Here is a 42,768-nt window from a genome sequence, read left to right as displayed (position 1 = left end):
CATAGAGCCGCAGAGCACCCGAAGGAGAAGGAACCTCCTGGCCACGGGGTTGGGGGCTCAGCCGGGCTCAGGGGAACTCACGGGATGTCGCACACTACAGGCTGGACCCGTCGGACGTGAGCTGAGGCAGACGTCAACACAGCGCGCCAGGGGCCAAGAGTGCACTGGCGCGCTTGCGCTCCCCCTCAGCCCGCGCTTTCGCCCGTGGCCGCGTCCAACGACTCCGTCATCGGTTCGCAGCCGTCTCCGTCCGCGTCGGGTGTGCACCGGGTGTCGGTGACGACCACCGACCACACCGCGCGCCACGGACCCGTATGGCCTATGGTCCGCTCGGTGGTGAGCGGACCGACCTCGATCCGCAGCCCGGCCGTGTCGGCACGGTTCTTCCTCCGCTCCTCGCGGACGATCTCCTCGGCCCGCCGTGCCGAGATCAGCTTGGCGGGGAGGGGCACACGCGTGGGGCCGAGGTCGACCTGCATCCCGTACACGCGTCCGGCGGGGTTGATCCGTACGTCGAGGCTGCGGGGCATCTCCGCGCCCCGCTCCTTGAATCGCCAGGAGGTCACCCAGCCGGAGCCGGCGCTGTCGTGGACCGCTCGGGTGGCGTGCCAGGACGCCGACTCGGCCCAGGCGTAGTGGGCGCGCATGTAGGTGCGGGCGATGCGGTAGGCGTCGGCGGTGCCGTGGGGAGTGCTGGCGCCCGGCACCGTGTAACCGACCTTCTCCATGCTTCCCATATTCGCGGTGTTCCCGAAGTCCACGTTCAGCTGGCGTCCTCCGGGCCACATCAGCTCCGCGGGGAACCCGCCCGCGAACTGGATGTTCATCCAGCCGTTGTAGCCGTCGAAGCCGGGGCTGATCCTGACGGCGCCGACCCGGTAGCGGTCGCCGAAGGCCTGGTGTACGGCCCGCTCGGCGGCCACGCGCTCGTCACCGCGGGCGTCCCGCACGCTGGAGCCGTCCATGTGGTTCAGGGTGACGGCGGTCCGGCAGACAACCGCCCCGAGCACGGCGAGGACTGCGGTCACGGCCGCGGTGGGCTCGGCCCAGGCCCGCCAGGCGACGCGCCTGCGCAGCAGCACGAGCCCCGCGGCCACGCCCAGCGCACCGCCGCCGGCGTTCATCTCCATGTCGGCGCTGTCGCAGATGCCGCTCACGAACGGGGCCAGTGCCTGGGTGAGTTCGATGAGGACCGGCAGTGCCAGGACGCCGGCCAGCGCGGGCAGCGGTCGGCGCAGGGCGAGCACGCCGAAGAGGCCGAGCGGCACGAACATCGCCAGGTTCCACAGGCCCTGCGTGGTGTACAGCGGCTCGGTGAGGTCGTGGTTGACCACGCACTCGGCACGTCCGGTCGTGCCGCCGCGCAGCGCCAGCGTGACCCCGAGGACTCCGGTGAGACAGAACACCAGCGGCGCCCACCAGCCCGCGTGGGCGATACGGCGCCGGCGCGCCACGTCCCACGCGAGGAGCCCCAGGACGGCGGCCACCGCTGTGAGCCCGGCCAGGAACCATATGTCGTCCCCGAAGACGGCGTCGAACACGTGCTTACCCATCCCCCCGATGTCATGTCCGACGGCCTGGTCAGAGCCTCGAACACCTGATCATTTCTGAGCCTGGAAGCCTAACCGAGATGCGTAGGCGCCCAAGTCCGCGGGCCCGACCTCCGCGCGCGGCGAAGGGCCGCTGAGCTGCGGTGCTGTTGTTCACGGACTGCCGTAGCCCGATGAGCGCAGGATCCGATTCGTATGTGGGCTTAGCGACCGATTCCGCCCCCGCTCCGGAATGGACTGACGCCCCGGCCTGTCGCCGACGCGACCGATTCCGGCGAAGGACCAGCCTCCAACCTGCGGCCGGGAGCGCGAACTCAGCTCATCCGATCTCCGTGATCACTGGACAGGCCAGCTGCAGCCGCCCAGAAGAAGACGTGCCCGCACGAGGGGGCTGGCATTCGCGAGCGTTCGGCGAGGACGGTCAGCGCACGGCGCAGTTCCGTGCCCAGTCGGATGAGCTGGAGGCTGTACTGCCCACCCATGTAGGCGTACAGCCGGAAGACCTTGACGGCCAGTTCGTCGCGGCCGTCGGCGAAGGTGTCCGGGAGTCCGGCGAGCAGCTCGAAGTCGTGTTTACCGGTCGCCGCGTCAGCCACCGCGCTCAGAGGTAGGACGTCAAGTTCTGCGGCAGATACGGAAGTGTCGATCGCGACGGCATGGGCGGCCAGGGCCGCAAATACCTCGATCAGCCGCTCGCCTTCCACGATGTTGATGCCCCAGGCCCCTAGATGATCGATTCCAAGGGTTCGCCTGCGCGCAGAAAGCGAGGGAGTCCAACATCGGCCGCAGAGGCCGTGCAAGAACGCGGTAAGGAAGGCGCGGTCCGCCGCTGTCACGCGTGGCCTGTCGATCTGCCGCTGCAGGATGGCCAGCTGATGCCGGAACGTCAGCCTGACGCACCGGCCCTGCGATCACCGGACGTTCAAGAAAATCTGCACTTCACATGCCATGGATGGGGTTTTCGGCACCCGCGCGTCCACCTCGCCGGGTCATCGCGAGTGCCTCAGGAATTCGCTTCATCGGCTGCTGCGGTCGAGGCGGCACCGGCTGCTGCGTCGGGACGCCGTGCTCGCATCCACGTCGCGATGCCCAGGGCAACGCTCCACAACAGGGCGAGGGAAACGAGCAGGCCGTAAACCACAACTCCCGGAAACAGACTCGGTCGCAGAAACAAAGCTGTGGCGCCGACAAACGTCGCGGCAACAGCCGCGCACCCCGTCCAGCCCAGCCATCCTGGGTGGCCCTCGCGCAACAAAGCCCACCCGAACAGGAGGAGCGAGAGGCCCCACAAGATGCCGATCCCTGTCAGCGACGGGCCGTAGCGGCTTGCGGGTCATCTGCCGGGAGGTCGCCGTGCATCAGGCGGGAGACGAACGCAAGGACACCTCCGAGGATCAGGCAAGCCGCTGCGGTCATCATGCAGAGCCGTTCGCGAGTCACAGCACCCCCATCTCGATGGGGGGCTGACCGTACCGCGAGCGACAGCCACGCGGAACCCCCATCCGCAGGGCGGCGTCACTCGTGGCTGACCTCGATACCACGCTCGAGCATCAACTCCTCGATGTCACGCAAACTCAGAGCGAACCGGTGGTACAGCCACACGCAGTGGGAGATGACCTCCGGAGGAAACCGAAAACCCCGGTACGACGGCGAGTCCACGGACAGTCCCTCCCACGACCCCATAAGCCAGATGATCACGCCATCAGGGTCATGCTCGCGGCGGGCACGTTCCCCGAACCCGAGACCGGCGACGCCGGGGCCGGCCGCGGCCTTCCTGTTCTGCCTGTGTGGCGCAGCGGCTCGGGCTTGCCCTGGTCCCGGGGCAAGCCATGCGTGGCCCGTGGCGAAAGGACAGCCGCCGCGGACCACGCATGCGACCCTGCCGGTCGCTCGGCACGCCGTACGTCAGCGCCGTGCGTCCTCCGAGGCGTCCAGGAGCGGCAGGCCGGCCGAGTACCGGCGGAGGTATCCGGCGGTGGGAGTGTCCGCGCCGGCGACGCTGTCGGGGGTGCCCTGCGCGACCACCGCGCCTCCGTTGGGGCCGGCTCCCGGTCCGAGGTCGATCACCCAGTCCGCGGACGCGGCGACGGGGATGTCGTGTTCGGCCACGACGACGGTGTTGCCGGAGTCGAGCAGCATGTCGAGCGCGTCGACGACTCGCTGGATGTCGGACGGGTGCAGGCCCGAGACGGGTTCGTCGAGGACGACGAGGCCGGCCTTGCGGCTCGCCGCGCCGCGCTGGATCGCGGACGCGAGTTTGAGGCGCTGGGCCTCGCCGCCGGATAGCTCGGTGGCGCTCTGGCCGAGTCTGAGGTAGCCGAGCCCGACCCGGTCGAGCGCAGCGAGGGTCTCCGCGAGCTGCCGGGGTTCGGTGAAGGTATCCCCGGCCTCGGCGACGGTGAGGTCCAGCACCTGGTCGACGGTCAGCCCCAGGTAGGTGACCTCCAGGGCCTCGGGCCCGTAGCGCCGGCCGTCGCACGTGTCGCACACCACCCACATGTCGGGGAGGAAGTGCATGTCGACGAGCCTGCGGCCGTAGCCGGTGCAGGTCTCGCAGCGGCCGCCGGTGGTGTTGAAGCTGAACCAGGAGGCGTCGACGCCTCGCGCCCGTGCCGTGTCGGTGGCGGCGAACAGTTTGCGGACGATGTCGAACGCCTTGCTGTACGTGGCCGGGTTGGACCGCGGCGTGCGCCCGAGGGGTTCCTGGTCGACCACGGCGACCCAGCCGAATCCGTCGAGTCCGGTCACCGCGCGCACGGTGTCGGCGGCCGTGCCTTTGAGGGCGGCCGCCGCGCCCGCGGCGAGTGCGCCCAGGACGCTGCTCTTGCCGCTGCCGCTGACCCCGGTCAGGCAGGTGAGCCGCCCGGCAGGGAGGCGCAGCAGCTCCGCGGCCGCGTTGTGGGCGCGTAGGCCATGCAGTTCCACCCAGTCGGCGTCATCGCGGACCGGGCGGGGGGTACGGCGCAGCCGCGGCCCGTTGCCGGCCAGGTAGCGGCCAGTGGCCGAGGCGGGATCGGCGGCGGCCAGGGCGGGTGAACCAGAGACCAGGACCTCGCCGCCGAGGCAGCCCGCGCCGGGTCCCATATCGACGATCCAGTCGGCGCGGGCGATCAGTTCGGGGTCGTGTTCGACGAGGAGGACGGTGTTGCCGGCTTCGCGCAACTCCAGGGCGATGTCGAGGAGGTGCTTCTTGTCCGCCGGGTGCAGCCCGGCGCCGGGTTCGTCCAGGACGAAGATGACGTCGCTCAGCTCGGTGCCGAGCTGAGCGACGAGCCGGGTGCGCTGCAACTCGCCGCCGGACAGTGTGGCGGCGCTGCGGGACAGCTGAAGGTGGGCCAGGCCGAGCCGGTCCAGGAGGCGGAGCCGGCGTCCGAGGTCCTGCAGCAGGGGCTCGCCGACGGTGCGCTGCCGGGCGTCGAGGGAGTCGGCGACGTGCCCGGCCCAGCGGCGGACCTCGCGCACGTCCACGTCCAGCAGATCGGGGTAGGTCAGGCCGCCGAGACGTACGGACCGGGCGACCCGATCGAATCCGCTGCCGTGACAGGGGCCGCAGGGCTGCTTGCGCATATACGGCAGGTAGCGCTGCTTGGCGTCGGCCGTCCGGGCGTTGACGAACACCCGTTCCACCTCGGCAAGCGCGCCGCGCAGCGGTTGGCTGGAGGTGTAGGTCATACGAGCCGTCTCGTTCTTGTTCGGAATGTCGACGGTGGCCTCGACCGCCTCGTCGCCGGTGCCGTACAGGACGTCGTGCCGGAACGCCGTGGGCAGCGACTGCCAGGGCCGGCCAAGGTCCACGCCACGTTTGGCGGCGAGTGCGGGGACGAACATGTGCTCTCCGGACCGCCATTTGGCGTACCAGGGGGAGGCGCCCTCGAAGAGGGGGAGGTCCGGGCGGGTGATGACGAGGTCTTCCTGGGCCTGCCAGCGTCCGCCGGCGCCGTGGCAGTCCGGGCAGCTGCCTTCGGGGGTGTGGCGGTCGAAGTGCGCGGTGGTCAGGGGACCGGCGCCGGCGTCCGCGGCCGGGTCCGTGTTCGTGTCCGAGCCGATCCGCGGGAGGCGCGAGTAGAGCAGGCCGAGGTGCCCGTCGATCCCTGTGATGGTGGCGACAGTGGAGCGGGGGTTGCGGTTCAGGCGGCGCTGGTCGACCGCGAGCGTGGCGCCGAGGCCGAGAATGCGGTCGACCTTGGGGCGGTTGCGCTGGGTGATGTACTGGCGTACGAACGGCGAAAGGCCCTCCAGGTACCGCAGTTGGGCCTCGCTGTGCAGGGTGTCGATGGCGAGTGAGGTTTTGCCGCTGCCGCTGACGCCGGTAAAGGCGACGAGTCGGCCTTTGGGGATGCTGATGGACACGTTGCGCAGATTGTTGGTGCGGGCGCCCACGACGTCGATGGTGTCGCGCGTCTTGCCGGCCCCGGCAGCGTGTGGGGCCGGCATGCGCGTGTCCGGTACGGGCGGGGTCACGCCTCGTCCGCCTTCCCGCCGAGCTTGGCGAGGTCGGGGGCGAACACGGCCATCCACTGCGGGTGCAGCCGGTAGAAGACCACGTCGTTGTCCCAGTCGAAGGCGTCGTCGCCGTAGAAGTCCCGGAAGTACGCGAGCAGGTCCGGCCAGTCGGCGGCCGGCTCGCCGCAGTGGGGGTTGAGGACCTCCGCGGTGCCGTGTGTGAACACGCCCAGGTCCTCCCCGCGCATGTGCGCGGCGCTGACGGCGGGCCGGGCGGCGAGGTGCCGGGCTTTGGCGGCGACGCGCGCGGTGCCGAAGTGCCACTTTCCGTGCAGGAAGTGCCCGTCCACGCCGCTGATCCGCGGCTCGCCCTTCGCCGTCACGGTGGACAGCGCAAGCGTGCACATGCCGGTGAGCACGCGAGTGAGTTGCTCGGCAGTGAGCGTGCGCTCGCTGCTGATGATCGACCGCAGGTGCGCCGTGGAGCGCGAGAGCGAGGCGTCGAGGAGGGCTTGGAGCCGGTGCAGGTCGTCGGGTGTTTCGCGCATGAGGGTCCTTGTCTGTCCGTCGTCCCGGCCCGCGCCACCACGACACCGACCGGCGCCCCCACTGTCTCCACAAAACCCGACACCCTCTGTCGTATTTCTTGTGGTGTCCTCTGCACCCTGCCACCGGGGTGTGGGCAGGCGTACAAGCGAGTGGTCGTGCTGGGTGTGCAGGGCGTCGAAGGTGACCACCGTGCCGTCCAAGTCCAGGCCTGCGAGCAGCGGCTTGAAGACGGTGATCTCGCCGCTCTTGGCCGAGACTTGGCGCTGGGCGACGAGGGTGCGCTCGCCGTGCACGACGGCGGCCACCAGGTGGACGGCCGCTCGGGTGGCGGTGCGCGAACCGCGCAGCGTCTTGCCGTCGACCGCGACGGCGCGCAGCGGCCCGGGGGTCGGTTCCGGCTCGGTGGTCTGCTGCTCCAGCCAGGCGCCGACCGCGGCGTCCAGGGCGTCGCCGTCGAGGCGGGCGAGCAATCGCCCCAGGGTGCTGGCCCGCGGGATGCCATGGGCCAGGCCGAGTCGGGTGCGCAGGTCGGGGGCGAGGCCGTGGGGGCCTTGTCAAGTTGCGTGTGTAGCAGGTGAGTTGTGGCGTACTGATGGCGCTCGGGTGCCGTGCCGTGCACGGTGCTCAGGTGTGCGCGGCCGCGCCGGTGACGGTCTTCCAGAGGCGGAATCGTTCGGTCATCTCGGCACGGTAGTCACTCGCTGTGATCAGATGCCGGCGGGGCCGGAAGAGTGTCGAGATCCTTGAGAACGCGGCGAGGAATCTCTGCGCCGCACCCGTTGAGCGGAAGTTCTTCATAGCCCTCTCGCGCTGCCTCGTGGGCTGATGGCTGTTCTCTGCACGGTTGTTCAAGTACTTCGAGCTGCGGTGCTCCACCGAGGGCATGACCTCGCGGTGGGCGACGCCGTAGCTGCGGAGCTTGTCCGTGACGAGTACACGGGGTACGTACTCAAGATCCTTCAGCAGCTTGCGGAAGAAGCGTTTCGCAGCCCGGCCATCACGCTTGCTCTGCACCCAAATGTCCAGGACGTTGCCGTCCTGGTCGACGGCCCGCCAGAGATACCGCCTCTTCCCGTTGACTTTGATGAACACCTCGTCCATGTGCCACTTGTCGCCCGGGCCGGGCCGGCGGCGACGCAGGTTCCGGGCGTAGGCGGGGCCGAACGTCGCGCACCAGGCACGGACCGTCTCGTACGAGACCGTAATGCCCCGCTCGAACAAGAGCTCCTCGACCTCCCGATACGAGAGTGGGAAACGGTGATACAACCACACCGCGTGACCGATCACCTCGGCCGGGAACCGATACCCCTTGTACGACGGCGACACCTCGGACTCCACGACCGGCCCCTCCCGCAACGATCACCATCAAGAGCCTCCCACGCCCCTTCGGCAACCTGACAGAGCCGTTGCATGAGCAAGGGGCGGGAGGCTTGTGCAGCTCAGTGCCGTGCGATCGAGTGGCACAGGTGTCGTGCTAACGCCGAATCGGGGTTCCTGCCCTGGCTACACAAGCCCCTCCCTGGAGGCCATCGCGGAACTCACCAGCCTGCTCGCCCCGGGGACGCCCGGCGCTGATGCGTCGGGGACCGGCTTGCAATCGGTACCTGGGTACAGGTTTACCGTCGGACGTGTCCCCACCACGGGGACGTGACGACGGGAGTGAGCGCGATGAGTGATCTGGCGTGGGTGCCGCAGTCCTGCACGTTACCCACCAAGGAGCGCCCCCTGCGGGTCGCCGAGTGGGATGCGCTGTTCTCCGAGCGGCTGACCTCGCTGTCCCGGATGCAGCCGCTCCACCTGCGCCTTGAACTGGCAAGCGGAGAGGGTGTTGAGGACCGGGTCCGTGACCTGGTGGAGCGCGAGAGCGGGTGCTGCTCCTTCTTCACCTTCACAACCACCTCCGGCGATGACCTGATCCGTCTGGACATCTCGGTGGACGAGGCGCACGCGGCGGTCCTGGACGCACTGGCCGCACGGACCGCTGCCACCGGAGAGCATCGGTGAGCACGGGCCTGCGCAGCGGACAGGTCGCCGAGGCGGCCGGGGTGAACATCCAGACGCTGCGCTACTACGAGCGGCGCGGCCTGCTGGCCGAGCCGGAACGCAGCACCGGCGGTCACCGCCTCTACGGCGAGAACGCGGTAACCGCGCTGCGGGTGATCAAGGCCGCCCAGCGGCTCGGGTTCACGCTGGAGGAGGTCGCCGAACTCCTGGAGGCCGGCCGCCATCGGCACGGCCGCCCTATGGCGGGACTCCAGGACCACGCCGCGGCCAAGCTCGCCGAGGTCGACGCGAAGATCGCCGACCTGACCACCATCCGCACCGCCCTGGCCGCCGCCGTCGACGCGGGCTGCGACGACCTGACCGTCTGCGCGTCCAGCGCCTGCTGCCCCATCCCCTTCACCGACCTCGCCGAGGAGAACCGCCATGCCGGACCCTGCTGCTGACCCCCGCCCCCACCGCACCCCGAAGGCGCTCGGGGGCCTGGCCGCGCTGGCATGTGTGGCGTGCTGCGCGCTGCCCGTCCTGATCACGGCGGGCGTAGTCGGCGCCGGGGCCGGAGCGGTGGTGGGCTGGCTGCCCGCCCTCGCCGTCGTCCTGGCCGTGTTCGCCGCCGGTAGCTGGTGGCTTGGCCAGCGCCGCCCGTCCTGCTCCTGCTCGCCGAAGACCGCAGGTGAGGACGGGTGCGGCTGCCAGCGGTCCGCCGACCCGCTGAAGATCACGGGCGCGGGCCGTCGGTAGGGGTAGCCGGTATGACTGTCGCTCGTTCCGTTGCCCTGTTCGTCGTCGCCGCCCTCTTCGAGATCGGCGGTGCCTGGCTGGTGTGGCAGGGCATCCGCGAGCACAAGGGCTGGATCTGGATCGGCGCCGGCGCCATCGCCATCGCCCTCGGCCTGTATGGGGTGGTGGCGACGTTTCAGTCCGACGACAACTTCGGCCGCATCCTCGCCGCGTACGGCGGGATCTTCGTGGCCGGGTCGATCGCCTGGGGCATGGTCGCCGACGGCTACCGCCCCGACCGCTTCGACGTCATCGGCGCTCTGGTGTGCCTCGCAGGGATGGCCGTGATCATGTACGCGCCCCGCAGCCACTGACCTACTCCTTGTCCACCGCGTCCGGGGCGCGCAGGGGCCGCAGGCCGGCGGGCAGGTCTGGCAGGTCTGGCAGGGAGAAGTAGTAGTTGATGTAGTGCCGCACGAACGGCGACAGGCGGGCCGCGTTGCCCTATATCTGGCTGCCTGCTCATCCGACAGGAACTCGACCGCCACAACAGCTCTCCGAAGGTCGACAACAACGACCCCCGAAGTCCCGAACCGCCTGTCGGTTTGGGACACCGCGGCGGACGATCAGTTGAGTGCTGTGGCGGTGTACCCGGCGGTGGCGTCGCGGGGCCCCGCGTCGGCTTTGCCGGGTCAGCCGGTGCGGCGGCCGATACCGGGCAGGAACCGCCCGGCCCGGGCCGTGTAGTCGGTGTACGCCGCGCCGTGCGTGGCATGGAGGTAGGGCTCTTCGACGATCCGAACCTGCAGCTGGATCGCTGCGACGAGGGCGGTCAGAGCGAGGACGGCGACCGCGTTCGGCACCATCAGCGCCAGTCCGGCGGCGGTCACGGTCATTGCGGTGAACACTGGGTTGCGCACGCTCGCGAACGTCCCGGAGGTGACCAGCGCGGTTTGCTCGCCGGCGTCGACTCCCACCCGCCACGAGGCGCCCATCGCGCTCTGTGCTGCCAGCGTAATGGCGATCCCGCCGACGGTGATCACCAGCCCTGCCCAGCGCCACACCAATGCCCCTGTGCCGGAAAGGTCCGGCAGACCTGCGAGGGCCGCGAGCGGGGCCGCCGCACCGCCGAGGAGCGCGAGGACGAACAGGACGCCCGCCCACCAGGAGGCGGACCCGGGACGCCCGGAGATTCCGCGGAATCCTGCGTCTCCGGTCCGGCGGGCCTGGATCGCCGCCCGGATCCCGAACGCGGTCACCGCCCACCCGGTGAAGAGAGCCAGTGCTAACCAAACCCACGCATTCATGTCGTCGCCCCTGTCTTGTCGGTGAAGCAGCACGTGTCGTTGTTGGTGCCGCGGGTACTTGCCGTCGCGGTGGTGGTTGGTGCGGTCAGTGTCGGCGCGGGTCCCGCGGGTCCACAGGCGCAGCCCTTGCCCTGCCAGGCGTCGATGCCCTCCTGCGATGTACCGCCTTCATGACAGTGAGCCACCTGTAAATGCACCGCTCCACGTCAGCCACCGAGACGCAAAGCACCACCTCGTGTCAGCAGCCAGCCGTCGCCATAAGCCAGAGACCTGCAAGAAGACGCCCACCTGATCAACCGTCACTGCCACCAGCTCACCGAGATGAACCCGACACATCGCAACTAGCTAGTAGTTCGGCAGTGATCCGCAGCAGACCTCCGGATGTCTCCATCCGTTCGACCTGCACTGTGGCCAGCTGCGGCAGCAACTTCTCCAGCGTGACAACACACACCACCACGCTGGCATGGTCAACGCAGCCGCATCAGGGGCGCGTTGAAGCACAGGTCGGTTACGAAAATCTTGGAAGAGCCAGATCGCTTACACGCCCCACTGGCTCGCCGTCAGTCGAGGGTTTCGGTGAGGGCCTGCAGGATGCGTGGGGTGACGCGTTTGGGCAGGTCCTGGGCGCCGGGCCGGATGCCCTGGCTGATCTGTAGGGCGGCCATGCCTTCGACGAGTGAGACCAGCAGCCGGCTCAGGTCGGTGGCGGTGAGGGCGGGGCGGCGGCCGAGACGGGTGAGGGAGGCTTCGAGTAGCTCGGCCAGGCCCTGGATGAGGCGTTCCTCGTGTATCGCCAGGGCATCGACCGCCTCATACTCACCCGCCGGTACCAAGCGCTTCTCAGCAGTTGCGGCACCCTTGCCGAAGGCGCCCAGAAACGTCTGGTCAACGGGCTGGTGAACCTCGAACTCACGGAGCGAGTGCAAGCTCTCCAGGCCGCAGGGGAAGCGCTGAGGGCGCAGATGGACCGGTGGAGCGCGCCGGAGAGGTTCGTGGTCGCCGACTCCAGCTTCTACTGCCACAACCCTGACAAGCTCGCCGACGCCGATCTGCACCAGGTCCTCGACCTACGGGAACACGAAGATATTCGCCTGCTCTTTCCGATCACGGTTGTCGATGAACTCGATGGCCTGAAGGAGTCCGGCAAGGAGAAAGGCCGCTGGCGCGCGTCGCACACCCTGGGCCTCCTGGACGAACTCTTGGACGGACGGACCTCCAATACATGGCACCGCGGCGGATTCTCCCCGGAGACCGGTGAAATCCGCGGCCGGGTAAGCGTCGAAATCGTCCTGGATCCGCCCGGCCACATACGCCTGCCCATCGCCGATGACGAGATCATCGACAGGGCCGTCGCCATCCAGTCGATGGCCGCCCGCGAGGTGCGGCTACTGACGTGCGATACCGGGCAGCACACACGCGGGCGGGCGGCTGGTCTGGAAGTGACAAAGATTTCCGCGAAAGATCCCGGCCCGGAGCCCGACTGGGCAGCACAGGACAAGCCGGGCAGCGGAACGAGGCAGAAGCGCCGTGAGCGTTCAGCCGCCCAGGCAGCTGCACAGCCGCCGGCGACCAAGGCCACCAACGGCTAGTGCTGTGACCGGGATGGTCCACCGTGATCGGAAGGCGGCTCGCGGGACGAGCGCACGCGCAACGGCTGGTATTACTGGGGCATGCAGGAAGAGACGGCACGCTCCGCGATCGACACGTTCATCTCCGCGTTTAACGCCTCGGACGACAGCTATGTGACTGCCCTGCTCTCCCAGGCCCTGACCTCAGACGTGGTCTTCTGGGGGCCGTTGGGTCGCAGCGAAGGAATCGGCGCGGTCGAGCGGTTCGTGCTGGACATCCGGCGCCACCCGGCGGGGACCGGCACGATGGTGCGCTGCTCAGCGGTGGACATGCCTGACGAGTGGGCCCGGTACCAGTGGGTCTTCACCACGCCGGATGGAGGCCCCCGCCTGGCGGGAACGGACGTCGTCCATCTGCGGCGGAGCCTCATCGACCAGGTCATCGTCTTTGCGGGGGAGATCGAGCCGTCCGCCTCCTGAGTCGTCCTTCTGTCGCTGTCCTTCTCGTGAACTTGTCCCTTTCGGTACTCCGGGGCTGCGGTTCGCGGTCGGTCAGGCTGCGGCGTTGAGGGGGCGTCCACCCCAGCGGATGCCCTGGCGGCTGCGGCGGCGCTACGGCCCGACCGTCACCGGTATCTGCCAGGACGCCACCGGCAAGCTCTGGAGCGGTCTGGCCCACCGCCACTACCGGCTCGTCCACCGAGCCGAACTGCTCCACGACTTGGTCCGGGTCAAGGGACCAACCGTCGAACCGGACAAGGCGGCCCCCTGGCTGATCGCTGCCGGATACCCCGAACACGTCACGCTGATCAGCCTGTTCTCATCGGCCCGTTGGAGACGGTCCATCCTCAGTGACGACCTCCTCGTTGTCGCACAGGCCATCGCCGAATTCCACCGCCGCTTCCCGATGCAGGCGCCCCTTCGAGGCACCAGCCGCACATGGCTCAGCACGACCATCACGGCCACAGCCAGACAGATCGATGCCCTCCTGAACCCACCGAGATAGCTTTATCGCCGACACTTGGGCCGCTCGACCGTTGGGATGCGCATGCGCTAATCGACGTCGTTCATCAACTCGTCCAGCGCCTGACGCGCCAGCGGAACGAAACGTTGCTGGCATCCCTCCACGACAGCATTCGACTCGGAAGCAGTTGAGCGATAACGCTCCTGCTGATCCTCGCTCAGCGGCCCACGGCAAGACCGACGCCGTCGACGCCGAGGCCGCCGCCCGCGCCGTGCTGTCCGGACGCGCCACCGCCACGGCCAAGACGAGCGACGGCCCGGTGGAGATGCTGCGGCTGTTCAAACTCGCCAAGGGATCCGCGATCAAATCCCGCACCCAGGCCATCAACCAGCTCAAGAGCGTCCTGGTCTGCGCCGACTCCGCCCTGCGCGAGGCCCTGGCCAGCCTGACCAACCCGCACCTGATCAAGCGGTGCGCCGCACTGGAAGCTCTGGACGCGACCGGGCCTGCTACAGCTGCCCGGCACACCCTGCGTCTGCTGGCCCGCCGAATCCAGCACCTGACCGAAGAGATCGACGAACTGAACCAGCGGATAGCCGAGGCCGTCAAGGCGAGTACGCCCGGTCTGCTCGACGTACGCGGCGCCGGCCCGGACAGCGCCGCAGCCCTGCTCATCACCGCAGGTGACAACCCCGAACGCCTCACCAGCGAGGCGTCTTTCGCAGCCTTGTGCGGCACCAGCCCGGTCGAAGCGTCCTCCGGCAAGACCCAGCGCCGCAGACTCAACCGCGGCGGCGACCGCCAGGCCAACGCCGCCCTCTACCGGATCGTCCTCAGCCGCCTGCGCTGGGACGACCGCACCCGGAACTACCTGCAGCAACGCCTTGCCGAGGGCAAGACGCGCCGAGAAGTCATCCGCTGCCTCAAGCGCTACATCGCACGGGAGGTCTACCGGCTCATCGCCACTCCGAACCCCGCAGCCAGCCGCGCACGTGCCGCAACCGCTACTTGACATCCATAGGGGCATCAACGCCTCTTGGAGCGCACCGGGCAGCGCGTGGATGCGGCGATCGGAATCGGCCCGCCCGCAACTCGACGGCTCCGGACTCAGCAGCTCGCGCGACGGCGCGGACCGGGCGATGCGGGTGCTGCTCGCCCACGGGGGCGCCCGGCGGGTGGCCACGGCGGAGGACGTCCACATCGATGCGCTCATGCTGGATCTCGCCGATCTGGCCGCCGCGCGCGGGGACGTGGCGACCGGGCCCGTCGCCCGTCTGCTCGACTATGACGCCCGGCACCATTCCCAGCTCGTCCACACGCTGTCGTGCTGGCTGGACGCTTTCGGTGACGTTGGTGCCGCGTCCGCCACGGCGGACGTGCACCCCAACACCTTCCGGTACCGACTGCGCCGGGTCGCAGAGGTCGGTGAGATCAACCTCGACGACCCTGGCGAGCGGTTCGCGGCGATGCTGCAACTCCGGCTCCACCCGCCCGGCACCATGAGTAGAAGCACCGCAACGAGTCAACATACGTCCGCACCGCTCAAACACCACCTGAAGATTCGTGGAACTCCACGAATCGGCTGCGTCGCCTGATGTCCAGGATGGGCCATCAACCCCGACGCAGCGGTACGGAGGTAACCATGACCGCGGTGGTCACCGAGGACACCTGGACATCTGAGCGGGTCAACCGGACAGCAACGATCACGATGGTGGTCATGCTGTGCGCCTGGTCGATCGACTACATCGACCGGTTCTCCATCAGCATGGCTCTGCCGTCGATCGGAGAGGAGTTCCATCTCGGCAAGACCGCGCAGGGCTCGCTGGTCACCGTCTTCGCGCTGGTCTACATGATCTGCCAGATACCGGCTGGCTACCTGGCCGATCGGTATGGCTCTCGCAAACCGATGCTGATCACGCTTGTGCTGTGGTCGTTGTTCACCGCTTTGACCGGGATGGCCGGCACCTTCGGTCTGCTCCTGCTGTTCCGTGGCCTGTTCGGTGCTTGTCAGGGCGCCTTCCCGGCGGCGTCGTTCAAAGCCATCGCGGAACGGACGACACCGGAGAGACGGGGGACCGCCACGAGTGTGATGTTGTCCGCCAGCGGGATCGCCGGCCTTGCACCCCTGCTCGTCGCCCCACTGCTGACAGCCATCGGCTGGAGGCAGACCTTCCTTTGGATGGCGGGTTGTGGCGCGGCCATCGGCATCGGGCTGTGGGCGCTCCTGCCCAAGGCGTTGCCGGACCGGCTCAGCCGACTGCCGCAAACGGCGGTGACGACGCCCGAAGTCTCGCGTGCGCAAGTGCTGAAGTCCCCGGGCGTGTGGAAGTTCGCGGTGCTGTTCTGCGCGATGAACATGCTCAGCTACGGCCTCGTCACCTGGGTGCCCAGCTATCTGCTCGAGGCCAGACACTTGTCGCTGAACGAGACCGGCGTGCTGTCGGCGATCCCGAGTCTGGTGGGCTTCGCGACGACCATCTTCGGCGGCTGGCTGTTCGACCGGTACTTCCATGACAAGGCCAGGTGGTATCTGGTGTCCATCGCGACGGTGACCGCGGTCCTGCTCGCCCTGATGGTGTCGGCGGGCAGCGCGGCGACATTCACGGTCTACGAGACGTTGGCCGTCGGAGTGTTCGGAATGGCGACGATGTGCGTCTTCGGCCTTCCGCTGCGGGTGCTTCCCACGGCGGTGGCCGGACTCGGTTCCGGGATGACGAACTTCGGCGGCCAGGTCGCCGGAGTAATCGCGCCGCTGGCGATGGGCTGGCTGGCGGACGCGTTCTCCTACACCGCGGCGTTCGGCTTCCTGATCGGCACCACGCTACTCACCGCGGTACTCGCGTTCTGGGTCCCACAGCGAGCCGATCAGTTCAACTTCCCGTCGACCGGCACCAAGTAGTCGGTCGGCGCACCAGCGAACAAATCCAGTGTGGACAGAAAGTCCACCGGACAACCAGAAGGGATCACCCCATGGTCACCGAATCGGAGCTGGTCGCGACAATCACCGCCCGAGCGGCGGAAGTCGGTGTCCAGGTCTGGCTGCACGCTGCCGATCTGGACGGCCCGCGACAGATGGGTATCGACGCCGAGGAGCCGGTGGTCACCGCGTCCGTGTTCAAGGTTCCCGTGGCAGTGGAACTTGCCCGGCAGGCGGCCGCCGGTGAATTCGACCTCGCCGAGCGGATCGCGGTGGCACCGGGACATCCGACCGCCAGCCCGTACGGCCTTGCGACGTTCCGCCACGACGTCACGATGTCCTGGTACGACCTGGCCGTCCTGATGATCGGCATCAGCGACAACGTCGCCACAGACCTGATCCTCGGGAAGGTGGGAAAGGCCGCGGTCGCCAAGACGCTGCGGCGGCTCAGCCTCCCGCACACGGCTGTCCCCCACGACTGCGGGGAACTGTTGCGCACGATCGGCGAGGACCTCGGGATCGACTACCAGGACGACGAAAGGATCCTGGCCGCGTTGCCGGCGGAACAACTCGCCAAGCTGCGTGCGTTGTCACCCGAAGAGACCTGCCGGACCACCGCCGCGGAAAGCACCCGGTTGCTGGGCCTGATATGGCGTGATGAAGCAGCGCCCGCGGCGGCGTGCGCAGACGTCCGGCGCTGGCTGGAACTGCAGGTGTGGCCGCACCGGCTGCGTTCCGGCTTCGCGGACGACGACGTCAAGGTCAGCGGCAAGACCGGAACGCTGCCCTCGCTGCGAAACGAGATCGGCGTGGTGGAGTACCCGGACGGCGGCCGGTACGCAGTCGGTGTCTTCACCAGGGCCGTCGATGCCCGATCAAGAGTTCCCGAGCGTGACGCCTTCATCGGGTTCGCCGCCGCCCAGGCGGTGGACTGGCTTCGGCGGTAACCCGTACCAGCGGCCGGGGCCACCGCCGCCGGCGGACCGGTCGAGGCGTTCAGGTTCGTGTACTCGGATGGATCTGCCGTCCCGGATTCCTCGCGCGAGACGAACGGACCGGCCGGCAAACCTCCTAGGGTCGCCAGCAGCGAGGCTAGGAGGCGAAGCATGCGGACACTGTTGCGGGGCGGTCGCGTCATCGACCCGGCTACGGGATTTGACGGCACGGCTGACGTGCTGGTCTCCGACGGCGAGGTCATCGCCGTCGGACCAGGGCTGCCGGCTGCCGACGACCAGGTCGAAATTGATGTCGCCGGGTACATCGTCGGACCCGGGTTCATAGATCTGCACAGCCACGTGCACTCCATCGCAGGCCAGCGGCTGCAGGCGATGGACGGCGTCACGACGGCGCTCGATCTGGAAGCCGGGATGATGCCCGTCGAACGGGCCTACGCCGAGGCGGCCGCGGCGGGACGCCCGCTGCACTACGGCTTCTCGGCCTCCTGGGGTGCCGCGCGGGCCAAGGTGCTCGCCGGCATCGAACCGGACGCGAACATCAACACCGGTCTCGCCGTGCTCGGCAATCCGGCCTGGCAGCGGTCCTCGTCGAAGGTCGAACTGGCCGCCTGGCTGTCCCTTGTGGAGGGTGAGCTGGCGGCGGGCGCGCTTGGCGTCGGCGTGCTGCTCGGGTACGCCCCGGCCAGCGATCCGGCCGAGTTCCTGGCGTTGGCGAAGCTGGCCAAGCAGGCCGAAGCGCCCACCTACACGCACGTCCGCGAGCTGGTCGAGATGGACCCGGCCACGCCGGTCGACGGGTCGCAGGAGATCGCGATCGTCGCGGCCGAGACCGGTGCCGCGATGCACCACTGTCACGTCAACAGCACGTCCGGACGGCACGTCGACCGGGTGCTCGCCGCGCTGGAGTCGGGCCGTTCCGCCGGGTCGCGGGTGACGGTCGAGGCCTATCCCTACGGTGCGGGCAGCACCGGCATCGGCGCGGCCTTCCTTTCGCCCGAGCGGCTCAAGATGAAGGGCCTCGACCCGACGCGCGTGCTGATGCTGGAGACCGGCGAGCGGATCGCCGACGAGGCCCGGCTGCTGCAGGTCCGTGCCGAGGACCCGGGTGCGCCGTGCATCCTTGAGTTCCTCGACGAGGAGAACCCGAAGGACCGGGCCCTGCTGCACCAGACGCTCGCCTTCCCGGATTCGATCGTCGCGAGCGACGCCATGCCGGTGTACTGGCGAAACGCCGGCAACGAATCCACCGAATGGCCGCTGCCCCCTGGCGGTGCAACGCACCCGCGCACGGCGGGCACGTTCTCCAAGTCGCTGCGGTTGATGGTGCGCGAGGCCGGGGTCTGGACCTGGCTGGAGGCGTTCCGGCGCTGCTCCTACTTGCCCGCGCGGGTGCTCGACGAGGTCGCGCCCGGCGCGCGGACCAAGGGCAGGCTGAACGTCGGCGCGGACGCGGACATCGTCGTCCTCGACCCCGTCACCATCACCGACACGGCCACGTACTTCGATTCGACCCGGCCCGCGGTCGGCGTCCGGCACCTGTTCGTCGCGGGCACCCCGGTGGTCCGCGACGGGCAGCTGCTCACCGACGCATACCCTGGCCGGCCGCTGCGGGGGGAGCCACGATGATGGAATTCAGCTTGGAAGCTTTGCTCACCGACATCGAAACGTTGGTGTGCTGCGAATCCCCGTCGTACGACCTCGACGCGGTGGCGCACAGCGCTGAGGTGCTGGCGGACCTCGGCAAGGCGTTGCTCGGCGTGGAGCCGGAGCGGATCGTCCTCGACGGCCGGACGCATCTGCGCTGGCGGTTCGGCGACGGCCCGGCGCGCGTGCTGCTGCTCGGCCACCACGACACGGTCTGGCCGGTGGGTTCCCTGGAAACGCACCCGTTTTCCGTGGCGGACGGGGTCTTGCGGGGGCCGGGCTGCTTCGACATGAAGGCGGGCGTCGTGATGGCGCTGCATGCGGCCGCGGCATTGCCGCGCCGGACCGGATTGTCCATTTTGGTCACTGGCGACGAGGAGCTGGGCTCGCCGTCGTCGCGAGCGCTGATCGAGGAAGAGGCGCGCGGCTGCGAGGCGACGTTCGTGCTGGAGGCTTCGGCGGACGGCGGCGCAATCAAGACCCGGCGCAAAGGCGTTTCCCACTACCGGATCGAGGTAACCGGCCGCGCCGCGCACGCCGGGCTCGAACCGGAGAAGGGGATCAATGCCGGGATCGAGATCGTGCACCAGGTGCTCGCGGTCGCCGCGCTCGCCGATCCAGAGCGCGGGACCAGCGTGGTGCCGACAGTGCTTTCGGCTGGCACGACGGTCAATACCGTGCCGGCGGCGGCCTCGGTCGAGGTCGACGTGCGGGTGTGGGACGCGGAGGAACAGCTCCGCGTCGACCAGGCGTTGCGGGCGTTGCAGCCGGTGCTGGCGGACGCGCAGGTGCGGATCAGCGGCGGGATCAACCGTCCGCCGCTGGATGCCGCTTCTTCGGCCGCGTTGTTCGGGCTGGCGCAGGAATTGTCCGCGGAAATGGGGCTGCGGAGGCTGACCGAGGCGGCCGTCGGCGGTGCTTCGGACGGCAACTACACCGCGGGTCTGGGAGTGCCGACTCTCGACGGTCTCGGCGCGGTCGGCGGCGGGGCACACGCGGACCACGAACATGTCTTGATCGAAGAATTGCCGTGGCGGACCACATTGCTGTTCGCGCTGGTGGAAAACGTTTTGGCGAAGGGTAGTCCGTCGATTCTGGCGAATCCGGCGGACAATTCTGGTCGAGCCCGACGGTGACTCTCCGGGGCAAGCCGGGAAAGGATCATCCCGTGACGAATCTTGCGATGAACACGGAACGGCAGGTCACATCGGCGACCTGCGACGAGGCGGTCGCGGCCGCGCGGGCGGCGGCCGCCGCGTCGGGGGTCGAGGTACGGGAGATTACCGAGATCGCCGAACTGACCGCGGTGGGAATGCTCTTCGAGACGATCTGGGGATCGGCCCGGCCGGTGACCACGGAGCTGCTGCGCGCGCTGTCGGCTGCCGGGAATTACGTGGCTGGCGCGTTTGCCGGCGGCGAGCTGCTCGGCGCGTGCGTCGGATTTTTCGGCCATCCCGGAAAAGGCAGTCTGCACAGTCACATCGCCGGAGTTGCCAAGGCCGGTGCGGGCCGCGGAATCGGGTATGCGCTGAAATTGCACCAGCGCGGCTGGGTATTGACGCAGGACGTCTCGGCGATCAAGTGGACGTTCGATCCACTGGTGCGCCGCAACGCCTATTTCAACCTCGGCAAACTCGGTGCGCTCCCGGTGCTGTACCTGCGCGACTTCTACGGCCCGATGGCGGACGGCATCAACGGTTCGGGCGACACCGACCGGCTGATGGTGTCCTGGGACCTGGCCAGCACGGCAGTGCGGGCCGCCGCCTTCGGCGAGCCCATCCGGACCGATGCGAAAGCGCCGCTCGAGCGGGGCGCTGCCGTGGCGCTCTCGGTGGACGCCAACGGCGGCCCGGCGACGGGCTCGGCAGATGCCCCGGTGGTGCGCGTCGCCGTCCCGGCCGACATCGAAGGCTTGCGCCGCACCGACCCCGGCAAAGCAGCCGATTGGCGGGCCGCGCTGCGCGAAACGCTCGGCGGACTGATGTCCGCAGGGGGCCGGGTGACCGGCTTCGACCGGGCCGGCTTTTACGTGATTTCCAAGGAGGAGCAGTGAAACTCAGCGGTGTGGAACTGCGCCGGGTGCAGATGCCGCTCGTCGCCCCGTTCCGGACTTCGTTCGGCACCCAGTCCGTGCGCGAACTCCTGCTGCTGCGGGCGGTGACGCCAGCGGGCGAGGGCTGGGGCGAGTGCGTGACGATGGCCGGCCCGCTGTACTCCTCGGAATACAACGACGGCGCCGAGCACGTGCTGCGCCACTACCTCGTCCCGGCGCTGCTGGCCGCGGAGGACGTGACCGCGGCGAAGGTGACGCCGTTGCTGGCCCAGTTCAAGGGCCACCGGATGGCGAAGGGCGCGCTGGAGATGGCGGTGCTCGACGCCGAACTCCGCGCGAGCGAGCGATCCTTCGCGGCCGAGCTGGGGTCGGTGCGGGACACCGTGCCGTGCGGTGTTTCGGTCGGGATCATGGACACGATCCCGCAGTTGCTCGACGTCGTGGGCGGGTATCTGGACGACGGCTACGTGCGGATCAAGCTGAAGATCGAACCGGGCTGGGACGTCGAGCCGGTGCGCGCGGTCCGCGAACGCTACGGCGAGGACGTGTTGCTGCAGGTGGACGCCAACACCGCCTACACCCTGGGTGATGCGCCGCAGCTGGCCCGCCTCGATCCGTTCGGCCTGTTGCTGATCGAGCAGCCACTGGAAGAGGAGGACGTCCTCGGCCACGCCGAACTGGCGCGCCGGATCAAGACGCCGATCTGCCTGGACGAATCGATCGTGTCGGCACGCGCGGCGGCGGACGCGATCAAGCTGGGCGCAGTCCAGATCGTGAACATCAAGCCGGGTCGGGTCGGCGGTTACCTCGAAGCGCGGCGGGTGCACGACGTATGCACGGCGCACGCGGTTCCGGTGTGGTGCGGCGGGATGATCGAGACCGGCCTCGGCCGGGCGGCGAACGTCGCGCTGGCCTCGCTGCCGGGCTTCACTCTTCCCGGGGACACCTCGGCATCCAGCCGATTCTACCAAACCGACATCACCGAGCCGTTCGTGCTGTCAGACGGGCACCTGCCGGTGCCGACCGGACCGGGCCTCGGCGTGGTGCCGATTCCGGAGCTGCTCGACGAGGTGACCACCGCGAAGGTGTGGATCGGTTCGTAGCCTGGCACGAATTCCGGGGGTAGATTCAGCCGAATCGAACCACGCGGTTCGACCGAGGCTCGATCTACCCTCGGGGAATGCTGACACCCGTGCCGAGCAAGCCGCACACGAGTCTGGGGCGCGTCCTCGAAGCCCTCGGGGACGTGCTCCTCGAGCCGGTCGCCGTCGGGCGGGACACCCGGCGGCAACTCGGCGGCGTGGTGATCCACGATCCGCACGACGACGCCGAGTTCCCCGCCAAGGCGGTCGTCCTCGGGGTCGGCGTGCGTGAATCCGACGAAATCGCGAAGCTGCTGCGCACCGTCGGCGAACGCGGGGCTGCCGCGCTGGTCGTGCGGTCGCCGGTCTCCGCGTCGACGGAACTGGTGCGGGCGGCCAACTCCACCGGAGTCGCGCTGCTCGGGCTGGCCAGCGGGGCGTCGTGGACGCAGCTCGCCGCGATGCTCCGCACATTGCTCGCCGAGGACGACGTCGGCGATGTTTCCCCGCAGACGCTCGGCGGGGTGCCGTCCGGCGATCTGTTCGCGCTCGCCAACGCGGTCGCCGCGCTGCTGGACGCGCCGGTCACCATTGAGGACCGCAACTCGCGCGTGCTCGCGTTCTCCGGCCGCCAGGACGAGGCCGATCCTTCCCGCGTCGAAACGATTCTCGGCCGTCAGGTGCCCGAACGGTTCACCCGCGAGCTGGAGAAGGAAGGCGTTTTCGAACGCCTTTACCGGGACCACGGGCCGGTTTACGTCTACCCGGACGGCTACGACGAGAACATCGCCATGCCTCGAGTCGCGGTCGCGGTCCGAGCCGGCGACGAGGTCCTCGGCTCGATCTGGGCCGCAGTCCACAATGAGCTTAGCGAAGAACGTACCGCGGCAATGGTCGACGCCTCGAAGATCGTTGCGCTGCATATGCTTCGACTGCGCGCGGGTGCCGATGTCGAGCGCCGGTTGCGGGCCGATCTGGTCAGCACCGCGCTCGAAGGCGGCTCCGGCGCGCCGGAAGCCATCGCGCGCCTCGGGTTGCTGGGGCAACCCACCATCGTGCTCGCCATGGGACTCCTTGAGGTCCCCGACGACGACCTCTGGCTCGTCGCGGAACGCCAGCGAGTCGCCGACGCGTTCGCTATGCACCTCAGCGCCGTCCAGCCCCGGTCGGCGGTAGCGCTTGTCGGCGATGTCGCGTACGGCATCGTCCCGATGCCCGGGAACCAAGGCGATTGCCGCGAACGCTCGGTGCGCGTCGCGTCGACCTTCCTGGAACGCACCGGCCGCCGGGGCGCCGCCGCAATCGGCGTCGGACCGCTCGCGCTCGACGGCTCGGGCCTGCGCGCGTCCCGCGACGGGGCCGACCGCGCGTTGCGCGTGTTGCTCACCAACGGCGGCACAAAGCGAGTGACCACCGCCGAGGACGTGCACATCGAAGCGTTGATGCTCGAATTGGCGGATCTTTGCGCGGCACGCGGCGATGTCGCGACCGGGCCGATCGCGCGGCTGCTGGCCTACGACACGAAACACCAATCTCAGCTCGTGCACACGCTGCGGTGCTGGCTCGATTCTTTCGGCGACATCGGCGCCGCGTCGGCCGCCGCGTACGTGCATCCGAGCACATTCCGGTACCGGTTGCGCCGGCTCGCCGAGGTCGGCGGAATCGATCTCGACGACCCGGGAGACCGGTTCGCGGCGATGGTGCAGCTGCATTTGCTGCCGCGGGAGGGGAAAGCCGTTCCGGTTGAAGAGGCTTGACCGCCGTCCCGGTTGCTCCCGGACCCGTTCCCGGGTCCCCGAGCGCGACGCATTCTCGCTTTCGCCGCGGCGACGGCAGTGGAGTCGCTGTGCACGGCCTGATTCGTCTGGGCGGAGGAACTTTCCCCGCGCTCTCCTCGGTCCGGACGAACAAGTGATGCAGGCCACGGGCCTAGCATTCCGGAAACGCCATCCCCACCCGGGCAGAAGGTGCACATGTCGAAAATTTCTGAAATCGAGACTTGGCTCCAGGAGAACTTCGCCGCCCTGCTGGCCGAGCATCAGGTTCCTGGCGCCGCAATCGCGGTGCTCGCCGACGGCAAGGTGATCGACCACGCCGCGGGCGTCCTGAACAAGGCCACCGGGGTGGAGTCCACTGTGGACTCGCTGTTCCAGATCGGGTCGATCACCAAGGTGTGGACGACCACCCTGATCATGCAGCTGGTCGACGAGGGCCGCCTCGACCTCGACCGGCCGGTGCGCGACTACCTGGCGGAGCTCGCGCTCGGCGACGACAAGGCCGCGGCCGCGATCAGCGTCCGGCAGCTGACCTGCCACACCGCCGGCTTCGAGGGCGACATCTTCACCGACACCGGGCCTGGCGACGACGCGGTGGAGAAGCTCATCGCGACCCTGTCCGACGTGCCGCAGCTCTTCCCGCCAGGCGAGCGGTTCTCCTACAACAACGCCGGCTACTGCGTGCTCGGCCGCATCATCGAGGTGCTGCGCGGCAAGTGCTGGGACGACTGCGTGCGCGACCACCTCTTCGTGCCGCTCGGCCTGACCCACGCCGCAGCTGGTCCCTACGACGCGATCCGCTACCGCGCCGCGATCGGCCACGTCGCCTCGAAGCCGGGCGAGGAACCGGTGCCCGCGCCGAACTGGGCGCTCACCCGCTCGAACGCCCCGGCCGGTTCGACGCTCGCGATGCGCCCGCGGGACCTGCTGACCTTCGTCCGAATGCACCTGAACGACGGCAAGGCCGACGACGGCACCCAGGTGCTGTCGCCGGAGTCGTTGGCCGCGATGCGGGAGCCGCAGGTGGAGGTGCCCGCGCTCGGCGGCATCATGGTCGCCCACTGGGGTCTCGGTTGGATGCTCTTCGGCTGGGAGGGCGACGAGGTGATCGGCCACGACGGCGCCACCATCGGCCAGTCGGCTTTCCTGCGCGTGGTACCGGAGCGCAACGTCGCGGTTGCATTGCTGACCAACGGCGGGCAGCCGCTGCACGTCTACCAACAGGTCCTCGGCAAGCTGCTTGACGAACTCGCCAGCGTCAAGCTCCCGTCACTGCCGGAGCCGAACCCCGAGGCCGCCCCGGCCGACCTGTCCCGGTACGTGGGCGAATACTCGTCGATGGTCGCCGATACCGTCGTTACCGCGGAAAACGGCAAGCTGTGGATAGAGCGCACCCCGAAGGGGATCTTCGCCGAGGTCGGCGGTGCGCCCCCGGCGAAGGAGGAACTGCTGCCCTACCTCGGCGACACGTTCGTCGCCTACGTCCCGCAGGTCCCGGGCATCTATATGGCACACACGTTCGTCGGCGACGACGACACCGGCCGCGCCCAGTTCCTCCACACCGGACGCGCCGACCGACGGAGGTCCCAGTGAACGAGATCCGCGAACAGATCGAAGCCGTCTTTGCCGAAGCCGGCGCCGAAGGGTTCCTGCACGCTCGCGAAGTCGGCGTGCCGGACGGACCCGACGTGTCGGCGGGCGGCGACGACCCGGTGGTGCTGGCGTCGGTGTTCAAGATTCCGGTGGCCGTCGCCTACGCCCGCGAAGTCGTGGCGGGACGGCTCGACGAGACCGAGCAGACGTTGGTGACCGCGCGGTACCGGATCGGCGGCATCGGCACCGCGGGCTGCGCCGACGACGTCGAGATGAGTTGGCGCGACCTCGCACACTTCATGCTCACGATGAGCGACAACGCCGCGACCGACCTGGTGTTCCACCGCGTGGGCCACGAAGCGGTGGACCGGGTGCTGGCCGACCTCGGGCTGGCCCGCACCCGGCTGATCGGTTGCTGCGAGGACCTGTTCGCATCCGTCGTGGCGGACCTCGGCGGGAACTCGGACTCCGACCTCGAAGCGCTGCTGGGCGAGGCCACGCCGGAACAGATGCTGAAGCTCTCGGTGCGCGACCCGGAACGTACGACGTCGTCTACGCCGCGCGAGATGACTGCGCTGCTCGACGCGATCTGGATCGATCGGGCAGGCGAACCCGAAGCCTGCGAACGGGTCCGCAAGATCATGGCCCAGCAGGTCTGGCCGCACCGGCTGTCGTCCGGATTCCCGTCCGGAGTGCGGATCGCGGCGAAGACCGGGACGCTGCCCGGCGTCCGCAACGAAGCGGGAGTGGTGACCTTGGGCGACGGTCGCCAGTTCGCGGTCGCGGTGTTCACCCGCGCTCACTCCCTCGAAGACCGCCTTCCCGCGGTCGACGCATCCATCGGCGCCGCCGCCCGGCTGGCTGTCGACCACCTCCACGCGCAGAGCGCGACCCGCTAGGAGTGGTCGTGTCAAGCCGTCTGCGTGACCGGCGGGGCGAGGTGAATGTTACGCAGCATCGCCCACAGCACGTCGACCCGGCGGCGGGCGAGCGCGAGCAATGCCTGGTGCGGATCAGACCCTCGGCGCGTTTCTTGAGGCAGTAGTCCCTCGACAGGCCCGGTCGCATCATTGCAGACTGCGCGGACATGTAGAACAACCGGCGCCTGCGTCGGCTGTAACGCTTCGGCCGGTGGTAGCTGCCCGTTCTGCGGCCGGAGTCGCGGGGCACCGGCGCCAGGCCCCGCGTGGAAGGCCAGGCCGGGCGGCGTCGCGGTAGACGGACAGGTCACGGACGATGTCTGTCCACCGCCCAGTGGTGGCCCTTGCCGGCGTCGATGCCGACGTAGACCGACATTGAGGGCCTCCTTTCCGAGCACGGATGGGGTCCCGGAACCAGAATCCACCGGGCTGTGCAGGGAAGGGGGCCCGGCCCTCATAGAGTCAGGTCAGCGGGCACCTCTTCTCATTCCGTCGTCCACAGACCGACTATCGCTCGGCGGATCCAGGATCAGCAGACGCCGTAAGAGGGGCGTTTTTGTGGCCTGTCGGGGGACCAGGCAGCCGGGCGCGGAACGGGATCAGGGGCCCGGTCTTACACGTCGGCGACCTTGCCGGGGCGACGCCCGAAGCCGTCCTCTTCGGTGGAGGCGAGGCCGGCGTCCTGCCGGGCAGGCCCCTACTGCTCATATTCCGCTTGCTGTCGAATCGGGCGTACTTGACGATTCGTCTGCCACAGAGCACCGAGTGTTGGCAGAATCCGTTGATCAAGTTCCTGCCTGCATAAGGAGTGTGCTCGCTCGATGGCGAACGCAACGGTCCTGATATCCGGAGCCGGGATCGCCGGTACCGCGTTGGCCGGCACTGTCACGTTGACTGGCCGGGTGGGATGATCTTCTGGTTGGTCGTGCCGGGGAGGGATTCGTTCGTGTCGTCCGCGTCGCCGTCGTACAAGGGCCACCGGTACGCGGTGGAGGTGATCGCGCACGCGGTATGGCTGTACTTCCGCTTCCCGCTGTCTTTCCGCGAGGTCGAGGAGCTGATCGAGCGCGGCGTCATCGTCTCTTACGAGACCATCCGCCGCTGTTCCGCCAAGTTCGGCCAGGCCTACGCGGACGAACTGCGCCGCCGTCGGCCACGGCCTGGGGACAAGTGGCACCTGGACGAGGTCTTCGTGAAGATCAACGGAGAGCAGAAGTACCTGTGGCGGGCCGTCGACCAGGACGGCAACGTGCTCGACATCCTCCTGCAGAGCCGCCGGGACAAGGCCGCGGCAGGACGCTTCTTCCGCCGCCTGATGAAGAAGACCCGTACGGTGCCGAGGGTGGTCGTCACCGACAAGCTCCGTTCCTACGGCGCGGCGCACCGCGAGGTCATGCCCTCGGTGGAACACCGTTCCCACAAGGGCCTGAACAACCGGGCGGAGAACAGTCATCAGCCCACGCGGCAGCGCGAACGCGCCATGAAGGGATTCCGCTCCGTCGGCGGGGCCCAGCGGTTCCTGTCCGCGTTCAGCGGCATCTCACCCCACTTCCGCCCTCACCGCCACCTGATGAAAGCCCCCGACCACCGAGCCGAGATGACCGTCCGCTTCGCGATCTGGGACCAGATCACCGGCGCTGCCGGCCGGCCCACCACGGCCTGACCACAGGCCCGGACCGCGGGACCCACCAGGCCACGACGCACCGTCAGGCACCTGCAACCCAACAACGTGACAGCACCCGTCCCGGAAGTGTGACGCCACCGCGAACACTTCCTGCTGGACATCGTGGTGCAGCAGACTCACCTCCGACGGCGGTCTTGGGCTGGTGAAACTCGCGCTCTGGTCAGCACGAAGAATCACGCCAAGACCGCCGTCCGCATACGCCGAACTCCCTGGTGAGTGAACCTGTTCGGGCCGTTGCTCGAGCTATCATCACCAGATGCCTGAAGCTCCCGAGAAGTTCAACACCGCGATGACCACCTGGCAGGAATGGCAGGACGCCCCCTGGGGTCGTCTGCGATAGGCGATCGCCGAGGCGAACCTCGTCCGTCATCTCGACGACCTGGGCGGCGGGCCGCTGCAGATACTCGACCTCGCCGGCGGTGACGCGATGCGTCTGGCCGCCCGCGGGTATCACGTCACCATCGTCGACCACGCACCCGCCATGCTCGCCGCCGACGGGGTGACCGTGGTGACCCCGTCGGCGACAAGAACGGCCCCGAGGCCGACGGCCAAGAATCGCGCCCGGGACGAGCGGGCGGCGGGCCTGCGGCTGTCATCACGTCGCCTGTCGACGGGGGTTGGACGGACCGGATGGTCCGCACCCGCTCGGTGCGATGCGGTTCTTGGAGCCGCGCCTCAGTGCTGCGGCGGTGCGGCAGTCGGCCCGAGGTCGGGCTCGTCGCGCAGTTCCACCGTGAGCGGGGCGCTGGTACCGCCGAGGTCGAGCACGAGGATTTGGTTGCCCACTGCCCGCCACAGTGGCGCCGGGGCGTAGAGGGTGCGCTGGGGACCCTTCTCGGTCCACAGGCGGCCGAGGAGGAAGCCGTTGAGCCAGACCAGGGTGCGGTCGCTGCCTGGGATGGCGAGGAAGGCGTCCGCCGGTTCCGGTAGATCGACGACGGCGCGGTGGAAGACGGGGCCGTCGACGACCTCGGTGGCCGGGGTGGTGGACAAGGCGCTCAGGTCGTCGAGGGGCAGTACCCGGACGTCCCAGCCGAACAGGTGCTGGTGGTCCAGGCGCACGCCTGCGGTCAGGCCCTTGCGGTCGGCCAGGTGCGGCCCGTAGTTGACCCGGCCGAAGGGCTCGACGAGGATCTCCAGCTCGGCGCCGCCCTCGGGGACGACCAGCTCGATGGTGGGGGCCGGGTTGTCGCGTTCGAGTACGCCGACCAGCTGTCCGTCGAGGAAGACCTGCGCGAGGTCGCGGACGCCGTCGACGGTCAGCGTGGCGGGTCCGGCGGGTCCGTTGATGCGGTGACGGTAGTGGATGAGCCCGTGGTAGTGGCCGAGCTTCTCGATCGGTTCGGGAGCCGGGCGGCGCAGCGGGGTGGAGAGGAGGTCAAGGTTGTCGCGCAGGGCCGCGACGGGAGCGGCGGCGACGGTCCTTGGGCGGATGCGGCGCGGCTGCGTGGGCAGCTCGCCCTCGGGCAGCGGCACGTAGCGGCCGATGACCTCGCGGAACCGGTGGAACTTCTCGGTCAGCTCGCCTGCCTCGCCGATCGGGGCGTCGTAGTCGTAGCTGGTGACGGTGGGCATGTAGCCGGGGTCGGCGAGGGTCTCGCCGGTGTGGTTGGCGCCGGCCCACCAGCCGAAGTTGGTGCCGCCGTGGCCCATGTAGATGTTGACTGATCCCCCGGCGGCCAGGATTTTGTCCAGCGTCTCAGCGGCGTCGGCGGCGTCGCGGACGTGGTGCGCGTCTCCGAAGTGGTCGAACCAGCCGTTCCAGAACTCCATGCAGGCCAGCGGGGAGTCGGGCTGGAACTTGGCGAGCTCGGCGAACGCCTCCTCCGGGTGGGAGCCGAAGTTGACGGTGGCGAGCACCCCGGGGAGCGTTCCGCCGGCGAGCATGCGCGGTTCGGGGCCATCGGAAGTGAAGAGCAGGCAGTCGATGCCTCGGGCGATGAGACCCGTCTTCAGATGCTCGAGGTAGTCCGCGTCGTTGCCGTAGCTGCCGTACTCGTTCTCGACCTGGACGGCGACGATGGGGCCGCCCTGTGAGACCTGGAGGTCGGCGAGGACGGGGATGAGCTGGTCGAACCACTGGTCCACTGCGGCCAGGTAGGTCGGGTCGGCGGTGCGCAGGTGCATGGACTCGTCGGCGAGCAGCCAGGCGGGCAGGCCTCCGAGGTCCCACTCGGCGCAGATGTAGGGACCGGGGCGGGCGATGACGTCGAGTCCGAGTGCGTCGGCCTGGCGGATGAACGCGGCGACGTCGTACCAGCCGTCGAAGCGGGCCGGGTCGGTGGTGGGCTGGTGGAAGTTCCAGGCGATGTAGATCTCGACGGTGTTGCAGCCCATGGCCCGCAGTCGCGCCAGCCGGTCGTGCCACAGGTCGGGGTGGATGCGGAAGTAGTGCACGGCGGCCGAGACCACGCGGTGCTCGCGGCCGCCGCGCAGGAAGCGGTGGCCGTCAACGGTCAGGGCTGGTCGCGTGCTCATGCGTTGCTGCTTTCAGTTGTTGTCGTTGGCATGTGGCGCCGGGCACCGCCTGGCGTGGCAGTACCCGGCGCCGTTCGGTCACGTGGGTGTCAGCGGGTCATGACGGGTGGCTCCATTGCTGGCTGGTGCCGCCGGTGCAGCGCCGGATCTCCAGCAGGGTGCCGTTGGTGGTGGCGCCGTTGGCCGCGTCCAGGCAGCTTCCGGATTCGACGCCCTGGTACTCCTTGGTTGCGGCGTCGTAGGTCCACTGCTGGTTGGGGCCGCCGTTGCAGTCCCATAGCTCGACGCGGGTCCCGTCGGCGGTGCCGTGTCCGGTGACGTCCAGGCACTTGCCGAGCGAGCGGATCGTGCCGTCCTCGGGGAAGGACCAGGTCTGGTTGGCGCTGTCGTTGCAGTCCCACAGCCCGACGAGGGTGCCGTTGGTGCTGTTACCGCCCGGGATGTCGATGCAGCGGTTGGAGGCGACCCCGACGATCGGGCCGGAGGTGGTGGGCTTGCAGGTCGGCAGGCCGGTGGCCGTGGTGCCGAGGTCGTCGACGACCAGGTTGTCCAGGGTTGCGGCGCTGCTGTTGCGGGTGGCACTGGTCAGGGACAGGTAGATGTCACCGCAGTCACCGGCGGTGAAGGAGGTGTCGATGTGGCTGTGCGGGGCCGACTTCTGCGGCGGCAGGCTGTCCGTCCAGCTTCCGGTCCACCAGGACGGCACCGGTCCGGGCGAGGGCGGGCTGGTCAGGCCCTGGGTGGTGGTCCGGTCCAGCGGCGTGTCGGTGAGCGGTGAGCCGGCGTTGTCCCCGTTGACCTGGAAGTGGTACTGGCCGGCGGTGTCGGCCTGGTAGTCCGCCTGCACGCGGTAGGAGTGGCCCGGGACGAAGCGGATCGATCCGGGCCAGGTGCGGAACTGCAGTCCGGAGCCGTTATTGATGGTCTCCAGCGAGTAGTTGCCGCTGATGGTGTCGCGGGTGTAGCCGTCATGGAACTCCGAGAGGATCTCGCTGGGCTCGCCATGCCGGCCGATCAGGAAGGGACCGAACCCGCCGCCGGTGTTGTGCTCGAAGTCCTCGGTGTAGTAATGGCCGTCGGCCTGGTGGGTGGCGCCGGGGTCGGCCATGGCGCGCACGTCGGACCAGAGCACGGTGTCACCGCCGTCGGAGTCGGCGGCGGCCCTCAGGTGCAGGGTGGCCTTGGTGGCGCCGGCAGGTTGGGTGAACAGCACCTCGAGGCGCTGGAACCGCTGGCCGCTGAACCGGTTGTCCAAGTCGGTCTGGGCCGGGGTCGGCTTGTCGATCCAGTTGCTGACCGGGTCCGCGCCGTTGCCGTCGACCTGGAGAGTCGCCTTCCGAGTGCCGGTCACCGAGACGTACGCGGAGGCGGAGTACGTCTGACCGGGGGTCAGGCCGGTCAGCTGCTGGGTGACCTGGCCGTCGTTGACGCCGGTGATCTGCAGGTTCTGGAAGCCGTTGGAGTCGGTCACCACGGAGACGCCGGAGGTGTCACCGGAGGTGGAGGACGGGGTCCAGCCGCTGAGGTCGCGGGTGAAGAACTCACCGTTCTTGACCAGGGTGCCGGTTCCGAAGCCGACCGAGGAGGCGGTGTCGCTGCGCAGTACCGGGGCTCCTACATTGCTGCCGTCGGCGTACCTGCCGGTCGTCGGGACGGCGACCTGGGTGCCGGGGTAGATCACGTACGGCGTGTTCGCGTCCAGGGTGAGCGTGACCTGGCCGCCGCTGACCGTGATCTTGGTGCCCGCGTCCTTCCCGGTGTCGGAGAGCTTGTACAGCGTGACCGAGCTCTGGTCGGACCAGGCCTTGGGCAGGGTCCAGGTCCGGGACTCCGCCTCATCGTTCCAAGCGTAGATCTTCTCCTGACCCCGCGGGGACCAGGGCAGGAAGAACTTGTTGCCGTCGCGCTCCAGTGCGCCGTCACGCCAGATCTGCGGCGAGCTGCCGTTCATCTTGGTGGAGACCCCGCCGGTGAACTGGATGGCGCCGGTCTTCCAGCTGGTGATCTTGAAGTTCTGCAGGTACTTGGTCGGCAGGTTGTTGGTGAAGACCTGGGCGATCTCCTGGTTGACCGAGTTTTTGCTGTGATAGCCCATGAACGAGGCATTGTTCCGCGCCCCGCCCAGCATCGGCTCGCTGTTGTTGGCCCAGGCGTCCATGTCGTGGTTGTAGACGAAGCGCAGGATCTGACTGCTGATACCGGAGTTGTTGTCCTCGGCCGAGTGGTGGTACCAGGACGTGTACGGGAACATGAACCCCGCCCACTCGGTGTAGATCGGCAGCCCGTGCTGCGTGACGGCGTTCGCTTCCTTCCAGGCGTTCCAGTCGATGCTGTCGTTCTGGACGAACGCGTCGCTGTAGATGAAGCCCAGGTGGGGAACGTCGTGCAGCAGCGCGCCGATCCGCTTGGCGTAGTCGCCGCTGGCGAGGTCCTTGCCGATGTCGAGGCTGTAGGAGGTGTCTCCCCAGATGTACGGGGATGAGGGGTTGGTCGGGTTGTCCGTCTTGTCCCAGCGGAAGGCATGGCTGCGCGGCGCCGCGCCGACGTCGCTGATGTGGACGCCGACGATGGTGTTGTAGGCCGCGGCACCGTCGACGACGGTGTTGATGTCGGCGAGTCCACCGGCGGCGGTGTTGTAGTGGCCGGCGTAGTCCGGGTGGCCGGCGTCGTGACCCTCGTCCTGATAGCCCTTCAGCTCGATGGACTGGCCCAGCCCGTCGGTGTAGAGCGCCATCTTCTTGATGTCGTCAAGGGTCTTGACGAACGGGTTCTGCGCCTGGGAGACGAAGTTCATCGCGATCTGGGAGACCACGTTGTTCTTGGTCTGGGCCGCGTGCTTCGGCTCGGGCATGATCTGCCGGTAGGCGATGGCCGCGTCCTGCCAGTCGACGCGACCGCTGCCGTTGGCGTCGCCGGTGAGGACGACCTTCGCCTCCGGCAGAGCGACGACCTGGCCGTCGGGCCCACGGTAGGTCCACAGGTCCGAGCCGATGGCGGTCGTGTTGACGCCGCCGGACTGGGCGGTCTGCACCAGCAGGTTGCCGCCGCGGCTCGGGTCCACCGGATCGCCGAAGGAGGTCAGCGAGTTGCTCGTGACACCGGCGGCGATCGTCGAGTCGGCCACCAGCACGATGGCCTTGTGCAGTGGCGTGGCGTCGGCCGGCAGCGACGACACAGCGCCGATGGTGTCCATGTCGGGGCTGGCCGCATAGCTGGTCTTGTAGACCGAGGCGTCGGCCAGTTGGGCGCCGGTCTGGTCGCCGCGGATGGACAGCAGGTTCTGTCCCGGGATCGCGAGGGTGGTGACCTTGGTCCGCCCGGTCTCGGTGACGCCCGTGACCTTCCAGTCCAGGACGGATTCCGACACCGACACCCGGACCTTCAGCGTGACGCCGATCGAGGAGAAACCGAGCACATAGTCGGCGTGGTTGGAGGCGAGTTTAGAGGTCACCGTGGGGGTGTAGGCGGTGCCGTTGATGCTGACCTGCGGCGTCTCCCCCGTGTTGCCGGGCAGCGTGCCCTTTCCCAGCCGGTACTGAAGCACCTGCGGGAACGCGGTGTCGACGGTCGCGGTCAGGTTCCCGGAGCGGATGACCGCGGTGGCGACCTCGTCCGCAGGAGCGGCGGTGGCGAGGGTGGTGGTGCCGCCGAGAACGAGTAGCAACGCGCTGAGCACCGCGACGCCGGCTCTGCGCGGGAATGGTGGGTACATGGCTCACTCCTACCGTAGGGGTTACTTGACGGCGCCTGCGGTGAGACCGCTGCGCCAGAAGCGCTGCAGTGCAACGAAGGCGATGAGCAGCGGGACCAGCGAGACAAACGCCCCGGTGATCGGGAGCATCGGCGGGACGCCGTTGGCGAACGACGAGCGCCACTGAACCAGGCCGACGGTCACCGGCAGCTTGGAGGCGTCGTTGAGCATGAGCGCGGGCAGCAGGTAGTTGTTCCAGACGCTGACGAACTGGAACAGGAAGATCGTCACCAGGGCCGGGGCCATCACCGGCAACGCGATGCGGAAGAAGGTCCGCTGCTCCCCCGCTCCGTCCATACGTGCCGCCTCCAGCAGCTCGTCCGGCACAGACGCGGAGGCGTAGATACGCGACAGGTACACCCCGAACGGGCTGACGAAGCTGGGCAGAAGAACGGCCCAGTAGGAGTTGGTCAACTGGAGCTTGGCCATCATCAGGAAGAGCGGCAGGGCGAACATCGGCGCGGGGATGAGCACCGACGCGAGAATCACGTTGAAGATCGCCTCGCGGCCGCGAAACCGGTACTTGGCCAGTGCGAAGCCGGCCATGACCGACAGCAGGGTACTGACAGCGGCGCCGACCAGGCTGTAGAGCGCACTGTTGGCCAGCCAGGAGGAAAACACCCCTCCCTGGAACGAGAAGACCCGGCTGACATTGGCGCCCAGGTCGAAGTGCGAGAACCACAGCGGGCTGCCCTGGTAGAGATAGCCCTCCCCCTTGGTCGCGGAGACCAGAAGCCACCAGAGCGGGATGAGCGTGTACAGGGCCATCAGGCCGAGCACCGCATTGACGACCAGGCGTCCGGTGAGCGGGATACGGGTGGCGGTCATGCGTCGGCCATCCTTCGCTGAGTGAACTTCAAGATCCCGAAGGAGAGGACCAGCGTCACGAGGGCCAGCAGGACGGACTGCGCCGCGGCGAGGTTCGGGTCCGCCTGCGAGGCGGTGAGCGTGGTGTTCATGATCGGGCTGAACTTGTTGGATGCGCCGGGGATCCGCGCGGCCGCCAGCACGGCGGGCTCTGTGTAGAGCTGGGCGGTGCCGATGATGGAGAAGACCGTGGTCAGCACGAGTGCCGGGCGGACGAGCGGGATCTTGACGTGCCAGGCCAGGCGCCAGCCGGTGCAGTTGTCGAGGGTGGCGGCCTCGATGACCTCGCCGGGGACCGTCTGGAGTGCCGAGTAGATGATCAGCATGTTGTAGCCGGTCCAGCCCCAGGTGATCATGTTGCCGATCGACGCTGGGAGCCAGCCGGCCGACAGGAAGTCGGCGTGGATGCCGATCGCGGCCAGCGGCCCGGTGAACGGCGAGAGGTCCTTGACCAGCAAGAACGACCACATCACCGCTGCAATCGCGCCGGGCAGTGCGTAGGGCAGGAAGAAAGTCAGCCGGAAGGTCTTCCTGAACCGGGCCGAGCGCGAGTCCAGCAGCAGTGCGAGCAGCAGGGCCAGGCCGAGCATCAGCGGCACCTGGACGGCGCCGAGCAGCGCGACCCGCCCGAGCGAGCGCATGAAGTCGCCGTCGTGCAGCGCGTCGACGAAGTTGCCGAAGCCGACGAACCGCGTGGTCTGCGCCCCACCGAACAAGCCCTGGCGGTGCACCTTGAAGAAGCTCTGGTAGAGGGCGTAGCCGATCGGCGCGAGCATCATCGCCGTGAACAGGACCCCGAAGGGGGCCAGGAAGCCTGCGGCGTTCAGGGAAGTGCGGCGACGGTAACGGCGGCTCGGTCCCGCGCCCGAGCGCGGACGCGTCCGCGCGGGCGATGGCGCGGTCTGTGTGCTCATGATGTTCCTCGCACGGATGCGGTGCGGACTGAGGTGGCAGGGCTCGCGACGCCGCGAGCCCTGGGGAGCGGCTGACGATCCTCGGCGTCAGCCGCCGGTCACGGAGAGCCCCAGGCTCTTGATCTTGTCGATCGTCTTCTGCTGGGCCGTCGTCGTCGCCTGGGCGTAGGTGCCCTTGCCGATCGCGTCCGAGTAGTCGGCCTCGACCTGCCCGAACGTCGGCCCGACGACCCAGGTGGTCGGGATGTTGGCCGAGGACTCCTTGAAGACGTCGTAGATCTTCTGTCCGCCGAAGTAGGGGTCGCCCTTGGACAGCAGCGGGTTGTTCAGACCGGCCTTCGACGCCGGGTACAGACCACCGACCGTGATGCCCGTGCTGACCGCGTCCGGGTCGCTGGAGAGGAACGCGGCGAACTCCACGGCCTCCTTGGGCGTCTTGCAACCGGACAGCACGGAGGTGGCCGAACCGCCGGAGTTGGAGCTGGTCTTGTCGCCGGCAGTCCAGGTCGGCATCGGAGCCACGGCCCACTTGCCGGAGAGGTCCTTCAGGTCGCCCTTGATGCCTGGGGCGGCCCAGGCGGCGTTCACGAAGGTCATGACCTTGCCGGCCTCGGACGCCTTGTCGAAGTTCGGATCCCAGGCGTTGCCGTTGTTCATCACCTGCTTCTTCGCCTTCAGGTCCTGCCAGAACTTCGCGACCTGCTGCGTGCCCGGGTTGTCGATGGACACCCGCCAGGAGCTGCCCTGCGTGCCGAACCAGGACTTGCCGGTCTGCCAGGTCAGGGCAGCCATGTCGTAGGCGTCCTGCGGCGCGGTTCCGAAGGCGACGCCCGGGTCGGCGGCCTGGACCTTGGCGGCGTCGGCAGCGTACTCGTCCCAGGTCGCGGGGGGCTTGGCGATGCCGAACTTCTTGAACAGGTCGGTGCGGTAGTACAGGGCCATCGGGCCGGTGTCGACGGGGACGCCGTAGACCTTGCCGCCGGCCGAGGACGCCGCGACGGTCCAGTCCAGATACTTGCCGGTGTCGCCGGAGGCGTACGACGTGATGTCCATCAGCGCGTTCTTGACCAGCATCGACGGGATGTCGTTGTAGGTGACCTGCGCGAGGCACGGCGCCTTGCCGGCGGTGATCGCGTTGGTCATCTGGTCGTAGCCGCCCTTGGCGCCCGACGGAATCTGCTTGAACGTCACCTTCTTGTCCGGATGGGCGGCGTTCCACTGGGCCGTGATCTTGTCGTAGCCCGGGGCCCAGCCCCAGAACTCCATCGACACCGGCCCGGCGTGGGACGCCGCGCCGGAAGCGCTTGAGGCAGAGCCGCCGGAGCTTGAGCAGCCGGTCGCCAGCAGTGCGAGGGAAACGGCTGCCGCGCCGGCAGCGGATCCGAACTTGGACGTGCGCATGAATTCCTCATTCAACGGTCGCGAAAACAGGAACGGCGAAACGCAGCACGGCCAGAAAGGGTAACCGAGCAAGCGAGTCGGATAATCGCAGGTGAATTATTCAACGCGACCGCACTGGCAGGTCAATAGTCGCGTCAGACATTTCTGATGCTTTATAAAATCGGGAGAATCAGGGCAGGCGTCATCGACACCCGGCCCCGACCAGCCAATTTACTGCAGGAGAAAGCGAGTGTGGTGCATTGATTAATTTGGACGCCCGGTCGTACGGAATTCGACAACGCCAGGCAAACCGGCGTGCGTGAATACGCAAAGCCAAGCGCAGGAATCTCAGCCGCCTAAAGAAATCCGCAACCAGGAGCACCCCACCTCGGCACCGGTTAATGCGGGGAAAAACCGTAGCGGCGCGCGCGCTCAGGACAGCCGGGCACGGACGGACTCCCTGATCACCAGACAGGCGGCGCCGCGCGCCCAGAGCGTTTCGCTCGCCTCGTCAACCTTGATGACACAGTCGCGCGCCGCCGTGGAGACCGCGAACCGTTCCAACGCCGCCGTCATGGCCGGCCCGAAGTACTCGTAGGCGACCGTTCCCTCCCCCGCGATGACGATCAGTCCGAGATTGAGCAGATTGCACAGACAGGCGAGGCCTCGCCCCAGCGCCTCCCCCGCCACCGCGAACGCGTCACGCGCGGCCTGACGCTCAGCCCTGGCACCGGACCGCGCCAGCTCCGTCACGGCGTCGAAGTCGGCCTCTGGTGAGCCACCCGCCTCCCGGAACATTCGCAGCACCGCGTCGGATGAGGCGAACGCCTCCACGCAACCCTGGTTGCCGCAGGCACACTCGGGACCGTTCGGCTCGATCGGGAGATGCCCGAACTCGACAGCGAGTCCACTCACTCCGGAGTGCAGCACGCCATGGAGCATCAGCGCACCACCCACGCCGCGCCCGACCGAGACCACCGCGAAGGAGTCGACGTCCCGCCCCTCGCCGAACCAACGCTCAGCGATGACAAGGGCGTTCACGTCGTTGTTGACGACCACCGGGAGCCCGGTCGCGGCGCTCAGTGGTCCCGCGATGTCGACATCCGTCCACCCCAGCCGGACGGCGGAACGGCAGGTGCCGACCGCCGCATCGACGTGCCCGCCGACTCCCACACCGATACCCAGCACCGCCGCGCCGGGATCGGGGGCGAGCGCAAGCAGTTCCGCCGTCAACGCAGCCGCCACGGACAGGACACGCTCGGGCTCGAGCGAGTCGAGCGGAGCAACGAGACGCGCGAGCTGCTCCGCCCCGAGGTCGGTGAGCACGGCGGCCACGTGCGTGCGCGCGATCTGGATGCCCACGACCAGGTGCTGTTCGGTGTTGACTCGTAGCAGCCGCTGCGGCCGACCGGGCCCCGTCGCGCTCTGCTGCCCGGTCTCACTGAGGTAGCCCCCTTCGATGAGCGGCGACAGCAGCCGCGTCACCGTCGACGGCGACAGCCCCAGACGCTGGGCGATCACCGTGCGCGAGATCGGCCCAGCCGTGAGCACCTGCGCAAAGATCTCGGCCCCCGTCTGGTCCGGGACCAGCGCCATCAAGGCGGTCACACATGCCTCCCCACACACGGTTAACTCCATCGTCACCGCCGAGCGTGGCGTAAATATTTTTGTGTGTCAAGAAAAGAAGCACTACCAGGATCCGGCCGAAGGGCGAGAGGCCCGTGATCTGCGTCCGCGCCGCGCAGTCACCGCAACCGCAGCCGCCGCCCGCCCGCCGAAGCGCGCTAGGTGGAGTTCGCACTCCGCATTTCGGCGGGCCGGTCCGAGGCACAGGCGAGGTGGCACCGGAAGTTCCGGAGACTGCGGGTGCCGATACAACATCCGCTCTGGTCATCCGGCATGCCAGCACTCATGGAGGACTCCGCCGAGCCGATCGTGCCGACGGGCATCGAGAAGGGTAATCGGGTCCAGATCATTGACTGGCACGAACAGCGCCCGCAGCGGCACCCCTTGACCGAGCGTCCGGTGAGACCGATGCCCGCCACGATCTGGCCGCGGCCCCACGGGAACACACCGAGCCCGGTCCCGAGGCCAGCCGGCACGGCAGCCGGGTGGAAGTCCGCCGGGTTCCATCTGGCCCAGCAGCTTCTGCGCGGCCTTCTTCCTGATGTTCGGCATCAACATGACTTGCTGCACGGGCAAGCTGTCCGCGCACGTGAAGCTGTACGACAGCTCTCCCTTCCTCACTCGGCCGCAGGAGAACAGCATCGGGACCAGCCGCGGGTCTCTCGGGCCGATCGACGCGTTTCTCCCGCCAGGCGTAGCCACGCTGACGACGGCGCGGGCGCGGCGGCCCCGGCCGACGCGCAACCGACTGCGCGCGCCCCGGTCCCCGGCTGCGTCCGCGCCGCCCATCCCGCCCTCCCTCTCCCTCAACTCCAGCCAGGGCATGGGCAAAGCGGCCGCAACGGGGATGTCAGCGGCCCGACCACGCCAAAACCGCGTGGTGACCTGCACGAACACGGGGGCTGTCCTCCGGGGTGCGCAACAGTAGGCGCAACCCATAGCCGCAACAGATGGCGCAACCTCAGGCGCAACCCCTGTCGCAACGTCGGTACCCCTGGTCCACCGAGGGCGCCCGGTCAGTCATGCCGCCCGGAGGGAACAGCCGTACGGACAGGCGCAGCAGGTTGGCGGCGCAAGACGGTGGTGCCAAAGACCGGGGCGCGCCCGCTGCAGCAGCCCCCGTACCCGCGCGCAGGCCCACCTCGCCTGTTGCCGGGCATGCGGCTGAGCCGGCGTTGTCAGTAGCGGATCTCTTTGGCCTCGTACCCTTCGAGCCCGGTCGTGACGAGGGCGGGGACGAGGGCGTGCAGGTACCAGGCGAGGTCGGTGAATTCCGGCGCAGCCGGGATGCGCCGACGGTCGATGGTCGGCGTGAAGGAGACGTCCGTGCGGCCGGGCAGGAACATGAGCATGCCGCCTGTCCCCGCCTCCGAGTGGTAGACGTTGAGGGCCACCGTGTAGGGCAGGTTCCCCGGCGCGTCCAGGAGTGCCAGCACCTCGCCGAGGCCGTCGGGCGCGCTGTCGTACCACTCGTACATGTCGTCCGCGTCGTTGATCATGTACGAGACGCCCCCAGGAGGTACCGCCGCGGACCACCCCACCCCGGTCAGGGCATCCAGAACGGCGCGCACCGTGGTCGGGCACGTGAACGTGAAGTCGATGTCGGCGTCTCTGGATCCCACGGGACCTCCGGGCAAGGTGAGCGACAACCCCGCATCCTCGCCCGTGGAGCGCAGAGCCGTCGATCCGTTTTCCCAGCCTGGCTGCTGACCATGTTCCCAACGGCTTCTTCACACGTGGTCGGGGCCGCGCGCGGCGTGGCCGGGGACATGGTCGGGGCTGTGGTCGCCCCGACCATGACGGTCCGGCCCGTTCCGTGGCAGCACTGGGCGGATTGCTCCATCCCCCGCCGACGGGCGGGTTCGGCCGGCTGTGGCGCGCGTCGGGCACCGCGATCTTCCTTCCCGCCAATATCAGTCACCAGGTCCTGCGGGCCGACCTGGACGCGCCGCGCAAGCAGCGTCAGACACGAGGTCACCCGGATCTTTCACAGGCTGGTCCCCCCAAGCTCCTGGCGGTCCCGCAGGACTACCGCATCCGCTTTGGCCATCGTAAGGATCAAGGGGCGGGTGATGAGGGCCTGCGGATGACAATCGGATCTGCGGCCTCGGCACGGGCGCGCGTCATGGCGGCCTCGACCTCCTCGCGGGTGACTTCCTTGTAGAAGCGTTCCCCCTGGGCGTCGGTGATGTCGATGACGAGACCCGTCCACTCCTCGGCAGGCTCCTCCGGCACATGCCCGAGCTGGTACTCGGCATCCTGGAGCAGTTCCTCCGTCACCCGCACACCGGTCAGCCGCTCGGCGAGGGCGAGGACCGCCGCCTTGGTGTCGACGCGCACGCCGGTGTCGCCCTCGTCGTCGGAAAGATCGAAACCGACCTCACGCATCACCGAGTTGAGGGCGTCGGGGGTGCCGCCGTCCCTGGCCGTGGGCCACTCGAAGGCGGTCCGAAGCTCCCCGTCCTCATACCAGTGGAACAGGTGGATGGGCTTACCTCCATTGCTGGAGTGCACCACGGCACACCCACCCGCCGACAGGGCTTCCAGGAAGCGCGGCTGCATAGCCACGCCGCCGTCGAAGTGCAAAACAAGTGTCCAGTCGCCGCCCACGCCTGGCACGGTGAACGCGCCCGCGAGGAAGGACTCGTAGGAGTAGTCCGTCGCGTCGAACAGTTCCTCCTGCTGCTCGATCAGCGCGTCCACCCCCGTGCACATGCCTTGCGGCTCCGCTTCCATTACCCGCAGCACCTCCCCTGGGGCAACGCCGCGCACCAGGGTCAGGGTGTATCCGGTCTCCAGCGCGTAGCGGAAAAACGGGGAGGACCGTATCCAGGCGTAGTCATGTGCGGTCACCGAAGTCATGCACCACAGTTTGCCTGCCACCACTGACAAGGGCTGGTGAAGCAGGCGAGGCGCTGTCGCAACCCGTGGACATCCCGCGTCGATCGCAGCTGACGAACGCCTCCCGAGCCAATGCTCAGGTGCTGTTCGTCCGTGTGCCCGAAGCCGGCCAGGAACAGCGCACTCACGGAACAAGCGCTCTGTGCCAGTACGGGAGGACCCGGGTCTTCCCTGCGGCACGCAAGCTGTCGACCAGGCCGGCTGCCCCCGGCAGCCCGATGCGTCCCTCGCCTTCGGCGACCTGTGCACACTCACGGCCCTGCCCAGCGGAGCGACCTTCGTCTTCGAGATCGTCCAAGGCGCAGAACCGGTCCTGAACGTCGTGGGAGCGACTTCCATGACTGTCCAGCCCCGACTCGTCAGGACACTCTCATTTCCGTCCCCAACAATCTGCCAGACGCCTCTCAAGTGATCGACCGGCGACTCGGCATCCCCGACCTGTGGCCTCTGGCCCCTGAGAGGTGGGACGAGGACTCGACTGGACGTTCCGACTCCTCCACCCCCGTAGAACGCGTCAGCCTGGATCTTGGCGGGCGCCGCTTGTCCTTTCTCCTTTCTGGAGTTCGTCGGCCCCGGCCTCCCTCTGCTCGCTCAGGCGGGATCAGCGCGCCACGCCGAGGGTGGCGATCAGGTCTTCGTGCAGCTCGAACCAGACCCGGTGGCAGGAGTCACGGTCGGTGCCGGTGATCCAGGCAGGTTCCACATGTGCCTTGGCCAGGGCTTCGGTGAGACGCTGCTGGTAGCCGGAGAACCGGTCGAGATGGGCCGTCAGACGGCCCTCGAACCCGGCCAACGCAACGGCGGGGCCTTCGAGCGCCGTAATCGTCCGGGCGAGGGTCACGGTCGGATCGTCGATGCCCATCTCGGCCAGCTGCCAGGCGGTGCAGGCGGCGGCCATGACGTCGTTGAGTGGCAGGAAGTCCCGGTGGACCTTCTCGACAGCTGCACGGGCGCCGGCTTCGTCGAGCTCAGCCGCCAGCAGCCGCTCCCCATCCGTGATCTTGCGTGGGTATCCCCGGCTTCAGCCGGAGAGGGAAACGCATCCTCGGCCCGGAGGCGCGAAGCGCCAAAGTTCGCTGCGTTGTCAGTGGCCTGCACTATGTTGATCACGACAGCCGAAGGGGG

General features: G+C 68.5%; 34 protein-coding genes and 4 pseudogenes. 19 read left to right on the top strand and 19 right to left on the bottom strand.

From position 1 onward, the window contains the following. Positions 1 to 185: 185 nt before the first annotated feature. The 7 genes and pseudogenes from ACNPQM_RS34350 to ACNPQM_RS34320 all read right to left on the bottom strand — a co-directional run bounded on the left by ACNPQM_RS34350 (position 186) and on the right by ACNPQM_RS34320 (position 7,880). A complete protein-coding gene (locus ACNPQM_RS34350) occupies positions 186 to 1,553 on the bottom strand; it encodes a VanZ family protein (RefSeq protein ID WP_418087048.1) in 1,368 nt (455 codons plus the stop codon). Positions 1,554 to 1,864: 311 nt separating this feature from the next. After that, positions 1,865 to 2,254 (bottom strand): hypothetical protein, encoded by a 390-nt coding sequence (locus tag ACNPQM_RS34345; protein ID WP_418087047.1) that lies wholly within the window; start codon positions 2,252 to 2,254, stop codon positions 1,865 to 1,867. Positions 2,255 to 3,068: 814 nt separating this feature from the next. Further along, positions 3,069 to 3,233, bottom strand: a pseudogene (locus ACNPQM_RS34340) (IS6 family transposase); the annotation flags it as partial. Between the two features lie 222 nt (positions 3,234 to 3,455). Further along, positions 3,456 to 5,984: an excinuclease ABC subunit UvrA gene (locus ACNPQM_RS34335; protein WP_418087046.1), complete on the bottom strand. Its 2,529-nt coding sequence runs from the start codon at positions 5,982 to 5,984 to the stop codon at positions 3,456 to 3,458. 23 nt (positions 5,985 to 6,007) lie between these two features. Beyond that, on the bottom strand, positions 6,008 to 6,541 hold the full coding sequence (locus ACNPQM_RS34330) for a pyridoxamine 5'-phosphate oxidase family protein (protein WP_358863203.1): 534 nt from the start codon (positions 6,539 to 6,541) through the stop codon (positions 6,008 to 6,010). 165 nt (positions 6,542 to 6,706) lie between these two features. Next, positions 6,707 to 7,069 (bottom strand): annotated as a pseudogene (locus ACNPQM_RS34325) (ISAs1 family transposase); the annotation flags it as partial. A 97-nt stretch (positions 7,070 to 7,166) separates the two neighbouring features. Continuing rightward, complete coding sequence (locus ACNPQM_RS34320; RefSeq protein ID WP_418087045.1) at positions 7,167 to 7,880, bottom strand: IS6 family transposase; 714 nt, start codon at positions 7,878 to 7,880, stop codon at positions 7,167 to 7,169. Positions 7,881 to 8,210: 330 nt separating this feature from the next. Between ACNPQM_RS34320 and ACNPQM_RS34315 the strand changes: the two genes are divergently transcribed. Genes ACNPQM_RS34315 through ACNPQM_RS34300 form a run of 4 tightly spaced genes read left to right on the top strand, consistent with a single transcriptional unit; the run spans position 8,211 to position 9,637 of the window. Continuing rightward, positions 8,211 to 8,546: a hypothetical protein gene (locus tag ACNPQM_RS34315; protein ID WP_418087044.1), complete on the top strand. Its 336-nt coding sequence runs from the start codon at positions 8,211 to 8,213 to the stop codon at positions 8,544 to 8,546. Continuing rightward, positions 8,543 to 8,989 (top strand): MerR family transcriptional regulator, encoded by a 447-nt coding sequence (locus ACNPQM_RS34310; RefSeq protein WP_418087043.1) that lies wholly within the window; start codon positions 8,543 to 8,545, stop codon positions 8,987 to 8,989. Before ACNPQM_RS34315 ends, ACNPQM_RS34310 begins: the two co-directional genes overlap by 4 nt. Next, the gene (locus ACNPQM_RS34305; protein ID WP_418087042.1) at positions 8,970 to 9,284 is read left to right on the top strand and encodes a hypothetical protein; all 315 of its coding nucleotides are present in this window, start codon (positions 8,970 to 8,972) and stop codon (positions 9,282 to 9,284) included. The genes ACNPQM_RS34310 and ACNPQM_RS34305 overlap by 20 nt, the downstream gene beginning before the upstream one ends. Positions 9,285 to 9,295: 11 nt before the next feature. Next, the gene (locus tag ACNPQM_RS34300; RefSeq protein ID WP_418087041.1) at positions 9,296 to 9,637 is read left to right on the top strand and encodes a YnfA family protein; all 342 of its coding nucleotides are present in this window, start codon (positions 9,296 to 9,298) and stop codon (positions 9,635 to 9,637) included. 318 nt (positions 9,638 to 9,955) lie between these two features. On the opposite strand, the gene ACNPQM_RS34295 is transcribed toward ACNPQM_RS34300, so the two are convergent. Both ACNPQM_RS34295 and ACNPQM_RS34290 read right to left on the bottom strand, forming a co-directional pair. Next, positions 9,956 to 10,570: a methyltransferase family protein gene (locus ACNPQM_RS34295; protein ID WP_418087040.1), complete on the bottom strand. Its 615-nt coding sequence runs from the start codon at positions 10,568 to 10,570 to the stop codon at positions 9,956 to 9,958. Positions 10,571 to 11,130: 560 nt separating this feature from the next. Beyond that, complete coding sequence (locus ACNPQM_RS34290) at positions 11,131 to 11,496, bottom strand: hypothetical protein (RefSeq protein ID WP_418087039.1); 366 nt, start codon at positions 11,494 to 11,496, stop codon at positions 11,131 to 11,133. A 66-nt stretch (positions 11,497 to 11,562) separates the two neighbouring features. On the opposite strand from ACNPQM_RS34290, the gene ACNPQM_RS34285 reads away from it, so the two are divergent. From ACNPQM_RS34285 to ACNPQM_RS34220, 14 genes and pseudogenes are all read left to right on the top strand, one after another. Beyond that, positions 11,563 to 12,159: a PIN domain-containing protein gene (locus ACNPQM_RS34285; protein WP_418087038.1), complete on the top strand. Its 597-nt coding sequence runs from the start codon at positions 11,563 to 11,565 to the stop codon at positions 12,157 to 12,159. An 81-nt stretch (positions 12,160 to 12,240) separates the two neighbouring features. Next, positions 12,241 to 12,618 carry a nuclear transport factor 2 family protein gene (locus tag ACNPQM_RS34280; RefSeq protein WP_361445770.1) on the top strand — a complete coding sequence of 126 codons (378 nt, stop codon included), beginning with the start codon at positions 12,241 to 12,243 and terminating at the stop codon, positions 12,616 to 12,618. 109 nt (positions 12,619 to 12,727) lie between these two features. Continuing rightward, positions 12,728 to 13,144 carry a hypothetical protein gene (locus tag ACNPQM_RS34275; protein WP_418087037.1) on the top strand — a complete coding sequence of 139 codons (417 nt, stop codon included), beginning with the start codon at positions 12,728 to 12,730 and terminating at the stop codon, positions 13,142 to 13,144. 625 nt (positions 13,145 to 13,769) lie between these two features. After that, positions 13,770 to 14,114 (top strand): annotated as a pseudogene (locus ACNPQM_RS34270) (transposase); the annotation flags it as partial. Between the two features lie 49 nt (positions 14,115 to 14,163). Further along, entirely contained in the window at positions 14,164 to 14,697 is a 534-nt protein-coding gene (locus ACNPQM_RS34265) for a PucR family transcriptional regulator (RefSeq protein ID WP_418087036.1), read from the top strand. Between the two features lie 47 nt (positions 14,698 to 14,744). After that, the gene (locus ACNPQM_RS34260; RefSeq protein WP_418087035.1) at positions 14,745 to 16,001 is read left to right on the top strand and encodes an MFS transporter; all 1,257 of its coding nucleotides are present in this window, start codon (positions 14,745 to 14,747) and stop codon (positions 15,999 to 16,001) included. 71 nt (positions 16,002 to 16,072) lie between these two features. Then, positions 16,073 to 16,966 (top strand): serine hydrolase, encoded by an 894-nt coding sequence (locus ACNPQM_RS34255; protein WP_418087034.1) that lies wholly within the window; start codon positions 16,073 to 16,075, stop codon positions 16,964 to 16,966. Positions 16,967 to 17,023: 57 nt separating this feature from the next. After that, a complete protein-coding gene (locus tag ACNPQM_RS34250) occupies positions 17,024 to 18,601 on the top strand; it encodes an amidohydrolase family protein (protein WP_418087033.1) in 1,578 nt (525 codons plus the stop codon). Continuing rightward, positions 18,598 to 19,755, top strand: a complete 1,158-nt coding sequence (locus ACNPQM_RS34245; RefSeq protein WP_418087032.1) for a M20 family metallopeptidase — start codon at positions 18,598 to 18,600, stop codon at positions 19,753 to 19,755. Before ACNPQM_RS34250 ends, ACNPQM_RS34245 begins: the two co-directional genes overlap by 4 nt. A gap of 32 nt (positions 19,756 to 19,787) precedes the next feature. Then, positions 19,788 to 20,672, top strand: coding sequence for a GNAT family N-acetyltransferase (locus ACNPQM_RS34240; RefSeq protein WP_418087031.1), 885 nt, complete (start codon positions 19,788 to 19,790; stop codon positions 20,670 to 20,672). Beyond that, positions 20,669 to 21,775, top strand: coding sequence for an o-succinylbenzoate synthase (gene menC / locus ACNPQM_RS34235; RefSeq protein WP_358862715.1), 1,107 nt, complete (start codon positions 20,669 to 20,671; stop codon positions 21,773 to 21,775). The genes ACNPQM_RS34240 and menC overlap by 4 nt, the downstream gene beginning before the upstream one ends. A 77-nt stretch (positions 21,776 to 21,852) precedes the next feature. Beyond that, positions 21,853 to 23,511, top strand: coding sequence for a PucR family transcriptional regulator (locus tag ACNPQM_RS34230; RefSeq protein WP_418087030.1), 1,659 nt, complete (start codon positions 21,853 to 21,855; stop codon positions 23,509 to 23,511). A gap of 216 nt (positions 23,512 to 23,727) precedes the next feature. Then, complete coding sequence (locus ACNPQM_RS34225; RefSeq protein WP_418087029.1) at positions 23,728 to 25,122, top strand: serine hydrolase domain-containing protein; 1,395 nt, start codon at positions 23,728 to 23,730, stop codon at positions 25,120 to 25,122. Further along, positions 25,119 to 26,021: a serine hydrolase gene (locus ACNPQM_RS34220; RefSeq protein ID WP_418087028.1), complete on the top strand. Its 903-nt coding sequence runs from the start codon at positions 25,119 to 25,121 to the stop codon at positions 26,019 to 26,021. Before ACNPQM_RS34225 ends, ACNPQM_RS34220 begins: the two co-directional genes overlap by 4 nt. A gap of 11 nt (positions 26,022 to 26,032) precedes the next feature. On the opposite strand, the pseudogene ACNPQM_RS34215 reads toward ACNPQM_RS34220, so the two are convergent. Next, positions 26,033 to 26,360: pseudogene (locus ACNPQM_RS34215) on the bottom strand (transposase); the annotation flags it as partial. Positions 26,361 to 26,949: 589 nt separating this feature from the next. On the opposite strand from ACNPQM_RS34215, the gene ACNPQM_RS34210 reads away from it, so the two are divergent. Then, positions 26,950 to 27,705 (top strand): IS6 family transposase, encoded by a 756-nt coding sequence (locus ACNPQM_RS34210; RefSeq protein ID WP_418087027.1) that lies wholly within the window; start codon positions 26,950 to 26,952, stop codon positions 27,703 to 27,705. 696 nt (positions 27,706 to 28,401) lie between these two features. On the opposite strand, the gene ACNPQM_RS34205 is transcribed toward ACNPQM_RS34210, so the two are convergent. The 9 genes from ACNPQM_RS34205 to ACNPQM_RS34165 all read right to left on the bottom strand — a co-directional run bounded on the left by ACNPQM_RS34205 (position 28,402) and on the right by ACNPQM_RS34165 (position 42,541). After that, on the bottom strand, positions 28,402 to 30,204 hold the full coding sequence (locus ACNPQM_RS34205; protein WP_418087026.1) for a glycoside hydrolase family 35 protein: 1,803 nt from the start codon (positions 30,202 to 30,204) through the stop codon (positions 28,402 to 28,404). Positions 30,205 to 30,301: 97 nt separating this feature from the next. Beyond that, positions 30,302 to 33,916, bottom strand: a complete 3,615-nt coding sequence (locus ACNPQM_RS34200; protein WP_418087025.1) for an endo-alpha-N-acetylgalactosaminidase family protein — start codon at positions 33,914 to 33,916, stop codon at positions 30,302 to 30,304. Positions 33,917 to 33,937: 21 nt separating this feature from the next. Next, a complete protein-coding gene (locus ACNPQM_RS34195) occupies positions 33,938 to 34,783 on the bottom strand; it encodes a carbohydrate ABC transporter permease (protein ID WP_418087024.1) in 846 nt (281 codons plus the stop codon). Next, on the bottom strand, positions 34,780 to 35,736 hold the full coding sequence (locus ACNPQM_RS34190) for a carbohydrate ABC transporter permease (protein ID WP_418087023.1): 957 nt from the start codon (positions 35,734 to 35,736) through the stop codon (positions 34,780 to 34,782). Before ACNPQM_RS34190 ends, ACNPQM_RS34195 begins: the two co-directional genes overlap by 4 nt. Before the next feature lie 87 nt (positions 35,737 to 35,823). Further along, positions 35,824 to 37,137, bottom strand: coding sequence for an extracellular solute-binding protein (locus ACNPQM_RS34185; protein ID WP_418087022.1), 1,314 nt, complete (start codon positions 37,135 to 37,137; stop codon positions 35,824 to 35,826). Positions 37,138 to 37,548: 411 nt separating this feature from the next. Continuing rightward, a complete protein-coding gene (locus tag ACNPQM_RS34180) occupies positions 37,549 to 38,724 on the bottom strand; it encodes an ROK family protein (RefSeq protein ID WP_418087021.1) in 1,176 nt (391 codons plus the stop codon). Positions 38,725 to 39,920: 1,196 nt separating this feature from the next. Then, entirely contained in the window at positions 39,921 to 40,364 is a 444-nt protein-coding gene (locus ACNPQM_RS34175) for a hypothetical protein (RefSeq protein WP_418087020.1), read from the bottom strand. A gap of 436 nt (positions 40,365 to 40,800) precedes the next feature. Beyond that, the gene (locus ACNPQM_RS34170; RefSeq protein ID WP_418087019.1) at positions 40,801 to 41,604 is read right to left on the bottom strand and encodes a DUF6461 domain-containing protein; all 804 of its coding nucleotides are present in this window, start codon (positions 41,602 to 41,604) and stop codon (positions 40,801 to 40,803) included. Positions 41,605 to 42,244: 640 nt separating this feature from the next. Beyond that, positions 42,245 to 42,541, bottom strand: a complete 297-nt coding sequence (locus tag ACNPQM_RS34165) for a hypothetical protein (protein ID WP_418087018.1) — start codon at positions 42,539 to 42,541, stop codon at positions 42,245 to 42,247. Positions 42,542 to 42,768: the final 227 nt, after the last annotated feature.

This window comes from Streptomyces sp. NPDC056231 (assembly GCF_048270745.1).
In the GTDB taxonomy this organism is placed as follows: domain Bacteria; phylum Actinomycetota; class Actinomycetes; order Streptomycetales; family Streptomycetaceae; genus Streptomyces.
Note: the sequence above shows the minus strand (reverse complement) of the source record. Positions and strands in the feature narration are given on the sequence as shown.

What these genes read in the sequence shown, in the direction of transcription:
- ACNPQM_RS34350 (WP_418087048.1), bottom strand. Translation starts at nt 1,553, where the DNA reads ATGGGTAAGCACGTGTTCGACGCCGTCTTCGGGGACGACATATGGTTC.
- ACNPQM_RS34335 (WP_418087046.1), bottom strand. Translation starts at nt 5,984, where the DNA reads ATGCCGGCCCCACACGCTGCCGGGGCCGGCAAGACGCGCGACACCATC.
- ACNPQM_RS34330 (WP_358863203.1), bottom strand. Translation starts at nt 6,541, where the DNA reads ATGCGCGAAACACCCGACGACCTGCACCGGCTCCAAGCCCTCCTCGAC.
- ACNPQM_RS34315 (WP_418087044.1), top strand. Translation starts at nt 8,211, where the DNA reads ATGAGTGATCTGGCGTGGGTGCCGCAGTCCTGCACGTTACCCACCAAG.
- ACNPQM_RS34305 (WP_418087042.1), top strand. Translation starts at nt 8,970, where the DNA reads ATGCCGGACCCTGCTGCTGACCCCCGCCCCCACCGCACCCCGAAGGCG.
- ACNPQM_RS34300 (WP_418087041.1), top strand. Translation starts at nt 9,296, where the DNA reads ATGACTGTCGCTCGTTCCGTTGCCCTGTTCGTCGTCGCCGCCCTCTTC.
- ACNPQM_RS34295 (WP_418087040.1), bottom strand. Translation starts at nt 10,570, where the DNA reads ATGAATGCGTGGGTTTGGTTAGCACTGGCTCTCTTCACCGGGTGGGCG.
- ACNPQM_RS34280 (WP_361445770.1), top strand. Translation starts at nt 12,241, where the DNA reads ATGCAGGAAGAGACGGCACGCTCCGCGATCGACACGTTCATCTCCGCG.
- ACNPQM_RS34275 (WP_418087037.1), top strand. Translation starts at nt 12,728, where the DNA reads ATGCCCTGGCGGCTGCGGCGGCGCTACGGCCCGACCGTCACCGGTATC.
- ACNPQM_RS34265 (WP_418087036.1), top strand. Translation starts at nt 14,164, where the DNA reads ATGCGGCGATCGGAATCGGCCCGCCCGCAACTCGACGGCTCCGGACTC.
- ACNPQM_RS34260 (WP_418087035.1), top strand. Translation starts at nt 14,745, where the DNA reads ATGACCGCGGTGGTCACCGAGGACACCTGGACATCTGAGCGGGTCAAC.
- ACNPQM_RS34255 (WP_418087034.1), top strand. Translation starts at nt 16,073, where the DNA reads ATGGTCACCGAATCGGAGCTGGTCGCGACAATCACCGCCCGAGCGGCG.
- ACNPQM_RS34245 (WP_418087032.1), top strand. Translation starts at nt 18,598, where the DNA reads ATGATGGAATTCAGCTTGGAAGCTTTGCTCACCGACATCGAAACGTTG.
- ACNPQM_RS34230 (WP_418087030.1), top strand. Translation starts at nt 21,853, where the DNA reads ATGCTGACACCCGTGCCGAGCAAGCCGCACACGAGTCTGGGGCGCGTC.
- ACNPQM_RS34225 (WP_418087029.1), top strand. Translation starts at nt 23,728, where the DNA reads ATGTCGAAAATTTCTGAAATCGAGACTTGGCTCCAGGAGAACTTCGCC.
- ACNPQM_RS34210 (WP_418087027.1), top strand. Translation starts at nt 26,950, where the DNA reads ATGATCTTCTGGTTGGTCGTGCCGGGGAGGGATTCGTTCGTGTCGTCC.
- ACNPQM_RS34205 (WP_418087026.1), bottom strand. Translation starts at nt 30,204, where the DNA reads ATGAGCACGCGACCAGCCCTGACCGTTGACGGCCACCGCTTCCTGCGC.
- ACNPQM_RS34200 (WP_418087025.1), bottom strand. Translation starts at nt 33,916, where the DNA reads ATGTACCCACCATTCCCGCGCAGAGCCGGCGTCGCGGTGCTCAGCGCG.
- ACNPQM_RS34195 (WP_418087024.1), bottom strand. Translation starts at nt 34,783, where the DNA reads ATGACCGCCACCCGTATCCCGCTCACCGGACGCCTGGTCGTCAATGCG.
- ACNPQM_RS34190 (WP_418087023.1), bottom strand. Translation starts at nt 35,736, where the DNA reads ATGAGCACACAGACCGCGCCATCGCCCGCGCGGACGCGTCCGCGCTCG.
- ACNPQM_RS34185 (WP_418087022.1), bottom strand. Translation starts at nt 37,137, where the DNA reads ATGCGCACGTCCAAGTTCGGATCCGCTGCCGGCGCGGCAGCCGTTTCC.
- ACNPQM_RS34170 (WP_418087019.1), bottom strand. Translation starts at nt 41,604, where the DNA reads ATGACTTCGGTGACCGCACATGACTACGCCTGGATACGGTCCTCCCCG.
- ACNPQM_RS34165 (WP_418087018.1), bottom strand. Translation starts at nt 42,541, where the DNA reads ATGGCCGCCGCCTGCACCGCCTGGCAGCTGGCCGAGATGGGCATCGAC.